49 protein-coding genes are annotated in these 57,671 nt (G+C 70.0%); 25 read left to right on the plus strand and 24 right to left on the minus strand.

Translation table 11 applies throughout. The annotated features are described in order from the left end of the window. Positions 1–113 precede the first annotated feature (113 nt). The 3 genes from C4V41_RS40825 to C4V41_RS40835 all read right to left on the minus strand — a co-directional run bounded on the left by C4V41_RS40825 (position 114) and on the right by C4V41_RS40835 (position 4,250). On the minus strand, positions 114–1,808 hold the full coding sequence (locus C4V41_RS40825; protein WP_103961377.1) for a DEAD/DEAH box helicase: 1,695 nt from the start codon (positions 1,806–1,808) through the stop codon (positions 114–116). A gap of 223 nt (positions 1,809–2,031) precedes the next feature. Continuing rightward, positions 2,032–2,370: a histone-like nucleoid-structuring protein Lsr2 gene (locus tag C4V41_RS40830; RefSeq protein ID WP_103961378.1), complete on the minus strand. Its 339-nt coding sequence runs from the start codon at positions 2,368–2,370 to the stop codon at positions 2,032–2,034. 698 nt (positions 2,371–3,068) lie between these two features. Further along, complete coding sequence (locus C4V41_RS40835; RefSeq protein WP_103961379.1) at positions 3,069–4,250, minus strand: cytochrome P450; 1,182 nt, start codon at positions 4,248–4,250, stop codon at positions 3,069–3,071. 350 nt (positions 4,251–4,600) lie between these two features. Between C4V41_RS40835 and C4V41_RS40840 the strand changes: the two genes are divergently transcribed. The 3 genes from C4V41_RS40840 (at position 4,601) to C4V41_RS40850 (ending at position 11,019) form a co-directional block, all read left to right on the plus strand. Beyond that, a complete protein-coding gene (locus tag C4V41_RS40840) occupies positions 4,601–6,502 on the plus strand; it encodes an amino acid transporter (protein WP_103961433.1) in 1,902 nt (633 codons plus the stop codon). 73 nt (positions 6,503–6,575) lie between these two features. Next, the gene (locus tag C4V41_RS40845) at positions 6,576–7,559 is read left to right on the plus strand and encodes a DUF1838 family protein (protein WP_103961380.1); all 984 of its coding nucleotides are present in this window, start codon (positions 6,576–6,578) and stop codon (positions 7,557–7,559) included. A 118-nt stretch (positions 7,560–7,677) separates the two neighbouring features. Further along, positions 7,678–11,019: a S8 family serine peptidase gene (locus C4V41_RS40850; RefSeq protein WP_235030693.1), complete on the plus strand. Its 3,342-nt coding sequence runs from the start codon at positions 7,678–7,680 to the stop codon at positions 11,017–11,019. Here the strand turns inward: C4V41_RS40850 and C4V41_RS40855 are convergent. Next, a complete protein-coding gene (locus C4V41_RS40855) occupies positions 11,013–12,203 on the minus strand; it encodes an MFS transporter (RefSeq protein ID WP_103961435.1) in 1,191 nt (396 codons plus the stop codon). The two genes, C4V41_RS40850 and C4V41_RS40855, sit on opposite strands and share 7 nt — an antisense overlap. A gap of 198 nt (positions 12,204–12,401) precedes the next feature. Between C4V41_RS40855 and C4V41_RS40860 the strand changes: the two genes are divergently transcribed. Next, positions 12,402–13,571: a glycerophosphodiester phosphodiesterase gene (locus C4V41_RS40860; protein WP_235030694.1), complete on the plus strand. Its 1,170-nt coding sequence runs from the start codon at positions 12,402–12,404 to the stop codon at positions 13,569–13,571. Positions 13,572–13,709: 138 nt separating this feature from the next. Further along, positions 13,710–14,684: a C40 family peptidase gene (locus C4V41_RS40865; RefSeq protein ID WP_235030695.1), complete on the plus strand. Its 975-nt coding sequence runs from the start codon at positions 13,710–13,712 to the stop codon at positions 14,682–14,684. Between the two features lie 7 nt (positions 14,685–14,691). On the opposite strand, the gene C4V41_RS40870 is transcribed toward C4V41_RS40865, so the two are convergent. From C4V41_RS40870 to C4V41_RS40890, 5 genes are all read right to left on the minus strand, one after another. Next, a complete protein-coding gene (locus C4V41_RS40870; RefSeq protein WP_103961382.1) occupies positions 14,692–15,813 on the minus strand; it encodes a hypothetical protein in 1,122 nt (373 codons plus the stop codon). Continuing rightward, entirely contained in the window at positions 15,810–16,310 is a 501-nt protein-coding gene (locus C4V41_RS40875; RefSeq protein ID WP_103961383.1) for a SigE family RNA polymerase sigma factor, read from the minus strand. The genes C4V41_RS40870 and C4V41_RS40875 overlap by 4 nt, the downstream gene beginning before the upstream one ends. A 65-nt stretch (positions 16,311–16,375) precedes the next feature. Continuing rightward, positions 16,376–16,990, minus strand: a complete 615-nt coding sequence (locus tag C4V41_RS40880; protein ID WP_103961384.1) for a DUF1349 domain-containing protein — start codon at positions 16,988–16,990, stop codon at positions 16,376–16,378. Between the two features lie 11 nt (positions 16,991–17,001). Continuing rightward, the gene (locus C4V41_RS40885; protein ID WP_103961385.1) at positions 17,002–18,156 is read right to left on the minus strand and encodes an acyl-CoA dehydrogenase family protein; all 1,155 of its coding nucleotides are present in this window, start codon (positions 18,154–18,156) and stop codon (positions 17,002–17,004) included. Positions 18,157–18,213: 57 nt separating this feature from the next. Further along, positions 18,214–19,533 (minus strand): family 43 glycosylhydrolase, encoded by a 1,320-nt coding sequence (locus C4V41_RS40890; protein WP_103961386.1) that lies wholly within the window; start codon positions 19,531–19,533, stop codon positions 18,214–18,216. A gap of 118 nt (positions 19,534–19,651) precedes the next feature. Here C4V41_RS40890 and C4V41_RS40895 point away from each other — a divergent pair, with 118 nt between their 5' ends. Then, positions 19,652–20,728 (plus strand): LLM class flavin-dependent oxidoreductase, encoded by a 1,077-nt coding sequence (locus tag C4V41_RS40895; protein ID WP_103961387.1) that lies wholly within the window; start codon positions 19,652–19,654, stop codon positions 20,726–20,728. A 42-nt stretch (positions 20,729–20,770) separates the two neighbouring features. On the opposite strand, the gene C4V41_RS40900 is transcribed toward C4V41_RS40895, so the two are convergent. Further along, positions 20,771–21,688: a GTP cyclohydrolase, FolE2/MptA family gene (locus C4V41_RS40900; protein ID WP_160150561.1), complete on the minus strand. Its 918-nt coding sequence runs from the start codon at positions 21,686–21,688 to the stop codon at positions 20,771–20,773. A 135-nt stretch (positions 21,689–21,823) separates the two neighbouring features. On the opposite strand from C4V41_RS40900, the gene C4V41_RS40905 reads away from it, so the two are divergent. Together C4V41_RS40905 and C4V41_RS40910 are read left to right on the plus strand one after the other, a co-directional pair. After that, a complete protein-coding gene (locus tag C4V41_RS40905) occupies positions 21,824–23,230 on the plus strand; it encodes a PI-PLC domain-containing protein (RefSeq protein ID WP_103961389.1) in 1,407 nt (468 codons plus the stop codon). Between the two features lie 44 nt (positions 23,231–23,274). Beyond that, the gene (locus C4V41_RS40910) at positions 23,275–23,850 is read left to right on the plus strand and encodes a TetR/AcrR family transcriptional regulator (protein WP_103961390.1); all 576 of its coding nucleotides are present in this window, start codon (positions 23,275–23,277) and stop codon (positions 23,848–23,850) included. Here the strand turns inward: C4V41_RS40910 and C4V41_RS40915 are convergent. From C4V41_RS40915 to C4V41_RS40930, 4 genes are all read right to left on the minus strand, one after another. Further along, positions 23,847–25,160 (minus strand): ABC transporter permease, encoded by a 1,314-nt coding sequence (locus tag C4V41_RS40915; RefSeq protein WP_103961391.1) that lies wholly within the window; start codon positions 25,158–25,160, stop codon positions 23,847–23,849. The two genes, C4V41_RS40910 and C4V41_RS40915, sit on opposite strands and share 4 nt — an antisense overlap. Beyond that, on the minus strand, positions 25,157–25,870 hold the full coding sequence (locus C4V41_RS40920; RefSeq protein WP_103961437.1) for an ABC transporter ATP-binding protein: 714 nt from the start codon (positions 25,868–25,870) through the stop codon (positions 25,157–25,159). Before C4V41_RS40920 ends, C4V41_RS40915 begins: the two co-directional genes overlap by 4 nt. Before the next feature lie 67 nt (positions 25,871–25,937). Beyond that, positions 25,938–29,291: a serine/threonine-protein kinase gene (locus C4V41_RS40925; protein WP_103961392.1), complete on the minus strand. Its 3,354-nt coding sequence runs from the start codon at positions 29,289–29,291 to the stop codon at positions 25,938–25,940. Between the two features lie 300 nt (positions 29,292–29,591). Beyond that, on the minus strand, positions 29,592–30,806 hold the full coding sequence (locus C4V41_RS40930) for an MFS transporter (RefSeq protein ID WP_103961393.1): 1,215 nt from the start codon (positions 30,804–30,806) through the stop codon (positions 29,592–29,594). Between the two features lie 70 nt (positions 30,807–30,876). Between C4V41_RS40930 and C4V41_RS40935 the strand changes: the two genes are divergently transcribed. The 3 genes from C4V41_RS40935 (at position 30,877) to C4V41_RS40945 (ending at position 34,172) form a co-directional block, all read left to right on the plus strand. Next, a complete protein-coding gene (locus C4V41_RS40935) occupies positions 30,877–32,016 on the plus strand; it encodes a citrate synthase/methylcitrate synthase (RefSeq protein WP_103961394.1) in 1,140 nt (379 codons plus the stop codon). A 59-nt stretch (positions 32,017–32,075) separates the two neighbouring features. After that, complete coding sequence (locus C4V41_RS40940; RefSeq protein WP_103961395.1) at positions 32,076–32,573, plus strand: hypothetical protein; 498 nt, start codon at positions 32,076–32,078, stop codon at positions 32,571–32,573. Between the two features lie 138 nt (positions 32,574–32,711). Beyond that, on the plus strand, positions 32,712–34,172 hold the full coding sequence (locus C4V41_RS40945) for a phosphoesterase (protein ID WP_200824555.1): 1,461 nt from the start codon (positions 32,712–32,714) through the stop codon (positions 34,170–34,172). A gap of 135 nt (positions 34,173–34,307) precedes the next feature. Here C4V41_RS40945 and C4V41_RS65545 read toward each other — a convergent pair whose 3' ends face one another. From C4V41_RS65545 to C4V41_RS40965, 5 genes are all read right to left on the minus strand, one after another. After that, on the minus strand, positions 34,308–35,150 hold the full coding sequence (locus C4V41_RS65545; protein WP_200824556.1) for a SulP family inorganic anion transporter: 843 nt from the start codon (positions 35,148–35,150) through the stop codon (positions 34,308–34,310). Then, complete coding sequence (locus tag C4V41_RS65550; RefSeq protein ID WP_200824557.1) at positions 35,111–35,794, minus strand: SulP family inorganic anion transporter; 684 nt, start codon at positions 35,792–35,794, stop codon at positions 35,111–35,113. Before C4V41_RS65550 ends, C4V41_RS65545 begins: the two co-directional genes overlap by 40 nt. Before the next feature lie 8 nt (positions 35,795–35,802). After that, positions 35,803–36,408, minus strand: coding sequence for a carbonic anhydrase (locus tag C4V41_RS40955; RefSeq protein WP_200824558.1), 606 nt, complete (start codon positions 36,406–36,408; stop codon positions 35,803–35,805). Between the two features lie 94 nt (positions 36,409–36,502). Further along, a complete protein-coding gene (locus C4V41_RS40960) occupies positions 36,503–36,865 on the minus strand; it encodes a hypothetical protein (RefSeq protein WP_103961397.1) in 363 nt (120 codons plus the stop codon). A gap of 63 nt (positions 36,866–36,928) precedes the next feature. Then, positions 36,929–37,456: a DUF402 domain-containing protein gene (locus C4V41_RS40965; protein ID WP_160150562.1), complete on the minus strand. Its 528-nt coding sequence runs from the start codon at positions 37,454–37,456 to the stop codon at positions 36,929–36,931. A gap of 142 nt (positions 37,457–37,598) precedes the next feature. Between C4V41_RS40965 and C4V41_RS40970 the strand changes: the two genes are divergently transcribed. After that, on the plus strand, positions 37,599–37,970 hold the full coding sequence (locus tag C4V41_RS40970) for an MmcQ/YjbR family DNA-binding protein (RefSeq protein ID WP_103961399.1): 372 nt from the start codon (positions 37,599–37,601) through the stop codon (positions 37,968–37,970). Between the two features lie 58 nt (positions 37,971–38,028). Continuing rightward, on the plus strand, positions 38,029–39,501 hold the full coding sequence (locus C4V41_RS40975) for a serine hydrolase domain-containing protein (RefSeq protein WP_103961400.1): 1,473 nt from the start codon (positions 38,029–38,031) through the stop codon (positions 39,499–39,501). Between the two features lie 363 nt (positions 39,502–39,864). Here the strand turns inward: C4V41_RS40975 and C4V41_RS40980 are convergent, their stop codons facing one another. Further along, positions 39,865–40,452, minus strand: a complete 588-nt coding sequence (locus C4V41_RS40980) for a TetR/AcrR family transcriptional regulator (protein WP_103961401.1) — start codon at positions 40,450–40,452, stop codon at positions 39,865–39,867. A gap of 131 nt (positions 40,453–40,583) precedes the next feature. Between C4V41_RS40980 and C4V41_RS40985 the strand changes: the two genes are divergently transcribed. Further along, on the plus strand, positions 40,584–41,579 hold the full coding sequence (locus C4V41_RS40985) for an NADP-dependent oxidoreductase (protein ID WP_103961402.1): 996 nt from the start codon (positions 40,584–40,586) through the stop codon (positions 41,577–41,579). Positions 41,580–41,970: 391 nt separating this feature from the next. Here the strand turns inward: C4V41_RS40985 and C4V41_RS62295 are convergent, their stop codons facing one another. Next, entirely contained in the window at positions 41,971–42,423 is a 453-nt protein-coding gene (locus C4V41_RS62295; RefSeq protein WP_160150563.1) for a hypothetical protein, read from the minus strand. A gap of 1,001 nt (positions 42,424–43,424) precedes the next feature. Continuing rightward, complete coding sequence (locus C4V41_RS40995; RefSeq protein ID WP_103961404.1) at positions 43,425–43,625, minus strand: hypothetical protein; 201 nt, start codon at positions 43,623–43,625, stop codon at positions 43,425–43,427. 301 nt (positions 43,626–43,926) lie between these two features. Here C4V41_RS40995 and C4V41_RS41000 point away from each other — a divergent pair, with 301 nt between their 5' ends. The 9 genes from C4V41_RS41000 to C4V41_RS41040 all read left to right on the plus strand — a co-directional run bounded on the left by C4V41_RS41000 (position 43,927) and on the right by C4V41_RS41040 (position 52,834). Beyond that, positions 43,927–44,634: an SDR family NAD(P)-dependent oxidoreductase gene (locus C4V41_RS41000; RefSeq protein WP_200824560.1), complete on the plus strand. Its 708-nt coding sequence runs from the start codon at positions 43,927–43,929 to the stop codon at positions 44,632–44,634. A 132-nt stretch (positions 44,635–44,766) separates the two neighbouring features. Next, positions 44,767–45,990, plus strand: a complete 1,224-nt coding sequence (locus tag C4V41_RS41005) for a cytochrome P450 (RefSeq protein ID WP_235030696.1) — start codon at positions 44,767–44,769, stop codon at positions 45,988–45,990. A gap of 99 nt (positions 45,991–46,089) precedes the next feature. Beyond that, positions 46,090–46,287, plus strand: a complete 198-nt coding sequence (locus tag C4V41_RS41010) for a ferredoxin (protein ID WP_103961405.1) — start codon at positions 46,090–46,092, stop codon at positions 46,285–46,287. After that, on the plus strand, positions 46,284–47,507 hold the full coding sequence (locus tag C4V41_RS41015; RefSeq protein ID WP_200824561.1) for an NAD(P)/FAD-dependent oxidoreductase: 1,224 nt from the start codon (positions 46,284–46,286) through the stop codon (positions 47,505–47,507). The genes C4V41_RS41010 and C4V41_RS41015 overlap by 4 nt, the downstream gene beginning before the upstream one ends. Positions 47,508–47,609: 102 nt before the next feature. After that, on the plus strand, positions 47,610–49,091 hold the full coding sequence (locus C4V41_RS41020; RefSeq protein WP_103961406.1) for an MFS transporter: 1,482 nt from the start codon (positions 47,610–47,612) through the stop codon (positions 49,089–49,091). Between the two features lie 48 nt (positions 49,092–49,139). Continuing rightward, positions 49,140–49,838: a DedA family protein gene (locus tag C4V41_RS41025; RefSeq protein WP_103961407.1), complete on the plus strand. Its 699-nt coding sequence runs from the start codon at positions 49,140–49,142 to the stop codon at positions 49,836–49,838. A gap of 7 nt (positions 49,839–49,845) precedes the next feature. Beyond that, complete coding sequence (locus tag C4V41_RS41030) at positions 49,846–50,820, plus strand: aldo/keto reductase (RefSeq protein WP_103961442.1); 975 nt, start codon at positions 49,846–49,848, stop codon at positions 50,818–50,820. A gap of 134 nt (positions 50,821–50,954) precedes the next feature. Further along, positions 50,955–52,157, plus strand: a complete 1,203-nt coding sequence (locus tag C4V41_RS41035) for a sensor histidine kinase (protein WP_103961408.1) — start codon at positions 50,955–50,957, stop codon at positions 52,155–52,157. After that, positions 52,154–52,834 carry a response regulator gene (locus tag C4V41_RS41040; RefSeq protein ID WP_103961409.1) on the plus strand — a complete coding sequence of 227 codons (681 nt, stop codon included), beginning with the start codon at positions 52,154–52,156 and terminating at the stop codon, positions 52,832–52,834. The genes C4V41_RS41035 and C4V41_RS41040 overlap by 4 nt, the downstream gene beginning before the upstream one ends. A gap of 139 nt (positions 52,835–52,973) precedes the next feature. On the opposite strand, the gene C4V41_RS41045 is transcribed toward C4V41_RS41040, so the two are convergent. After that, on the minus strand, positions 52,974–53,660 hold the full coding sequence (locus tag C4V41_RS41045; protein ID WP_103961443.1) for a TetR/AcrR family transcriptional regulator: 687 nt from the start codon (positions 53,658–53,660) through the stop codon (positions 52,974–52,976). A gap of 86 nt (positions 53,661–53,746) precedes the next feature. Here C4V41_RS41045 and C4V41_RS41050 point away from each other — a divergent pair, with 86 nt between their 5' ends. Beyond that, positions 53,747–54,226: a nitroreductase/quinone reductase family protein gene (locus C4V41_RS41050; RefSeq protein ID WP_200824562.1), complete on the plus strand. Its 480-nt coding sequence runs from the start codon at positions 53,747–53,749 to the stop codon at positions 54,224–54,226. 644 nt (positions 54,227–54,870) lie between these two features. After that, complete coding sequence (locus C4V41_RS41055) at positions 54,871–56,040, plus strand: cytochrome P450 (protein WP_103961411.1); 1,170 nt, start codon at positions 54,871–54,873, stop codon at positions 56,038–56,040. Positions 56,041–56,806: 766 nt separating this feature from the next. Here the strand turns inward: C4V41_RS41055 and C4V41_RS41065 are convergent. After that, positions 56,807–57,193 carry a hypothetical protein gene (locus C4V41_RS41065; protein ID WP_146103967.1) on the minus strand — a complete coding sequence of 129 codons (387 nt, stop codon included), beginning with the start codon at positions 57,191–57,193 and terminating at the stop codon, positions 56,807–56,809. Between the last annotated feature and the right edge of the window lie 478 nt (positions 57,194–57,671).

Raw genomic sequence — 57,671 nt, forward strand, 5'->3', positions numbered from 1 at the left:
CCCCGAAGTCGCACGCAATTTCGAACGTGACGCGTTGGGGCGATGAGAAAAGAAGGAACTCCTGTGAAAGAAGCAATTCTCATGGGCGGGCCGGGACAATGGGAAACGGTTTGTCAGCGGGGACGCCTGGTATGCGTCTCACGCTCGCGGCGGACGGTCGGCCGCCTGCCCTTGATGGTGGCCCGCCGGAGTGCGGCGATCACCTCGTCGGCCGCGGAGTCGGGCACCTCCACCAGCGAGAACCGCTCGGCGATCTCGATCGCGCCGATGTCGCGCCCGCTCAGCCGCGACTCGCCGGCGATCGCCCCGACGAGGTCCTGCGGCCGGATGCCCGCGCTGCGCCCGACGTTGAAGAAGAGCCGGGCCATACCGCCGGCCGGGCCGCGCCCGTAGCGCTGGCCGTCCGGGCGGCCGTCCCGCTGCCCGCCGCGCTTGTCCACGGTGCGCGGCGAGATCTCGGGGATCTCCTCCTCGTCCAGCGCTCCCCCGCTGGACTCGTGCGCCAGCTTGACGGCGGCGAGCGCCACCTCCATGAGGTCGAACTCGTCGGCGAGCGACTCGACCACGACGCGGAACGGCTCCAGGTCGTCCTGGAGCAGGCATTCCTCCAGCGCGGCCCGGGTCAGCTCCATCCGGCGCGCCCGCAGGTCGGCGACGGTCGGCAGCCTCTCCACCGAGATGCGCTGCTTGGTCACCCGCTCGATCGACTTGAGCATGCGGTGCTCGCGCGGCTCCACCAGCGTCAGGGCCACGCCCTCGCGACCGGCGCGGCCCACGCGCCCGATGCGGTGCACGTACGCCTCGGGCGCGGACGGGACGTTGTAGTTGACGACGTGGGTGAGCTGCTCGATGTCGAGACCTCGCGCCGCCACGTCGGTCGCGACCAGCAGATCGGCGGTCCCGGCCCGCAGCCGCGCCATCACCCGGTCGCGCTGCTCCTGCTCCATCCCGCCGTGCAGCGCCTCGGCGCGGTAGCCGCGCCCGTTCATGGCCTCGGTGAGCTGGTCGACCTCCTCGCGGGTGCGGCAGAAGATGATCGCGGCCGTCGGCGCCTCGATGTCGAGCAGCCGGCCCAGCGCGGCGGGCTTGTGCGACCTGGCCACCAGGTAGGCGGTCTGCTCCACCAGTGGCGTGGCCTCGCGCCCCTCGGCCGCCGCGTGCCCCATCTCGATGCGCACCGGGTCGCGCAGATGGCGGCGGGCGATGCCGTCGATGCGCGGCGGCAGTGTCGCGGAGAACAGCACGGTCTGGCGCTCCTCGGGGGTCGCCGCCAGGATCTCCTCGATGTCGTCGGCGAAGCCCATGTCGAGCATCTCGTCGGCCTCGTCGAGCACGACGGTGCGCAGATCGCGCAGGTCGAGCGTGCCCCGCCCGATGTGGTCGAGGGCCCGCCCCGGTGTCGCCACCACGATGTCGACCCCGCGCTTGAGCGCCTGCAACTGGCGGACGATGGGCGCGCCGCCGTAGATGGGCAGAACGCGGGTGCCGAGTGTGCGGCCGTAGCGGTGGAACGCCTCCGAGACCTGCACGGCCAGCTCACGCGTGGGCACGAGGATCAGCGCCACCGGCCCGCCGCCGTCACCGGGTGGTGGCATGCGCTGCAGCACGGGCAGGGCGAACGCCGCGGTCTTGCCCGTGCCCGTCGCCGCCTGCCCGAGCAGGTCACGGCCCTCGACCAAGGGCGGGATCGCCTCACCCTGGATCGGGGTGGGCTCTTCGTAGCCCAGCGCGGACAGCACGTCCAGGAGCTCGGATCGGAGCCCCAGATCGGCGAAAGTGGTATCGCCGTCGTTCTCATTCACGGTCATGGCCGACTCCTCACGAACTCCCACATCAAACGTCACAGCTCTACCCTTGCAGAGGATGTGGGAACGTCAGGCCGTGCCCTCCTCGGCCCGGGGCGCGAAGCGCCGTCCGGCGACCCTTTTCGAGCCCGCCGGGCAGGTAGTGGTGGGCGCGCACTCCATTGTGCTCTCGCCCGTCTGGCGGGACCGCGTGATTCGCCGCCAGTTCATGATGTGCCGGCGTCGCTCAGTGAGCGGCTTCGTACTGCTCCACGACGGTGGCGGCGATCCGGCCGCGCTCGCTGACGGGCAGGCCCTGGGCCTTGGCCCACCGCCTGATCTCGGTGGCCTTGTCGCGGGTCACGGTGTGACCCGAGCCGGCGCCGCGACGCCCGCGGACGACCCGGTCGGCCCGGACCGCGCGCGCCTTGGTGATGAAGGGAGCGAGAGCCTTCTCCAGCTTCTCCCTGTTCGAGCCCGAGAGGTCGATCTCGTAGCTCGTGCCGTCGAGAGCGAACCTCGTGGTCCCCTCGGCGTCACGGCCATCGATGTCATCGATAAAGGACTCAACAATACGCTTTGCCATAAGGGTGCTCCAATTACGTCACTGTTCCAGGTACTGTAGCCGTCTTCAGCAGACCGTGCACCTCTAAGAGCCTTGTGCCCGGACAAAGGAACTCCCGGCCCGCACTTGGACTATCACACCTTCAGCCCATGCGGCCCGGTTTTCGCGGTCGCCGAAGCCGCCTTCCATGGGCGATGAGCTCAGCCCATGGCCAGGCAGCGAACATCATAGAAGCTCGCCCGCGCGCAACGCATCCCCCTGGGACCGGCCGGAGATCGCCGCCACCCTTGGGCGCCAGTCATTTGCCATCGACAATGGCGATGAATCGGCGGTGTTGAAGGCTGATTCAGTGCTCAGGGCCTGGAGTTCCACGTTGATGACGTGGTGGTCCTCGGGCTCGCCGGCACACCAAGCGGCGAGCGTTCAGCGCCGAACGCCCGCCGTCTTGTGTGGGTTCCCGCGAAGGTGCCGGGAGTCAGGAGTTGCAGCCGCAACCACATCCACTGGCGCATGAGCAGGATGATCCGTGGCCGCATGAGCAGGATTTCGTGCTGTTTGCCGTCATGTCTAATAAGTTCCGCGGAGTGGCGCCGGCCGAACTCGCCGGGAAGCGACAAAGCCCCTTCCCCTACGGATGTGACATCAGACATGGCCGACACAGGCGCGGCACTGCCAATGCGCGGGCCTACTTCCGATAAGGCCGTTCTCCAATGCGATACTCACCAGGCCACTGGAAGGCCGTACACGCCATAGACGTCCAGGCCGTCGCGCATCGGCACCTCTTCCGGCGCCACGGCCAGGCGGAGATCCGGAAAGCGGGTGACCAGGGCGGGCAGTGCCGCGCGCATCTCGACGCGGGCCAGCTGCTGGCCGAGACACTGGTGGACGCCGTGGCCGAAGGCGACGTGCCCGGTGGCGTCCCTGGTCAGGTCGAGGACGTCGGGGTCCGGGAAGCGCTCCGGGTCGCGGTTGGCGGCCTGTACGGAGAGCGCGACGCTCTCACCCGCCCTGATCGATCGACCGCCCAGTTCGAGGTCCTCCAGCGCGGTCCGGCCGCCGGTGTGGGCGATGCTCAGGAACCGCATCAGCTCCTCCACGGCCTTGGGCGCGAGGCCCGGATCCGCGCGCAGCAGGGCGAGCTGGCCGGGGTGCTCCAGCAGCGCGAAGGTGCCCAGCGCGATCATGTTGGTGGTGGTGTCGAGCCCGGCGCCGAGCAGGAAGCCGCCGAGGTTGCCCAGCTCCTCGTCGGTCAGGTCGGTGCCGGTCAGGTCGCTGAGCAGGTCGTCGGTGGGGTGGGCGCGCTTGTCGGACACCAGCTTGCGGATGTAGGCGGCGAGCGCGTCGTAGGCGGCGAACTGCTCCGCCGGGGTCGCGTTCGCCTCGCCCATCGTGGCCGCCATGCTCTGGAACTCCGCGCGGTCGGCGTAGGGGACGCCGAGCAGCTCGCAGATCATCATCGCGGGCACCGGCCGGGCGAACGCCTCCACCAGGTCGGCGCCGGGGCCGGCCGCCTCCATCGCGTCGAGGTGCTCCACGGTGAGGGCCTCGGCCCGCTCGGCGAGCAGGTTCATCCGCCGGACGGTGAACTTGCCGGCCAGCAGTCTGCGGTAGCGGGTGTGCTCCGGGGCGTCGACCCCGCCCAGGTCGCCGGGCTGCGCGGGCGGCAGTTCGCCGGCGTCGGCCAGGACGTAGTGCTGCAGTTCGTTGCGGGAGCTGAAGCGGGGGTCGGCGAGGACGGCGCGGACCAGGCCGTGGCTGAGGGCCAGCCAGCCCACGTGGCCGTCGGGGAAGACCAGGCGCCACAGCGGCTGCTCGGCGCGGAGCCGGGCCAGCTCGGCGGGCGGGTCGAACGGACGGCCCGCCGGACGAACGCCGGGAAGGGCGGCCAAGGGCTCGGTCATGTCGGCTCCTTCGAATAGGAACGTCGTACACTGAACGCGAACAACGTACGCAAGGAGAACGATGTGCGCAACACTCGTCGCGCGAGAACCGACCTGACCGCCGGTGATGGACCCGGAAGGAGACCACCGCTGTTGCGCCCTGCCGAAGCGGAAGACGATGCCACCTTTCCCTTCCACATCGAGAACAGGGCCGTGGGCATTCGGGAGTCCTACGTGGCCGTTCGCCCAAATATTGACGTTTTCTTGACGCCATGATCGCGCTGATCAGCCTTTACCCCTCACTAGTGTCTTCGTCTTGACGCCCGCTTGACGGAAGGACCCAGGTGACCGAGGTGGACCAGCGTGCGGCGATGCCGACGACACCGCTGCGGCGGTGGCTGCTCAAGGGTCTGCAGGGCCCTGAGGGCGCGGCGAACCAGCCCGCGCCAGAGGAGGCCTCGGGTCACCAGCACAAGTGGTGGCAGGTCATGTGCCTGACGGGCGTGGACTACTTCTCCACCCTCGGCTACCAGCCGGGCATCGCCGCGCTGGCCGCCGGCGCGCTCAGCCCGGTGGCGACGCTGCTGCTGGTCGCGCTGACGCTGTTCGGCGCCCTGCCGACCTACCGGGCGGTGGCGGAGCAGAGCCCGCACGGGCTGGGGTCGCTGTCGATGCTGGAGAAGCTGCTGCCCGGCTGGCGGGGCAAGCTGCTGGTGTTGTTCCTGCTCGGGTTCGTGGCCACCGCCTTCATCGTCACGATCACCCTGTCGGCGGCGGACGCGACCGCGCACATCCTGCACAACCCCTTCGTCCCGCAGTCCTGGGAGCATCTCCAGGTCCCGGTCACGCTGGTGCTGATCGCGGCGCTCGGCGGGGTGTTCCTGGCCGGCTTCAGCGAGGCCATCTCCATCGCGGTCGTCCTGGTCGCCGTCTTCCTCCTGCTCAACGTGGTCGTGGTGGGCACCGCCGTGCAGCAGGTGCTCGCCCACCCCGAGCGGGTGACCGGCTGGCAGAACACGCTCAACTCCGACTACTCCAGCCCGATCGCGATGGTGGCCGTCGCCCTGTACGTGATGCCGAAGCTCGCCCTGGGCCTGTCCGGCTTCGAGACCGGCGTGGCCGTCATGCCGCTGATCAAGGGCGAGCCGGCCGAGCGGATCAAGGGCGCCCGCAAGCTGCTCACCACCGCCGCGCTGATCATGAGCGTCTTCCTGCTCACCTCCAGCGTCGCGACCACCGTGCTGATCCCGGCCGAGGAGTTCGCCGAGGGCGGCTCGGCCAACGGCCGCGCCCTGGCCTACCTGGCCCACCTCTATCTGGGCGACTGGTTCGGCACCGCGTACGACCTGTCCACCATCGCCATCCTGTGGTTCGCCGGCGCCTCCGCCCTGGCGGGGCTGCTCAACATCGTGCCGCGCTACCTGCCCCGCTACGGCATGGCCCCCGACTGGACCCGCGCCATCCGCCCCATGGTGCTGGTCTTCACCGGCATCGCCTTCCTCATCACCGTGGTCTTCGACGCCGAGGTCGAGACCCAGGGCGGCGCGTACGCCACCGGCGTCCTGGCCCTGATCCTGTCGGCCGCCATCGCGGTCACCCTGTCCGCCTGGACCAGGGGCCTCGTCAAGGCCGCCGTCTTCTTCGGGGTCGTCACGCTGATCTTCGCGTACGCCACCGTCGCCAACATCATCGAACGGCCCGACGGCCTCGTGATCTCCCTGCTGTTCGTGCTGGCCATCGTGGTCATCTCGCTCATCTCCCGCGCCACCCGCTCCACCGAGCTGCGGGTCACCCACATCAGCCTGGACGACTGCGCCCAGCGCTTCATCAACGAGGCCGGCGAGATCATCCTCATCGCCAACGAGCCCCACGGCCGCGACGCCAGGGAGTACATCGACAAGGCCCGCGAAGCCTGGGAGCTGCACCGCCTGCGCACGAGTGAGGGCCTGCTCTTCCTGGAGGTCACCATCCCCGACGCCTCCGAGTTCGCCGGTGAGCTGCGCGTGACGGGTGAGGAGCGCCACGGCTTCCGCGTCCTGCGCATGCAGAGCACCACCATCGCCAACGCCATCGCCGCCCTGCTGCTGCACCTGCGCGACCGGACCGGCAAGACGCCGCACGTGTACTTCCATTGGGCCGCCGAGGGCAACCCGATCGGCGCCCTGCTGCGTTACCTGGTCTTCGGCGGCGGCGACGTACCACCGCTGACCAGGGAGGTTCTCCGCCAGGCCGAGCCGAACCCCGATCGCAGGCCCATCGTGCATGTCGGCTGATGAGATCGAGTGGACAGCGCCGCCGGTGACATGATCACATGGGCTCCCCGTCCCTACCGTGCGGAGCACAACCATGTTCAAACGCAGCCTGACCAGGTCAGTTGCCCTTGTCACCCTCTTCCTGAGCGTCACCGCCCCGGCGGCGGCGGTGGCGGACGACGCGCCGGCCGACCCGACGCTTCCAGGACCGGTGTACAAGACGGTCACAGACAAGAACGGGCAGCTCTCCCTCCAGACGTTCGGACGCCCTGACGGCAAGGACATGGTGTTCCGGATCTCCGGCAGCGTGTACGCCAACGTCGAGGGCAACAGCCTCGACCCGGCGTTACGTCACGGCCAGAAGCTGTTCAACATCGAGGGCTACAACATCCGCCGCCTCTACCGGGTGCCGGAGACCACGCAGCTCTACCAGTTGTCCCGCGAGATCGTCTTCTACACCGACCCCGCCGACCCGACGCGCGTCGTGCGGGAGTGGAAGAACCCGATCGACCAGAAGACCTATCCGGTCATCCCCATCAACAACGACACGGTGAACTTCGGCCCGTTCAACGTCACCTCGTCGTACGTGGGCCCGCCGGTCCGCCAGCTCCACGACGAGAGCGTGTGGACCAGCGACATCCCGGTGCGCACAGACTTCGGCACGACGCTCGGCGAGCGGTTCGGGCTGGTGAACGGCGTGTACGCGGCCCAGGAGATGTTCGACTTCTTCGTGGACAACCGCGAGGTGGCGGCCCGTACCGGCACCGGGATGGTGCCCTCGGGGGCGATGAAGACGAAGATCGGCTGGGCGCGGACGAGCCCGTGGACGCCGTTCATGTGCCTGTCCGAGACCGACGTGCGCGGGCAGCTCACCTACCACGCCCGTAGCTGGTCGCTGGGCTCGTACGCCGAGATCGAGCCGTGGCTGCGCGCCGAGGTCGAGGCGAATCACCCGCTGTACAAGAGCACGCCCAGCGCCCCTGGGCCGAGCGAGAACTCCTGGACCTCCTTCTACAACAAGCAGCTGGGCAAGGGCGCCACCACGTGGGCCGCCTGGTGCGCCGCCAACGGGCGCTGACACGAGGGGACCGGCCGGCCTGACCGCTGGCCGGTTTTTGACATTCCGGCGGGGTTCTCGGCCCGCGGATCGCTGCTTACACTCCGGTTCGCGCAGCCCCCTCTGCCAGGAGGTCCTTGTGTCATCTCCCTCGTTCTCACCCCGCTTACGACGGCTGACGGCGGTGGCCGCCGGGCTCGTCGTCGTGATCGCCATGAGCCCGGTCGCGGCGCGGGCCACACCGGCGCCGCCGACACCGCCGCCCGCCAAGTGGCGGGCCACTCCCCTCACCGGTGCCGAGCTGGTCGACGGCGCGAAGTCGCCCACGGGCAGGCTCGCCAGGAGCGATCCGGCGCTGTTGCGCGTCACCTCGCCCGCGCCGATCAACGTCGTGGTCAAGCTGGACTACGACTCGCTCGCCGCCTACCAGGGCGGGCTGCCCGGCCTGCCCGCCACCAGCCCCGCCGTCACCGGCCGGGCCCTGGACACCAGGAGCCCGGAGGCCAGGCGGTACGGCCGGCACATCAAGCAGATCGAGGACGCCTTCGTGGCCGAGCTGGCCGGGAAGGTGCCGGGAGCCGTGGTGGGCCAGCGGATCAGCACCGTGTACGGCGGTATCGCGCTCCGGATCCCGGGCAACAAGGTGGCCGAGGTGCTGAGGCTGCCCGGCGCGGTCGCCGTACAGGAGGACAGGCCGCAGCGGTTGCTGACCGACTCCAGCCCGCGCTTCATCGGCGCACCCACCCTTTACGGCCGGCTCGGCGGCAGTGACACCGCCGGCAAGGGCGTGATCGTGGGCGTGCTGGACAGCGGCGCCTGGCCCGAGCACCCCTCCTTCGCGAACCGGCCGGGCCTGCCCGCGCCGGGGCCGACCAAGGACGGCACGCCCCGGGTGTGCGACTTCGGCGACAACCCGCTGACCCCGGCCAGTGATCCCTTCACCTGCACCAACAAGCTGGTCGGCGGGCAGCCGTTCCTGGAGACCTACAACGAGGTCTTCGGCGGCGAGGTCTATCCGGACAGCGCCCGCGACTCCAACGGGCACGGCACCCACACGGCCTCCACCTCGGCGGGCGGCCCGGTGGCCGACGCGAACCCGCTGGGCATCGGCCGCGGCCCGATCCACGGCATCGCGCCCGGCGCCGGGGTCTCGGTGTACAAGGTGTGCGGCGCGCAGGGCTGCTTCCCCTCCGACTCGGCGCAGGCCGTGGCGCGGGCGATCCTCGACGGTGTCCGCGTCGTCAACTTCTCCATCTCCGGTGGTTCCGACCCCTACAGTGACCCGGTCGAGCTGGCCTTCCTGGACGCGTACGCGGCGGGCGTGCTGGTCTCGGCGTCGGCGGGCAACTCCGGGCCCGGCGCCGGCACCACCGATCACCGAAGCCCGTGGGTGACCACGGTGGCCGCCTCCTCGCAGGCCAGGACGTTCCAGTCGACGATCACGCTGTCCAGCGTCACGGGGACGGCGACGATCAAGGGCGCCTCGATCACGGCGGGCCTCCCCTCGCCGCTGCCCGTCGTGCCGGCGTCGGCGCCGCCGTACAACAACGCGGCGTGCACCGTCCCGGCGCCGCCGGGGATCTTCACCGGGAAGATCGTCGCCTGCGAGCGCACCCCGAACCGGGTGCTGAAGAGCTTCAACGTCCGGCAGGGCGGCGCGGCCGGGATGATCCTCTACAACAGCTTCGCGTTCGACGTCTTCACCGACGCCCACTGGATTCCGTCGGTGCACCTCGACAAGCCCGAGACCGACACCCTGATGGCCTTCCTCGCCTCCAACCCGGGCGCCACGGCGTCGTTCACGCAGGGGACGAAGGCGGCCTGGCAGGGCGACGTGATCACGCACTTCTCCTCGCGCGGCCCCGGCGGGGACTTCCTCAAACCGGACGTCACCGCGCCCGGCCAGCACATCATGGCCGGCATGACGCCCACCCCCGAGTCGCCGCTGGAAGGACCGCCCGGCAACCTCTACCAGGTCATCTCGGGCACCTCGATGTCGGCGCCGCACGTGACGGGCTCGGCGGCGCTGCTGTTCGCCCTGCATCCCACCTGGACGCCCGGCCAGGTCAAGTCGGCGCTGGAGACCACGGCCAAGACCACGGTCACCAAGCAGGACAGGACCACGCCGGCCGACCCGTTCGACATGGGCGGCGGGCGCATCGACCTGACCAAGGCCGGTGACCCCGGGCTGACGCTGGACGAGAGCGCGGCCGACTTCGTCGCCTCGGCGGCCGACCCGCTCAACCGGATCGACCTCAACCTGCCCTCGGTGAACGCGCCGACCATGCCGGGCATCATCACCGCCAAGCGCACGGTCACCAACACCACCGGCTCACGGCTCACCTTCACGGCCACCGCCACGGCCGCGAGCGGCGCCGCGATCACGGTGCTGCCGCCGCTGTTCAGCGTCGCGGCCGGCCGCAGCGCCGATCTGAGCGTGGTGATCACCGCGCCGGAACTGCCCGACGGGCAGTACTTCGGGCAGGTCAACCTCAAGCAGGTCGGCGGCCCCCGCGCGCTGCACCTGCCGGTCGCGTTCTTCCGCCAGGAGGGCGCGGTGCCGGTCGACCAGACCTGTGAGCCGTCCGCCATCCCGCGCGACACCGGTGAGTCCACCTGTACGGTCACCGTGCGGAACACCACCGCGCAGGACGCGGACGTGACCGCGTTGTCCACGCTCGACGGCCGCCTGCGCCTGAACGGCGTCACCGGCGCGACCAGGGTCGGCACCCAGATCGCGACCGCCAGGGCGACGCTGGCCGCCACGCAGCCCGCCCGGCCGACGATCGCGCCCGGCGCCGGGCCCGCGGGCTATCTCCCGCTGGACGCGTTCGGGGTCACGCCGATCCCGATCGGGGACGAGCAGGCGGTGAACTTCACCCTGCCCGCCTTCGTGTTCGCCGGCCGGACCTACACCAGGATCGGGGTGACCTCCAACGGGTACAGCGTGGTCGGTGGCGCCGTCGCGGACGACATCTCGCCGGTCCCGCAGACGCTGCCCGACCCGGCCCGGCCGAACGGCGTGCTGGCGACGTACTGGACCGACCTCGACGGCACCGGCGCGCCGGGCGTCTTCGCCACGATCCTGACCGACGGGGTCAGCGACTGGCTGGTGGTCGAATGGCGGCTGAACGTCTTCGGCACCACCGATCTCAAGGTCTTCCAGCAGTGGATCGGGCTCAACGGCGCGGAGGACATCAGCTACGCCTACGACCCGGCCAACCGGCCCGGCTCACCGCCCGCCGGCCTCGGCCTGACCGTGGGGGCCGAGAACGAGCTGGGCACGGGCGGTGACCAGATCACCGGGCCGCCGGTGGAGGACCTGGTCGTCACGAGTGCGCCGGCGGTGCCGGGCGGCAGCATGACGTACACGATGAAGATCAAGGGGGTGACCGCCGGGGCCGGCAAGGTCACGACGGCCACCTCGACGCCTCAGGTGAAGGGGATAACGGTCGAAGTGGACACGATCACCGTTCAGTGACGGTCCTCGGCGGGGAGGCGGGAGATCAGCCAGGTGACCGCCAGGGCGGCGGCGCACATGCCGGACAGGGCCCACAGGCCGGCGTCGAAGGAGCCGGTCGCGTCCTTGAAGGCGCCCAGCCCGAACGAGAACGTCACCCCGCCGAGGTTGGCGCAGAAGTTGCTGAAGCCGGTGACGAGGCCGGTGTTCGCGGTGCCGACGTACTGCAGCGGCACCGCGAACAGCGGCCCGAAGTAGAGCTGGAGGAAGATCGAGTTAACGGCGATCACCGCGATCAGCGCCGGGAGGGAGTCGACCAGCGGGATCAGGAAGATCGTGACGGCCAGCACGCCGAGTGAGACGCCGACGACGGCCAGCGGGCGGCCGAGGCGGTCGGAGACCCAGCCGCCGAGGAAGTTCGACGGGGCGGTGAGCGCCGCGCCGATGGCGACGACGGCGCCCGCCACGGCGAGGGAGTAGCCCTTGTCCTCGACGATGAGGCTCGGCAGCCAGAACGCGATCCCGGTGACCACGGCCAGGCGGACGAACTGGATGAACCCGGCCAGCCACACGGCCCGGTGCGACAGGAGCTCGCGGGCGTCGGCCCAGGTGGGCGGCTTGGCGCCGGTCTTGGGCGGGGCCGGGTCGCCGAGCTTGGCGAAGGCGAGCAGGACGAGCATGCCGCTGGCGGCGAACAGGATCATCAGCCAGCGCCAGCCGAGCGGGCCGACCAGCGCCGGGCCGAGGGCGTTGAGCAGGATGTTGGAGGAGAAGCCGCCGGCCACGTACAGGCCCATGGCGGTGGCCCGGCGGTCGGGCCGGAACTGGCGGCTGATCAGCATGAGGCCCGGGGCGAAGACCAGCGCGCGGAAGATGCCGGAGATCGCCTGGTTGGCGACGAGCCAGCCGTAGGAGTCCAGCAGGGCGAAGCTGAGCGAGAGCAGGTTGGTGCCGACGAGCCCGGCCACGAACAGGCGCTTGGGGTCGAACCGGTCCGACAGGTAGCCGGACGGGATCTGCATGAGCGCGTACGTGAACGTGCCGGCGGCGGCCAGCAGCCCGGCCTGCGACGGGCTGATGCCGATGTCCTCGCGGATGAGCGGCAGGAACAGGGCGATGCCGCCGAAGGCCAGGGCCTGCATGCTCTGGCACACGACGATCAGCGTGGCGTTGAGGCCCCGTTTCCGCGTGGACGCCGCCGTCATGGTCATGAAATGTGCCTCTCGCGCAAAAGGTGAAGCATATTCAGCAGTGTCCGCCTTGCGATGAACCGGGGCGGCACATCGCTTTCGTCACCCGAAATTTCGCCATTATTGGCCTAAAAGGGTATTTCGGTCCTTACCATAATGGCCGCGGTGATCACCGGTGAGAGTCTCCGGTGCAACTGCCGCAAGGAGCCCCACGTGCGGAAGATCGCAGCCACCACCCTCGCCCTCCTCACCCCCTTCGCCGCAGCCGGCGCCGCGCCGGCCGCGGCGACAGCCGTGTCAGCCGTGTCCGTGCCCGACCGGTCCCAGGTCGTCATCGTCGGTCACCGCGGCTCGGCGGGGCACCGCCCCGAGCACACGCAGGGCTCCTACGAGCTGGCCGTGGCCATGGGCGCCGACTGGATCGAGCCCGACCTCGTACCGACCAAGGACCACGTGCTGGTCGTCCGGCACGAGAACGAGATCTCCGGCACCACCGACGTGTCGCTGCGGCCCGAGTTCGCCGCGCGTAGGACCACCAAGGTCGTCGACGGGCGCGATGTGACCGGCTGGTTCACCGAGGACTTCACCCTCGCCGAGCTGAAGACGCTGCGCGCGGTCGAGCGGCTGCCCGCCGTCCGCCAGCGCAACACCGTCTACAACGGCTACTACCAGGTGCTCACCTTCCAGGAGGTGCTCGACCTGGCCAAGGGGCTCTCGCGCCGGTACGGCAGGCAGGTCGGCGTCTTCCCCGAGACCAAGCACCCCACCTATTTCAGGTCGATCGGGCTGCCGCTGGAGGAGCCGCTGATCGAGACCGTCAAGCGCAACGGGCTCAACCGCCCGGGCGGCTCGGTGGTGGTGCAGTCGTTCGAGCCGTCCAGCCTGAAGCGGGTGGCCAAGGAGCTGCGCGTGCCTCTGTGGCAGGCGCTGGGCACGACCGGGCGGCCGTACGACCTGACGGCGGCCGGTGACCCGACGACCTACGCGGACATGATGAAGCCCGAGGGGCTGGCGAAGATCGCCGAGTACGCGCGGTGGATCGGGCCGGACAAGTCCTCGGTGATCCCGATCAATCCGGACGGCGGCTCGGGCACCCCGACGACGCTGGTGGCCGACGCGCACCGGGCCCGGCTGAAGATCGGCGTGTACACCTTCCGCAGCGAGAACCAGTATCTGCCGCTGCAACTGCGCCGCGGCCAGCTCCCGGCGGAGCACGGGGACGCGCTGGCCGAGTATCGTGCGCACCTGGACCTGGGCGTGGACGCCTTCGTCACCGACTATCCCGACACCGCCGCCCTGGCGAAGGCGGAGCTGGGCGGGCCGCGCGAGCACGTGCAGCCGAAGCAGTTCGACAACGGCCTGCCGGAAGAGGGCCGGGAGTAGCCCAGCGCCACCGGTAACTACTACGAATAGTAAGCCTCCTCGCCTGTCCAGAAATGCTGGGAAAAGGGCAAAGGACCCCCGATCTTCTGTACTATTTCGCCCGGGGTTCCGCACTTACGAGGAGGCATCGTAGTGGTCGTGTTGGCCAGGCTCGGGCGTACGACGGTCGCCGCTTCGCTGGCCTTGGCCGTGCTGGCCGCCAACCCTGGCGCCGCCCTCGCCGACCCGCGCCTGCCCAAGGTCAGGGCCAAGCTGGTGAAGCTGAACGAGCGGGCCGACGAGTTGGTCGAGAAGTACAACCAGGCCACAGAAGCGTACAAGTCGGCGAAGAAGAAGTACGACACCCTCAACGCCGAGCTCGGCCGCAAGGACGCCCAGGCGGACGCCCTGCGCAAGGAGCTCGTCGCGGTGGCGGTCGACGGCTACCAGTACGGCCCGGTGTCGGGCTGGCAGCGGTTCGCCTTCGAGGGCAGCCCGGAGGTGACGCTGGGCAGCATGGCCTCCCTCGAACAGATGACGCGGGTGCGGGCCGCCAAGATCGCCGCCTATGAGGCCGCCACCAAGGACCTGCGCGACCGGCGTACCGCGGCCAAGGGCGCCCTGGCGGAGGCCGACGGCGCGCGCGACAAGGTACGCGGCGAGAAGACGAAGGTGGAGAAGCTGGTCGGCGAGCAGACCAAGCTTCTCCGCCGGCTGAACGCCTTCAAGAGCGGCGACCCCAGCAGCCCGGGCATGGTCTACTCGGGCCCGGCCTCCGGCAACGCCCGCCGCGCGCTGCAGTTCGCCTTCGCCCAGATCGGCAAGCCGTACCGGTTCGGCGGCACGGGGCCGGGCTCCTACGACTGCTCCGGCCTGACCCAGGCCGCCTGGCGGACCGGCGGGGTGTCACTGCCCAGGACCACCTGGACCCAGTGGTCCTGGGGCGCGGCCCGCCAGGTGCCCCTGACCGACTTACAGCCGGGTGACCTGCTGTTCAGCAAGGGGCTGGGGCACATGGGCATGTACGCGGGCAACGGCAAGATGGTGCACGCGCCCCAGACCGGCGACGTCGTCAAAGTCGTCGACCTCGACGACTACTGGCGTACCCGCCTGCTCGGCGCGGTCCGCCCCTGACGGCGTCCTAGTCGCCGCTCTTCTGCGGCTTCCGCCAGATCTCCTTGCCGGCGGCGTCGTAGCCGACGATCTCGAACCCCTCCAGGTAGATGTCCCCGGTCCGGTCGTGGGTGCCGGCGAACAGGCGGAAGCCGAGGTCCCAGGGGTTCTGGACGGCGCGGGCCGAGACGGTTTCGCCGCCGGGGAAGACCAGCTCGACCCTGGCGGTCCTGGCGCCGGTGATGCCGAACCAGCGGCCGTTCCGCTCGCGCAGCTCGACCGGGTGCCTGTCGCCTCCCAGGTCCGTCATCAGGTCCTTCTCGCGGACGAGGTGCGTTTCCACCGGCTTGCCGTCCAGTTTCCAGATCAGCGTCTTGCCGGGCGTCTCGTACAGACCGGCGCTCAGGCCATCGCCCAGTTTCCGCTCCTTGGCGACGGGCTCGGCCGTCGACTCCGGCACGACGAGGCGCTCGTTCCGCACCGTGGCCCGCACCTCGCCCCGGGGGTCGGTGAACTCGAACGAGGCCACCTCGTCCGCGGACGGGACGGTCACCGTCCAGATGGCCTGGGGAGCGCCCGCCGGACGCTGAATCGTGCCGGGCGTCCTGACTCCCTTCGCCGTGACGGCCGCGACCGCGCTCACCCCGTCACCCGAGGCGCCGTAGTACAGCACCATGTCCGGCGGCGGCCAGGAGGCCGTGGAACCCTGCAGGGAGAAGTCCCCGGCCACCGGATCGTCCGCGCAGAAAGAGCTCCCGCCGCCCGCCCGGCTCCGTGTCCGCGTGCAGAAGTGCACGGCGCCGCTCGCCGCCCGGGTGAACCACAGCTCGATCGGCCTGTTCTCCGAGGGGTCGGCGGTGACCAGCCGCTCACCGATCGGCGGCCGCACCTCCAGGTTGCGCTCGTGAACGCGCCCGGGACCGGCCGTCGTGGCGGTGGTCACGCCGTCGCCGGTTCCGGCGGGCCGCGTCAGGGTGAGCGGCACGGCGATCGACGCCACGGCCACGCCCGCGATCATGGCGTGCAGGCGCGTCCTGCGGCGCCGCGATCGGGCGACGATCCGCCCGGGCAGCCCGGCGGGCGCGTGCGGGGCGTGCTCGGAGGCGTGTCCGAGCGTGCTGCGCAGGTACGTCTCCAGGTCGTCGGTCATCGCAGGCCCTCCTCGGCGGTGGCGGGTTGGGGAAGGGCCGAGCGCAGTTTGCCCAGTCCCAGAGAGGCATGGCTGCGTACGGTTCCGCGCGAGATGCCGAGCACCTCGGCGATCTCCTCGTCCGCCAGATCCTCGTAGTAGCGCAGGACGAGCACGGCCCGCTGCTTGCGCGGCAGCCCGTCGAGCGCCCGCCACAGCCCCTGCTCCACGTCGGAGGGCAGCAGGTCGTGGTGGTCGGTGTCCGGCAGGTCCCAGAGCAGGTGCTCCCGGCTGCGCCGCCGCCAGGCGTTCATGTGCAGCCTGGCCATGATCGTACGGGTGTACGCCTCGGGGTTCTGTTTCCGTCGTACGCGTGACCAGGCGCGATGTAACCGGATCAGCGCTTCCTGGGTGAGGTCCGCCGCGTCATGGGCGTTGCCGCTGAGCACGTAGCCGTACCGCAGCAGAGCCTCCGCCCGATCCGCGACGAAACTCTCGAACCTGGAGTCTTCCTCCAATGTCCAAACCTTTCCTCGTCCGTCTCTCTATAGACCGGGCGAGGCCCCCGAACTGTTGAACCCGCTCACGAACCGTCGCGCAGGTCGCCCAGGCGCTCACGCGTGAAGCGGAGGTCGTCGAAGGTGACCGCGCACCCGTCGCCGGTCGGCGACTGCGCCTCGAAGCCGATCGCGGCGGGTGCGGTCATGCCGTCGATGGTGAAGAAGCGGATCATCCGCCAGGTCTTCCCGTCGAGGGAGGCGTGGTAGGCGAAGGCGTGGTCGATCCGGGAGACCCGCAGCCACACCGTACGGCCCTCGACGACGAAGGCGTTGGCGTCGTCGGCGACGCCGCGGGCGACCACGGAGACGATCATCGGCTCGCCGTCGGGCGAGAACTCGAAGCAGAGCTTGCCCCAGTGCCGCTCGTCGAACCACAGGAGGAGCACGCCCGCGTCGTAGGTCGAGGCGAACTCCACGGTGACGCGGGCGCTGAACTGGAAGTCGCCCTCCGGAGGGACGCCGAGCAGGGTCGCGGCGTTGAGCATCGACTCCGCGTTGAGCCCGGCGCCCGGGTCGATGAAGATGTCGCTGTGCGGGGCCGCCGCGGCGGTCACGGTGGGCCCGGCGATCGCCCACGCCTGCTCGGAGGACGGCGCGAGCGTGAAGGGCAGGCCGGGTACGGTCCAGGGGGTGGTCATCTCGCCATTCTCTACCGGAAGGCGGGGACGGTGGGCGGGTGGCCCATGAGGACGGCGCCTGCGGCGTCGTACATGGCCGGGCTGAGGAAGGCGTGTTCCTGCGGCACCAGCGCGTCGCCGAGCAGGGCCTGCAGCGGGTGGTCGCGGTAGATCGCGGCGGTTCCGGACAGTGAGACGACCTTGCCGACCACCTCCGCCGACGTCCGGGCCAGGTGGGCGGCCGACAGGCGCAGGTGCGCGTTCTGCCGGTCGCTGACCAGCCCGCCGTCGACGAGCGACTGCCACGCCTCGTCGGCGGCCTCGTAGAAGTAGGCCCGGGCCGAGCGCAGCGCGGCCTCGGCCTCGGCGATGCCGGCGCGGTAGTAGGCGCGGTCCGCGAGCGGCGGGGCGCCGGTGATGCTCGCCCGGGCGCCGCCGGTCCGCTCGGCGAAGTCGAGGGCCGCGCGGGCGACGCCGGCCGAGACGACGGAGAGCGACTGGGCGGCGTACGTGATCGCGGGATAGCGGTAGAGCGGCTCGTCGATCACCGGCGTCCCGCCCCGGATGAAGGACCACTCCCGGCCGACCTCGACGTCGCGCGCGACGATGTCGAAGGAGCCGGTGCCCTGCATGCCGACGACGTCCCAGTCCTGGACGATCTCCAGGCGTTCCGGGCGCAGCAGCACCCCGCGCGGTTTGCCGGAGGTCGAGTCGTCGCCCGGGATGCCGACGCAGATGACGTCGGCGGCCATGCAGCCGCTGGCGAACTTCCACCGGCCGCTGACGCGGAAGCCGCGCTCGGTCGGGGTGGCCTGCTGGATGGGGAACAGGCCACCGGCGAAGACGACGTCGGGGCCGTCGGCGTACAGCTCGGCCTGGCTCTCCAGCGGCAGCGGGCCCAGGTAGATCAGTTGCGAGCCGAAGCTGGCCACCCAGCCCGCCGAGCCGTCCACCGCCGAGATGCGCTCGATCTTGCCGAGGAACTCCGCCGGCGGCATCGTCTCCCCGCCGAACCGCTCCGGTGTGGAGGAGCGGTAGAGGCCGAGTTGTTTGAGCCGTCCGACGAAGTCCTTCGGTATGTAGCGCAGCTCACGGAACTCCGCGCGGCGGCGGGCCAGCTCGGCGAGCACATCATCGAACACCTTGTCGAATGTCTTGTCGAACACGGCCGAATCGTTCTGCGCCATCGTCGCTCCTCGGCTCGGTGGAGACCCGAAGCCGATGGTTCCCGATTCGGCGCCGCGTTAGTCCGATCTGCCGCCTCCACGGCGCTTGACGTACAGGCGGCCGCCGCTCGGGCCGGTCCACTCCAGCCGGACGACACCGGCCACGGCGGCGTCGCCGGAGCGCGACGGGTCGGCCCAGTAGCCGAAGGCCGGGTTGCGGAAGAACGTGGCCCACAACCCCCCTTCGTGGTCCTTGAAGATGTTGTTGTGCCCGGCGCCGACGCCCATGGTCCACCGTTCGGAGTAGGGGCCTTCGAACGAGTCGGAGACGGCGACGATCGCGTCGTACTGATACTGCGTGCGACCGGCGCCGGCCGGGTCGTAGGCGTACCGCTGGCCGTTCTCGGACACGCGGTCCCAGGCGGCGTGCAGGAGGAAGTATTTGCCCTCGTGCTTGAACACGTACGAGCCTTCGAGATAGGGCTCGGGCGTGTAGGGCCTCTGCTGGAACTTCGGCAGGCCCGTCGCCGGGACGATGTCCTCCATGTCGTCGCGGAACTTCGCGTACAGGTGGTTGTGCAGCACCAGCCAGGCGTCGTCGCCCTCGGTGTACATGCTGCCGTCGATGTGGAAATAGGCGCCGGGCTTGATGAAGGCGGGCCCTCCGATGAAGGACTCGCCGAAGGGTTTGCCGGCATTGCCCTCGACGAGCCGGTACGGGCCCTCGACCCCGCCCTCGCTCACCAGCATGAACGTGCCGACCTTGGTGGAATGATCGCCCATGCACGCGACGATGTACCACTTACCACGGAAGTAGTGCACCTCCGGCGCCCAGACGTTGCCCCGCTTGCCGAACTGGCCCTCGTCGGTCCAGTACTCCTGCCACGGGGCGACGACGGTGCGCCCTGGCCGGTTCTCGCCGACGAATTCGGGCGACCACACCTTGCCCTTCTCGGCGCCGGGCCGGATGCCGGTGGTGTCGGCCAGCCGCCACGGCCCGCGCAGAGACCTGGCCACCCAGATGAACAGGCCGTCGTTCCACGGGCCGGCCCCCGGCAGCCCCGGCGACCGGGTGGTGCCCGTGGCGACGTAGAGCGGACGGCCGTCGACGACGAAGCAGTTGACGTAGGTGTCCCGCATCCAGACCCGGCCGAGCTGCCGGTCCCGGGGGCGGAGTTCGAGCGGTAGGACGAAGGAGTTGTCCTTGCGCGTCCAGAGGTCCTGCCGGGTGTCGGCGAGGCCGTAGGGCTCGGGGTCGGGCCAGTTCGGCGGGAACCGCCGCGCCTCCCCGGTCGCCGCCCGCGCGGCGGTCGCGGGCAGCGCCGCCGCTCCCACCAGGCCGGCGGCACCCGCCAGTAAAGACCGTCGATCCACGTGCGACCCGCTCTCATCAGTCATGCGGGAGAGTCTGCCCGCAGCGGCTTATTTTCGTCAATGACCCGGAAGAAATACTCGGGAGCCGCATAATCTATAGTTTCCCTACAGGAAGAATAGGTTTTCAGCAGGAAGGGTCCCGATGAGCCTCCAGTTCCTCTGGTACATCCCCAACCAGGCGCGACCCGGCCATCGCGGCGACGACACCGTGGTGGATCACAACAGCCTGGAGACCCTGACCGGCCACGCCCGAGCCCTTGAGGAGCACGGGTGGGGCGGGGCGCTGATCGGCACCGGCTGGGGGCGGCCCGACACCTTCACGGTCGCCACCGCGCTGGCCGCGCGGACGACGACGTTCCAGCCGCTGATCGCCGTCCGGCCCGGTTACTGGCATCCGGCCAAGTTCGCCTCGGCCGCCGCGACGCTGGACCATCTCACCGGCGGGCGGGTGCTGGTCAACATCGTGTCGGGCAAGGACGATCTGGCGGCGTACGGCGACAGCGAGGGCGACCAGGCCCACCGCTACGCGCGCACCAAGGAGTTCCTCCAGATCGTCCGCAGACTGTGGACCGACGAGAACGTCACCCACCACGGCGAGCACTTCGCCGTCACCGGCGCCACCGTGGTGCCGCGCCTCGCGGGCCGGCACCCCCGGCTCTACTTCGGCGGCGCCTCCGAGGCCGCCGAGCGGGTGGCCGCCACCGAGGCCGACGTGCAGCTCTTCTGGGGCGAGCCGCTCGACGGCGTCGCCGAGCGGATCGACCGGCTCCGACGGCTCGGCGAGCGACTCGGCCGCGAGCACCCGCCGCTGGAGTTCGGGCTGCGGATCACCACCGTGGTACGCGACACCACCGGCCAGGCGTGGGCCGACGCCGAGGCCAAGGTCGCCGAGATGGCGAAGGGCGCCGTCGCCCGCGACGTCAACTGGGGCGCCGCCGTCGGCCAGCGGCGGCTGCTCGACCTGGCCGCGCGCGGAGAGGTGCTCGACGACAACCTCTACACCGCCCCCGGCAAATTCGGCGGCGGCGGGGCCGGCACCACCTGGCTGGTCGGCTCGGCCGAGGACGTGGCCAGGTCGCTGCGCAGGTATCAGGCCCTCGGTATCACCCACTTCGTCCTCTCCGACACGCCCTACCTGCCGGAGATCAAGCGCCAGGGCGATCGGCTTCTCCCGCTGTTGCGCTCATCCGGCGAGGCGGCCGCGGCGAATAGAGGGTGATAATGAACACCGGGCGGCCGGGTCTCATCCCGGTCGCCTGGACTAAACGTCGCCGAGGAGCCGGTCGGCGGGGGCCTCGACGGTGGCCTGGATGTCGTGGCCGTGGATCGATTCGTAGCTGTCGGCGGTGACCTGGACGGTGACGCCGCCCACGTCGTGGCCGTCGGCGAGCAGGCGCCGGGCGAGCCCCGCCGCCGTGTCGCGCGTGACGTCCTCCACGAACTGGGGGCGCAAATGGGTCCGGCGCACGATCTCGTACTCGTCGGGCCGCTTGAGCAGCTCCTGGGTGAGCACGGTGTGGGCGGCCACGGTCTCGTACAGCAGCCGAAGACCGGGCAGGGCCGCCCGGGTGGCGGTGCGGACGGACAGGGTGACGCGGCCCTTCTGGCTGTGGGTGGCGATCGGTACGCGGCCCAGCAGGCGCAGCCCCTCGTCGGCGGTCAGGCCCAGCTCGTCCACGAGTTCGGTGAGCGCGTATCCCTGCATGCATGGGCAAGCGGTCATATTGGTGGCCGAAACGGACTGGCTGATCGAGGGCCGCGGCCCGGCCACGGCGGTCGCGGTGATCTCCACGGCGTCCGGCGAGGCCAGCGTGGTCACCGGGGTTGAGGTCCGCATGGGGGCGAGGGCGCGCAGGTGGACGCGGGCCCGCTCCTGCTCCTGAGTCCGGCGGATCCGCTCCGCGATCGCGAGCGCGATGTCCGCGAGCGGCCCTGGAGCGTCGTGCTGGAACGCCTGCTCGATGCGGGACATGTGGATGCCTCGCTGGTGCGCGGCGAGGGATACCTCCGCCTCCACCTCGCACATCAGCTGCGCCGTGCCGCCGAGAAGGTCCTCGTTCACCTGGAGCGGGATGTGCTGACGGTGGACGCGTACGGCGGGCAGGGCGATGCGCACGCTCGGCCGCTGCCCGGGAACGTCGTAGAAGGAGTCCGTATAGACCTGCGGAGATGCTGCCACGTTGCGCACGAGATTCCTTTCGGAGAGGTCGAGGGGTTTCGTGCCCGGACTGCAGTTCGAGTTCGAGCCTAATGAGCCGGATCCGGCGGTGAGCGCGGGGTTGCCGGGAGATCCGGCTGATGTGACCATCGGGGAATGCCTCGTTCAAGATCCGTTCTGCCGGTGCTCGCCGTCACCGTTTCCGCGCTGTTCGCCGGCGGAGACGCCCAGGCGGCGGCGGACTCTCCGTTACCCTCGGCGATCTTCCGCGCCACCCACAACAGCTACTCGGGCGGCGACAGGGGTCCGATCGCCGAACAGCTCGACCGCGGCGTCCGCTTCATCGAGTTCGACATCCACGACAACGACTACGGCACCTCCCGCGACTACTCCGTCGGCCACGACTCCCCCGGCAACCAGGTCGACCACGCGGGCAACCCGGCCTCGAACCGGTTACGCGAGTGGCTCGACGTGGTGGACACCTGGTCCGAGCAGCACCCCGCCGCCGCGCCGATCGTGGTCGCGCTCGACGTCAAGGACGACCTGACGGACAACCCCTCGTACGCCGCCGGCAACCTGGGCGCGCTCAACCAGGAGCTCACCTCCGTCTTCGGCGCGCGGCTGTACCAGGCCCAGGACTACCCGGCGAGCCCGCCTTCCGTGGATGCGCTGCGCGGCCGGGTGCTGCCGGTGATCTCCGGCAACGGCACGACACGCACCGAGTACAAACGGGATGTCGGTTACAACCCGGCCATCGCGATCAACGGCCGCGGCCAGGTCGTGGAGGTGCACGACTCGGGCGGGGGCGCGCTCTGGTACTGGAGCGGCACGTACGGCGCCGACGGCCGCGTGACCTGGCTCCGCCACGGCAAATACGACACCGGCGTCACCCCCGCCGTCACGCTGAACGACAACGGCGACCTGGTCGAGGTCCACCAGTCCCAGAACGCGACCACGCTCTGGTATCGGACCGGCCGCCTCGACGCCGCCGGCGAGATCACCTGGTCGGCCAGCCGCCAGTACGACAACGGCGTCCAGCCGACGGTCAGGTTCACCGACCCGGCGGGCACCACACTCCGCGAGATCCACCGCAGCCAGAGCAGCGACCAGAACTGGCACTGGAACGGCGTGCTGAACGCCGGCGCGGTCACGTGGAGCGGCAACGCCAAGACCTCCGACGCCCGCTACGACAAGACCACCTCGGTCAGCGGCACGTCCCGCGTGCGCGTGTGGACCGGCGCCGACGGCCCGACCCCGGCCCAGACGCTGCGGGTGGACACCGACCGGCGTACCGGCGACCGCATCCGCTTCCCGCAGACCGCCTTCGTCGAGTTCCAGAGCGGCAACAGCGCGGAGCTCCAGCAGGGCGCGCTGTTCTACGCGGCGACCGCCGGCGAGTCCGCGTTCATCACCGCGGCCCGGAGGGCCGGGCGGCTCGTGCGCGGCTGGGGCTTCAACTCGGCGGGCCAGGCCACTGATCCGCTGGCCAACTATCCGGCCACCGACCATCCGTACGCCTCCTGGTACGAGACCCTCCTCACCCGGTCCGGCGCCGTCCAGTGAGCGCTACGCTATGACGAGCGTCATAAGCACCTGAGGAGAGCCGGATGCCGAGCTCGCGCGAGCGGATCATCATGGGGGCGGCCGACCTGATCCGGCGGCGCGGGCTGGCGGGCAGCACGGTGCGGGATCTGGCGGCGCACTCCGGGGCGCCGTTCGGATCGACCTACCACTACTTCCCCGAGGGGAAGCAGCAACTGGCCGCCGAGGCGGTCCGGTTCGCCGGTGACCTGGTGTCGCGGGTCCTGGAACGGGAGCTGCGGGCCGGTCCGGCGGCCGGGCTGCGGGCGTTCCTGGGCCTGTGGCGGCAGACGGTCCTCGACAGCGACTTCAACGCGGGCTGCCCGGTGCTGGCCGTCGCGGTCGAGGAGCCGCCGGGTGAGGGCGGCTCCCCCGCGATCACCGCCGCGGCCGAGGTCTTCACCGCCTGGGAGGGCCTCCTGTCGGCCGCGCTGCGCGAAGACGGGGCCGGCGGCGAGGACGCGGCCCGGCTGGCGACGCTGATCGTCGCGGCGGTGGAGGGGACCGTCGCGATGTGCCGCGCCAAACGCGACATCCGCCCGCTGGACGACGTGGCCGCCCAACTGGAACTCCTGGTGAGCACCCGCGCGGGGCGCCTCTAGACGGCCAGTAGCGGCCCCAAACGCGCCTTCCGGGTCGCGGCCAGGCCCCCGGCCAGGCCGCTGACGACGCAGACCAGCACCAGGCCCGCGTACTGCGGCAGCGAGTAGGCGAACCACGGCTCACCCGTCATGGCCCGGCCCAGCGCGGCCAGCGAGACGGCGGCGATCCCCGTGCCGAGCAGCGCGCCGGCGCACGTGACGATCAGCGACTCCCAGCAGACCGCCCTGGCGAGCTGCCCCGGCGTCGTCCCCACCGAGCGCAGCAGCCGGATCTCCGCCGCCCGCTCCGCCATGGACAGGGCCGTCGCGTTCACCACCGCGATCACGGTGTACGCCACCGCCGCCCCCACCAGCAAGGGCGCCGCCCAAACCGCGGCCCCGGTGCGCGTCACGCCCGCCGCCGCGTCCGAGGTGGTGACCGCGAACAGGAAGGTGCACGCCAGCGCCACGGTCAGCATCACCGGAGACGCGGCCGACATCGCCCGGCGCGGCTGCGCGATCAGCGCGGACCGGGCGATCATGCCCGCCCCCGGGTCGAGCCAGGCCACCGGAGCACCGAGCAGCGCGCCGATCCCCCGCAGCACGACAGGGCCCAGCGCCGACCCGGCCACGCACAGCGCCATCGTGGCCCCCAGCCCGGCCGGGACCTGGGCCGTCGCCTTCATCTGCGGCAGCAGCCACAGCAGCGCGAATCCACCGGCCAGCGCCACCACGCCGGCGACCGCCCGGGGCCACGGCACGAGCCGGCCCTGCACGGCGCTGTCCCGCAGCACCTCCAGCGGCCCCATCCGGACCGCCTTGCGCGCCGCGGACCGCGCGGCCAGCAGCGTCACCGCCACTCCGGCGACCGACGCCACCACGAACGGCACCGGCGTGAGCTCCACCGGGACGCCGCCGGGCGCGAGCCCGGCCACGCGCGTGAACGCCGCCATCGTCAGGGCGTACGGCATGGCCAGCAGGCAGCCCGCCGCGGTCGCCAGCACGGCCACCACCAGCGCCTCGGCCCTGACCAGGCCGCGCACCTGCCGTGGCGTCATGCCGACCGACCGCAGCAGGCCCCAGGTCCTGCGCTGCCGCAGCACGTGCATGCTCAGCATGCCCGCGACCACGAAGATCGACACGAACCCCGACACCACGGCGGACATGATCAGCAGCCCCATGATCCCGTTCAGCTCGTCGTCCGAGGCCGCGCCGGCGACCAGCAGCCCGCTGCCGCCGATCAGCATCACGGCCAGGACCACCGCCACGAACGAGGCGGCCAGCCCGGTCCGGTTGGCGCGCACGTTGTTCCAGGCGAGCACGAAGGTCACAGCCGGCCGCCGATCTGGGCGGCCGACGGCCGGTCGAGCACCTCCGTGACGCGCCCGTCGGTCAGGAACAGCACGGCGTCGGCCCGGGCCGCCGCCTCGGGGTCGTGCGTGACCATCACCACCGTCTGGCCGAACGCGTCGACCGCCTCGCGCAGCAGCGCCAGCACCTCGTGCCCGGTGCTCCGGTCGAGCGCGCCCGTGGGCTCGTCGGCGAAAAGCACGTCCGGCCTGCCGAGCAGCGCGCGGGCGATGGCCACCCGCTGCTGCTGGCCGCCGGAGAGCTGCGCCGGGCGATGGCTCTCCCGTCCCGCGAGGCCGACGCGGCGCAGGAGCTCGCGTACGTGCGCCGGGTCCGGCCGCCGCCTGGCCAGCCTGCTCGGCAGGATCACGTTCTGCCACGCGGTCAGCGACGGCACCAGGTTGAACGCCTGGAAGATCACCCCGATCCGGTCGCGGCGGAGCACGGCCAGCTCCTTCTCCGGCAGCCGGGTGATGTCCCGCCCGGCGATGCGGACGGCGCCCGACTGCGGCCGGTCCAGCCCCGACGCGCACTGCAGCAGCGTGCTCTTCCCCGACCCCGAGGGGCCCATGACGGCCGTGAAACTGCCACGCGGGAACCCGACGCTGACCTGGCGGAGCGCCGCCACCTCGGTGGCACCCTTGCCATATGTCCTGGTCACTCCGTCCAAGAGGACCGCACTTTCTTCCATGATCACGAGTCTGCCGAAGCGCGCCCGCCACCAGCCATCCGGCAGAACCCTGATCGGCCCCCGAGCTTCAGCAGCTCTTCTCGTACGGCCGGTCAGGCAGATACCGGACCCATTCCGCCTCGGTGAGCGCCCGCCCGGCCCGCGCGCACACGGCCTTCAGCAGCGGCTCGACGGCCACGGGCAGGCGGCTCGCCCGGCCGGCGCGGCCCACGGTCAGCACCTCGCGGGAGCCGGGGGTGAACGCGATCGAGTACGCGCTGTCGGGCAGCTCGACCACGGGCCCCACCTGCCTGCCCTGCCGCACGTCCCAGACGACCATCGACCGGTCGTCCAAGGCGAGGGCGAACAGCCGGCCGTCATGGGAGAACGCGGCCGTCGAGCTCTCATATCCGGCCCTGGCCCAGGTGCCGACCTGCCGGCCCGTGGCCGTGTCCCAGATCCCGACCTTGCCGGAGAACCCGGCCGCCACCAGCTTGAGGTCGCCGCTGAACCAGATCTCCCGGGCGACGCCCGGCAGCGACAGCGGCGGCCCGAGCGGCTTGCCCGCCACCACGTCGATCAGGCGCAGGGTGTCGCCGTCCAGGCCCACGAGGCGGCCGTCGGCCGCGACGGCCCAGTCGAGCAGGCGCGGCGGCCGGGGCACCTGTTTGAGCAGCCGGCCTCCCGGCACCTCCCGGAGCACGAAGTCGTCGCCGGCGAGCCAGACGCCCTGGGGAACGGGCAGGACCTTCGGCGAGTCCGGCACCAGCCCGGTGATCTCCGGGAGCGGCACGCGGGCCAGCTCCTTCCCGGCGGCGAGGTCCCAGACGGTGACCTGCTCGCCGGCCTCGATGGCCAGGCGGCCGCCGTCCCGGCTGAAGGCGGTCTTGATCTCGAAGGCGCTGGGCTCGGCCAGCTCGACGGGCCGGCCGTTGACCATGACGGCCGCGGAGTCCTCGGCGTGCGTGGCGAGCACCCTCCCGTCGGGGCTGAACCCGATGTCGTCCATGGTCTCGGAGCGGACGTAGCCCGTTTCGAGGGTGACGACCGTGTCGTCGGCCAGGTAGCGCAGCCCTTCCGGTCCGAGCGCGGCGGCCGTCGCCGGCTCCTCGGCCGGGTGCCGCAGCAGGACCGGGTCGTCGGTCAGCCGGTAGACCGTGATCTGGTCGCCGTATCCGATCAGTGTCCGGCTGTCCCGGCCGAACACCGGGGTCGTTCCGGTGTCCCATTCCTGGAGGGTGTGCACCTTCTTGCGGGTACGCGTGTCGTACACGACGAGCTCGTCCTCCATGGCCAGGGCGGGCAGCGCCCCGTCGGGGCTGAAGGCCGGGATGCTCGCGCAACCGCCGCACGCGCCCTCGAACCCGGGCAGCGTCTCGCCCGACGGCAGCGCCCACACCTCCGCACCGACGGCGTAGCCGCCCTTCGGGTGCACGGCCACATCCGTCAGCGCGGCGAGGGACGTCGTCTTCCCGCTCTCCGGGTCGTAGATCATCTTGCCCTGCCCGAAGTCGGCGACGAGGTGCCGGCCACTGAAGGAGATGGTGAGGTCGAAATTCTCGTCGGCGGGCACCCGGTAGCCGGTCCGCCTGCCGGTGGCCATCTCCCAGAGCCCGACGCCGGTGTGGTCGGCGACGGCCAGCAGCCGGCCGTCCGGGCTGATCGCGGCCTGGCGCAGCCGTTTGCCGGTCAGGCCGAGGCCGGTGAACCCGCCTGTGCGCCGGCCGGTCCCGACGTCCCACACCTTCACCTCGTCGGGGCCGACGCTGATGAGCGAGCGGCCGTCGGCGCTGAGCGTGCGGGCGGTGGCGGGGCCGGTGTCGGGGTCGCGGAAGGATCGGGTCGCATGGTGTGCGGCCGAGGCGAGCAGCGCCGACCTCGCCTCGTCGGTGGGCGCCAGCCGTCCGGCCGCCGCGCTCAGCAGCATGCCGAGCACGGGGTCCTTCCCGCGCACCTCGCCGGCCACGCCGGCCAGCCTGGCGGACTCGGCGACGTCGCGCTGGCCGGCGAGCATGGCGCTCTGCCGTACCAGCATGAGACCGGCCACCAGGGCCAGGCTCAGCAGGACGGCGAGCGTGATGGACACCAGCCGGCTCCGGCGGGAACGGCGTCTGGTGAGCGCGGCGCCGGCGGCCAGGAAGTCGCGCTCGTCGGGGGTGAGCGTGATGTTGCGGCGCTCGGCCGCGGCCCAGCGCAGCGCGTCGTCCAGCGAACTGCCCTGGAACAGGTCGGCCTCGCGCCGTCCCTGCTCCTGCCAGCGCTCGGCCGCGGTCCAGATCCGGCGGTGCACGGCCAGCCCGTCGCGGTTGGCGGCGACCCAGGCGCGCAGCCAGGGCCAGGCGGGCAGGAGGGCCGGACGGGTCAGCCGTACCGGATCTCCGTCGGAGACCACGTACGCGAACGCCTTCAGCACCCGGTCGGCGCCCTCGGGAAACTCGGCCCTGCGCGCCTGCCGCAGCGTCAGTTGCCCGGCCTCGGTCACGGTGACCAGCCGCAGGAAGACCTCCGGGACCAGCTCTCTTTCCGCCGGTGAGAGCGCGGCGAAGGCGTCCTCCGCGAGGACTTCGAGCACGGGATCGCGTACGGCCTCCGTCAGGCGCGCGCCCTCGCCGGCGCCTCGTTCCAGCAGGTGGGCCGTCTGGAGGCCGAGGTCGCCGCTGATCAGCGCGAGCAGCAGGTCACGCGCGGGCGGCCGCCGGTCGGGATCCTTGGCCAGCGCGGCGCCCACCAGCGTGCGCAGCGGGGCGGGCAGCACGGCCAGGTCCGGGTCGTGCGACAGGACGCGGTGCATGACCGCGCCCAGCGCCTCCGCGGTGAACGGGTCCTTGCCGGTGGCGGCGAACAGCACGACCGCGCCCCAGGCGAACACGTCGGCCGCGGTGCCGGCCCGCTGCCCCGAGTAGACCTCCGGGGCCATGTAGCTCGGCGTGCCGGCCACGATGCCGGTGGAGGTGAGCGACATGTCGAGGGTGCGGGCCACGCCGAAGTCGATCACCCGCGGCCCGTCGGGCCCGAGCAGCACGTTGTCCGGTTTCAGGTCCCGGTGCACCACGCCTGCGTCGTGGATGGCGGTCAGCGCGGTCGCGATGGCGGTGGCCAGCCGGTGCAGGTCGTCACCGCCGAACACCCGGTCGGCCGCGCGCAGGCTCGGGCCTTCGACGTATTCGCTGACGATGTACGGCCGCTCCGCCTCCAGGTCCGCGCCGAGCACCCTGGCCGTGCAGAACGAGGCCACCCGCTGCGCCGACACGACCTCCTTGGTCAGCCGGTCGCGCACCTCCGGCCGGTTCGCCGGGTCGGGGTGCCACGCCTTGATCGCCACTCTGGTGCCCGAGGAGTCGTAGGCCTCGTACACCACTCCCTGGCCGCCCACCCCGAGGCGGCTCGCCAGCCAGTAATCCCCGAGCTGGCGCGGATCGGCGTCGGTCAACGCGGTCTTCATGCTGATGTTGACGCGCCGACCGGAGAAATTGTTGTGACCCGCGGGTGTCAGGTCAGGCCGGTGAAGACGCGTTCGAGGCTGTCCGGCGGCGAGAAGCAGCGCGTCAACCCGGCTCGTGTTCGAAAGGCGGGGCCAGTAAGGGGCGCACGGGACCGGAGAGGGGCCCAGCCGGGCGATGGCCAACGGGGATGCGGCCACAGGCGCTCGATCATCCGGGCCTCCAGGGTCGTGGAGACCTATCCCATAGTCCGATTCGAGCACGAAGCGGGGTGAGCGTGTGGTCCCAACGATGGCCGCCCGTCAGGCGCGCGCGAGGTTCCTGATGGCCGGGACGGCGAGCAGGAGCGCGGAGATGACGAGGACCATCACCGAGGCCGCCAGCAGCACGGGCGCCGTGCCCAGCATGATGGCGAGGGGTCCGGCGACGGCCTGGCCGACGGGCTTCATGACCAGGGAGCCGGCGGCGTCGTAGGCGTGCACCCGGCCGAGAACGTCCTGGGGGATCTGGGTCTGCACGCTCGTGTGGAACATGACCACCCAGAACGTGATCCCCATGCCGCCGACCGCGTAGCAGGCGGCCAGCGTGGCGGGCGGCAGGCCCAGCGCCACGCCGAGCGGCACCAGGGCGCAGCTCGTCAGGGCGATGGCCCCGGCGCGCAGCGGATGGGCCGGCCGGAGCCGCATCGCGACGAGGCCGCCGAGCAGGTTCCCCACGCCGAACGCGGACATGATCAGCCCGAGGGCGGAGGCGCCGTACGCGGCGGTGATGGTGCTGTACCCCAGGGTCAGGGTCGGGCCGAACGAGGCGACCTGCCAGAGGCACCAGATCACGATCACGCCCCACAACCAGGTCCTGGCCCGGAACTCCCGCCAGCCCTCCACCAGATCGGCGCGGAACGTCGAGCCCTCCGCCCGCGCGCCCCGCGCCGTGAGAGGGCGGAGGAGGAACAGGCAGAGGCCGCTGATCGCGAACGTCGCCGCGTCGATCGCGAAGACCACCCACGGCACCGAGACGGCCAGGAGCACCCCGGCCAGGGACGGGGCGAGCACGCTCATGCACGACTCGGAGACCCGTAGCGTGGCGTTGCCCCGCTGCACGTCGGGGGCGATCCGCGGGGTGATGCTGGCGACGCCCGGCTGGAACGTGGCGCCGCCCGCGCCGACCAGCGCCAGGAGCACGAGCACCTGCCACAGCTCGGGGGTGCCGAGGGCGAACAGCAGGGCGAGTAAGGACTGGAAGACCAGGCGCACCACGTCCGAGATGATCATCATCCGCCGGGCGCCGAACCGGTCCGACAGGACACCGCCGAAGATGATGAGCAGGGCGAAGGGCGCCAGGTGCGCGGCCAGCGCGTAGCCGACCCCGCTGAGGCCGTAGCCGCCCTGGATCATCGCGGCCGAGATGACGACCGGCAGCATGTGGTCGCCCAGGAGCGACGTGCTGCGGGCCGCGAAGAAGAGGCTGAAGTCGCGGTTCCAGAGCCGTTCCGCCGAGGCCGGAAGAGTTACGCGCAAGTCAACTCCATGTTCACGTTGATGAAAATCAATATTGACGACAGGACGTCAATAATTGGAAGGTGCATTCATGACTATCGATGTGCCCAAGGGACTCAAAGGTGTGGTCGTCACCGAGACATACCTGAGCGACGTCCGTGGACGCGAGGGCTTTTATCACTACCGCCAGTACTCCGCGATCGAGCTCGCGGAGAAACGTACCTTCGAAGACGTCTGGCACCTGATGCTGCTGGGGACGCTGCCGTCCGAGGAGGAGCGCGAGCGCTTCATCGAGCGGACGATCCCGCTGCGGCGCGTGCCCGGCGCGCTGCGGCCGCTGCTGCCCGCCCTGGCCACGTCGGGCAGGGACGGCGGCCCCCTCGACAACGTGCGCAGCGCGGTGTCGGCGGCCGGCGCCGTCCGCGGCATGCGGCCGCTCTACGACCTCGACCCCGGGCAGCGGCTCGACGACGCGCTGTTCGTCAGCGCGCTGACGCCGACGCTGCTCACCGCGCTGTACCGGCTGGCGCACGGCCTGGAGCCGGTCGAGCCGCGCGACGACCTGACGTACGCCTCCAACTACCTCTACATGCTCACCGGGCAGGTCCCCGACCCGGCCCACGCCAGGGCGATCGAGCGCTACCTGATCTCCACCGTCGACCACGGCTTCAACGCCTCCACGTTCACGGCGCGGGTGATCGCCTCCACCGGCGCGGACCTGGCCTCGTGCGTGGCAGGAGCCCTCGGCGCGCTGTCGGGCCCGCTCCACGGCGGCGCGCCCAGCCGCGCGCTCGAAACACTGGACGAGATCGGCACCCCCGACCGCATCGACACCTGGGTACGCGACCGGGTGCTGGCCGGCGACCGCATCATGGGGTTCGGCCACCCCGTCTACCGCACCGAGGACCCGCGCTCGCGCATGCTGTCGGGCATCGCCAAGGGCTTCGGCGGCGGGCTGGTGGACTTCGCCCACGAGGTGGAGCGGCGGGTGGTCGACATCCTGGCCGAGCTCAAGCCGGGCCGTGAGCTGCACACCAACGTGGAGTTCTACGCGGGCGTGGTGATGGAGATCTGCGGGATCCCGCGGTCGATGTTCACCCCGACCTTCGCCGCCGCCCGTACGGTCGGATGGAGCGCGAACATCCTCGAACAGGCCGCGGACAGCAAGATCATCCGGCCGTCGGCGCGGTACGCCGGGGAGGCCCCGCCGCAGCCGGTGCCCGCGGTTTAGATCACGGCGGCATCCCGTACGGGCTATGGTGGCGAACTCACGATCTTGGAGGAACCACCATGAAGTACACCATGGCCCGGTCGGCGCTCGTCCTCGTGGTGACCGGAGGCGTGCTGGCGGGCGTCGCTCCCGCGGCGAACGCCGCCCAGCGGCTGGGGCCCTTCGGGTACGGCCGCATCAAGCTCGGGATGAGCGAGGCGAAGGCCAGGGCGACCGGGTTGATCGTCCGCAAGACCATCAACGCCCCGACCACGTGCGCGGCCTATGACCTGAAGACGAAACGGTACGACGGGAACCGGGCCGGGCTGTTCATCTCGAAGCGGCAGGGCGTGGTCACGATCTCCGGGCCACCCGCCGCCAGGACGCCGCAGGGCATCGGCCGGGGCTCCACGCCCGCGCAGTTGAAGGCCGCCTATCCCAGGCTGAAGCAGAGCGCGATGTACGGGACCTTCGCCACCGTGCCGGGCAACCCCAAGGCGTCCTACATCTTCCACGTGTCGAAGAACATGGTCCTCGGCGTGACCCTGATCCTGACCAAGCAGGACTGCCTCAAGTAGCGGCACTGTTCCTCCCCCGGCCACCGACGCGCCAGAGACTCGTCACGCGGCATCGATGAACTCAGGCGGTTCGATGACGACCGACGAGAGGAACATGCCGTCATGTCTGCTTCTGGTGATTCGGTTACCCGACGGCGCTTGCTGGCGGTCACCGGCGGGCTGGTCGGGGCGGTGGCCGTCGGCGGTCTGACCGGCCCCGCCTGGGCTGACCGGCCTCCCGGCGGTGGGCGGCGGCGCTGGCTGCCCGGTGACCACCACGTGCACAGCGAGTTCAGCGTCGGGTACGACGACTCCACCAGCCCGCCCAAGCCGATCCTCGGCGGCGACGCGATCTACCCACTGTCGGTCAACGCGTCCAACGCCGAGCGGTTCGGGCTCGCCTGGATCGTCTCGACCGACCACGGCGGCCCGCTGCACTCCAAGCTCGACGCCGAACAGCGCTACCCGAGCCTGCTGGAGGCGCGCCGGTCCGTGCCGAAGGTGCTGCAGTTCTACGGCATGGAGCTGGACACGCCCGCCGCCGACCACTCCAGCCTGATCATCCCCAAGGTGGCCACGGAGCGGGACATCCTGTTCCAGCTCGAAAGCCGCTTCTCCAAGCGTGACCCGTTCCCGGCGGACCCGTCGTTCGACACCGAGCGGAAGATGCTGGAGGCTTTGCGGGTGATGCGGCAGCTCCCGCACAAGCCGCTGCTGTTCGCCAACCACCCCGCCAGGTCCGCGACCGGCCTGGGCGTGTACGGCCAGGACACGCCGGCCGAGTTCCGCGACTGGCACGACACCGCGCCCGACATCGCCCACGGCTTCGAAGGCGCCCCCGGGCACCAGGCCGACACGCTCAACAAGGACGGCTCGATCGATCCGGACGGCCGGCGCGGCGGCTATGGCAACCATCCCACGATGGGCGGCTTCGACCAGATGACCGCCCGTCTCGGCGGTCTCTGGGACTCCCTGCTCGGCGAGGGCCGCCGCTGGTGGATCACCTCCACGTCCGACTCCCACGTGCACTACACCGACGGCGGCGCCGACTTCTGGCCGGGCGAGTACTCCAAGACGTACGTGCACGCGGGCTGGGACTACGCCGACGTCCTCGACGGCCTGCGCAACGGCCGGATCTTCGTCACCATCGGCGACCTCGTCGACCGGCTCGACCTCACGGTCAGCCGCGCCGACCTGGGCGGCGCCATGCCTGCCGACGGCACGGCGAGCGTCGGCGAGACCCTGCGGTTGCGCGGCCGTGACCGCGACGCCGAGGTGGAGGTCCGCTTCCGGGTCCCCGCCACGCCCAACGCCAAGGGCGAGCGGCCGCAGGTGAACCGCGTCGACATCATCACCGGGCGGATCACCGGGCCGGCGCGGGACCGTACCTCGGACACCAACCCCACCACCAAGGTCGAGGCCCGGTACGGCGCCGGTCAGTGGCGGCGCGACGGCGACGAGATCGTCGTCCGGCACACGCTGCGCGACATCGACGGGCCCATGTACGTCCGTGTGCGCGGGACCAGCACGGCCGAACTGGAGCCGGAGCCGGACCCGCGCGGCTCCGACCCGTGGGCGGACCTGTGGTTCTACTCCAACCCGGTGTTCATCGAACGCTGACACACGGCACGTCCTTTCGGGCTCGTGCCGGTGTTCATCGAATGCTGACAAACGGCGCGTCCTTTCGGGCTCATGCCGGCGTTCCATGACGCGCGCGTCCTTGGGGTGGCCGCTGCGGCGGCCACCCCACGTCCTCTACCGAATGGCCAGCCCGCCGGTCTCCGCTGGACGGCCGCCTTCGCCCGTCCGTTCGCGTCGGGCCGCCCAGGCGTCCAGAGTGTCGCGGGTCGCCTCGTCCAGGTGGTGCAGCTCGCTCAGGTCGAGCCGTACGCCGGCGGCGTCGGGCACCGACTGGAGCGATCGGTGCATCTGAGGCAGGCGCAGGAACGTGGCGTTGCCGCGGAGCCGTACATGGACATGTCCCCGTTCGTCGTGCTCCCAGCTGACCGTCACGTGCGACAATCGCCAGGCCGCCAGCACGATGGCCAGGCCCAGCCCGGTCAGCACGCCGGTCAGCAGGTCGACGCCGGCGATCGTGGCGGCGGTGATCAGGGCGATCGCCCCGTCCGCCCGGTCCTGGCGCACGGTGCGTACGAGCCTGGCCGGGTCGATCAGCTTCCAGCCGGCGTGGACGAGCAGCGCCGCCAGCGCGGTGAGCGGAATCGCCGCCAGCAGCCCCGGCAACGCGACCGCGAACAGCAGCAGCCACACCCCGTGCAGCACCCGGGACGCCTTGGTGCGCGCCCCCGCCTGAACGTTGGCCGCGCTGCGCACGATGACCGCGGTCATCGGCATGCCGCCGAGCGCGCCGCTCACCACGTTGCCCGCCCCTTGCGCGGCGAGTTCGGCGTTGTAGCGGGTGGGCCGCCCGTCGTGCAGGCGGTCGACGGCGGCGGCGCTGAACAGGCTCTCCGCCGAGGCCACGATCGCGATCGTCAGGATCGTGCCCAGCACCGCCGGGTCGGTGAGCATCGCGAGTTCCGCGCCGCCCGGCGGGTTCAGCGCGCCGGACAGCGAGCCGACCTCCACCCGGGCCACGGACAGGTCGAACGCCAGACCAGGCCCGCAGCGGCGGCCACCGCGACCAGCGGCGCGGGCACCGCGCGCAGCCGCTCGGGCACCCTGCCCCACGTCACCAGGATGCCCAGGGTCAGCAGGCCGATCCCCAGCGTCCACAACGACGACGCGCTGCCGCCGACGCCGGCCAGGAGCGCGGGCAGGCCGAGCAGCTTGGCGACCGTGCCGGCCGGCGCGGCGCTCGCCGCCAGCGGGTAGAGCTGGCCGAGCACCAGGACGATGCCGATGCCGGTCAGCATGCCTCTGACCACCGACGGGGAGATCGCCTGGAACCAACTGCCCAGGCGGAGCAGGCCGAGCAGGATCTGTACGAGCCCGGCGCCGGCGGCGATCACGCCGAGCGCGGGCAGGCCGTGACGGGCGACCGCCTCGGCCACCAGCACGGTGAGCCCGGCGGCCGGCCCGCTGACCTGCAGACTGCTGCCGGGCAGGAATCCGGCGACCAGACCACCGACGATCCCGGTCACGATGCCGAGCTCCGCGGGCACCCCTGACGCGACCGCCACTCCTACGCACAACGGCAGCGCCACCAGGAACACCACAACCGAGGCGCGAACATCGGCGAGGCTCGTCTTCGCGATCGAGAAGCGCGAGTTGTCAGTCATACGCCTCCTCACAGCTCGCCGAACGAGAACTCGACGCCCTCGCCCCGCTGGGCCGCCTGCACGCGGCCGGTGTCGATCTCGTAGTACCAGCAGTGCAGGCGCAGCTCCGCCCGGTCCAGGCGCTCCCGCACGACGGGCAGCGCGGTGAGGGCCGCGAACTGGGCCACCAGGTGCCGCCGTTCCGCGCCGCGCTGCGGGTGACCACCGTCCTCGCCGGCGATCCGGTACGGCACCCGCCGTGGCGCTTCGGCCAGCCAGCGACCGGCGTTGGGCAGCCGTACCGGGTCATGGCCGTCGGTCATGGCGGCGACGGCCCCGCAGTGGGAGTGGCCGCACAGGATGATGTCCCGTACGGCGAGCACGTTGACGGCGTACTCGATGGTGGCGAGCTCGCCCGACGGCGTGCCGGGGCGCGACGGGATGACGTTGCCCGCGGTACGCAGCTCGAACAGCTGTCCCGGGCGGGTATGGGTGATCTGCGTGGGAATCACGCGGGAGTCGGAGCAGGTGACGAACATCGCCAAGGGCCGCTGGCCGTCGGCGAGCCGGGCCCGGCCCGGGTCGGGGGTCGTGCTGTGGGCGCGCGCGTGCGCCACGAGGTCGTGGAACTCCACGGGTTCTCGCTTCCAGGAGAAGGTTCTCTGTGCGCCTGTATGCCGCGATCGTCCGCGAGCCGAGTGTCAAGATCGTTCGCGAACGGCCCCGGCATCAGTGCCGGAACACCTGGAGTGAGGACGGTGACCGGCCCGCGGCGAGCGCGCCGGCGGCACCATCGTCGAAGGGTGGAGGGGCACAGGGCCCGACGGCCTCCGAGGTCACGACGGTCCTGGCGGACAGCGTGCCCGGCGGAACCCCGGTCCAGCGGCCGGCGGCGACCCAGGCCGGGCTTTCGTCCGGCAGCAGACCCGGGTGGGAGAGCTGCTCAGAACAGCCCTCGGCGACGCGCGTCACGTCCGTCTGCTGGAGGTTCGTCGACCCGTGGCCGACCTCGGTGGCCGTCAGCGACCACAGGGTGAGTACGAGGAGGAGCGCACCGAGCAGGCGCCGCCGCCATGCGGACGTTCCGGGCAACGCGCCTCCTCCCCTCGATCTTCCGTCTTTTCGCAGGCTAGCCAGGCTCCTGTAAACATGGAGTTAGGAGATGTTGAATTCGTCTGTCAGGGTCGGTTCCCGCCATGACTCGTGGCGCAGTGGTGTCCAGTCGTGCGCGAACGGTCCTTCCCGTCTCTCGATCATCGCGACGACCTCCGTACGGGCCGCGTCGATGTGGCGGTGGTCCCGATCGCTGATCAGGCCCAGCCGTCTGGCCTGCCGATATTCGTCCTCGTCCTTCCACCGGTACTGCGACAGGTCGGGCTCGGCGACCAGGTCCAGCATGAGGTCGAGGGTGTCGATGCCCAGGTGGGTGCGCTGTTTCGGCAGGTCGAAATCGACGTACCAGGAGAGCGGCCGGTTATCGGCGTCGAAGAACTGGCGCACGGTGAAATAGGAGTCGATGCCGTACCAGCTGCGCACCACGGTGTTCCGCCACGCGTACCATCCCAGCTCCCACTCCCCCGAGGCGAGCTCTCGAATGGCACGATCCCGGCCACCGCCATCGTTCGCCACCGCGCTGATCCACGTGGTGGAGATGAGGCCGCGAAGCCCCGGCCAGCCCGCCACGACAAGATATTCGTCGGTATCCTGAATGACACGGTACGGGACCGCCGACCAGACCTTCCCTTGCCATACATGGCGGCGCACGGCGGTTTCCCCGGCTTCGAAGCGTTTGTGCATGCTTCGATCGTGCACGACTGGGAGTTCTATGACGCACGGCGCAGGGCGTGACCGGGTGATCGCGGAATGCCTGGCCAAGCCGGGATCGGTGGAGGACTACCCGTTCGGCGACGAGGTGGCCGTCTTCAAGGTGGCCGGGCGAATGTTCGCACTGGTGCCGCTGGGCCCTCCGCCGGAGAGCATCAGCCTCAAGTGCGACCCCGACCTGGCCGTCGACCTGCGCGCCCGCCACACCGCGATCACGGCCGGCTACCACCTCAACAAGCGTCACTGGAACACCGTGGCCCTCGATGGCTCGGTGCCCGACGAGGAACTGCTGGAGCTGATCGAGCACTCGTACGAGCTGGTGGTGGCACAACTGACCAGGGCACAACGAGCCACACTTTCCGGTTCCCCGTAACAAAGGGGACGGAATTCCGCAATGGTGCCGCTCAGGGCGGCATCGTTAGCGTCGGCGAGTGCTCAGAAACACCGTCGCCGCACTTTTTCTCGCCCTCATCCCCTCGCCGGGCCACACCCCACCGCAGGGCGTCGTCTCCCCCGCCGCGGTGGACGCGTTCGTCACGCGCTACCAAGAGGCGACGGGCCTGCCGGGGGCGGCGGTCGCGATCACCAAGGGAACGCGGGTCGTCCACGCGGCCGGCTACGGCCACACCCCCTCGGGCGCACCGATGACCGCCGACACGCCGATGGCGGTCGCGTCGGTCAGCAAGTCGTTCACCTCACTGGCCGTCATGCAGTTGGTCGAGCAGGGCCAAGTCGAGCTCGACCGTCCAGTACGGGGCTATCTGCCCGAGTTCACCATGGCCGACCCCCGGGCCGCGAAGATCACCGTACGGCAGTTGCTCGACCAGACCTCCGGCATGGCCGACTCGGCCTTCCACGAGAAGAGTCTGCCCCAGCCTGACACGCTGCGGGGCGCGGTGGCCCGGCTGAAGACCGCCGAGCTGGCCGCCGCCCCGGGAACCGTGCACAGCTACCACAACACCAACTACCAGGTCGCCGCCCGGCTGGTCGAAGTCGTCAGCGGCCGGCCGTTCGCCGGCTACCTCAGGGCCAAGGTGTTCGAGCCGCTCGGCATGCGGTACAGCACCACCATCGACACCGACCGCGACCTGCCCGACAGCGCCCGCGGCCACCTGAACATCCTCGGCCTGGCCATCCCGCTGCCCGAGCCCACGGGATTCGGCAACGGCTCGGGCGGGGTGCTGAGCAGCGCCGGCGACATGGCCCGCTGGCTGATCGCGCAGAACAACGGCATCCTTTCGGCCGCGAGCATGCGGGAGATGCGCACGCCGTCCCGGCTGGACGACTCGTACGCGCTCGGCTGGTACGTCGGCAGGACCCCTCGCGGCACACCCGTGGTCGAGCACGGCGGCGACCTGTTCACCTCCACCGCCTACCAACTGCTGATCCCGCAGTCCGGGTACGGCCTGGCGGTCATGGCCAACACCGGCATGACCTACTCGGACGCCAAGACCCTGATGGACGGCCTGGTCACCCTGGTAGAGGGCGGCCACCCCGAAACCCCCTCCGGCCCGCCGTACCTGGCCACCGACGCACTCTTCACGGCGCTGACCCTGGCAACGATCGCCCTGGCCATACTCGGAACGGCCCGCTCCCGCCGCTGGGCCACCCGCCACCACTGGTGGCGACTGCCGCCACTGCTGATGCCCGCCGCGTTGTGCCTGAGCGTGACCCCGATCTTCGGCCTGCTCGCCCGGGGCAGCGACATCATGTGGATCCAGGTGGTCTACCTCTATCCAACGTTCATGCTCTGGCTGGCAACGACCGCAGCGGCAGGCATCGTAGTCACCGCCGCACGAGCCACGTCCCTGCTCACCAGAACGAGCCACAGCCATAGCGACACCGGCACCAGCGACAGCGGCAGCAGCGGCAGCAGCGGCGAAAATCACGTCAGCGCATCATGAAAGCATCGGCCGAGCGATACCAACCCGGCACGTCGAGCAGAAACCGTGCGCGCCTCCCGGAGGCGCGACGCCGGCGTCCTACCCAGTCGCGGCCGCAGAGTAGTCCGAACCGCCGGCCAGGCAAGAGACCGGCAACGACCGACGAGAGCCTCTCTGCCCCTCTCCCTAACGCAACCGCCCCGTCCGCACTGACGCCCCCGTCCGCATCCCCGACCAGCCTCATCCCTCAGTCCCCAGCCCCCCAGCCCTCAGCCCTCAGCCCTCAGCCCTCAGTGAGCCAACTGGTTGGCTGCGCCCAAAAGATCACCACTCCGGAAGTCTCGCGGCCATGTTCGCTGGCGGCCCGCATGCGCAACGATTCACCTACAACCCCAAAGGCAGCGTCCCTCTCAGATCGGTGCTCGCTGGAGTTGCCAGGATCGCGCTGACAACGACACCGAAAAGCCGATCGAGGCGCGGCGCGAGCGAAGGTTGATCGCCGAGCCACGCCAGCGACCCTGCCAGCGCGAACAGGTCCGTGCCGTCGATGTCGGTTCGCGCCATGCCCTCATCCTGAGCACGAACAAGGAGCCGCGTGCCGGCCGCCCGCATCGCGACGCACGAAGTATGAAGTGCCGACTGCGGATCCTCGATGGCGGCCACCATCAACGCCACCACACCGCGATAGTTGTGCGCGCATGCGACGAAGTCGCGCAGCCACGACACCAGCGCATCATCAGGCGAGCTCGACGTCTCGAGCTCCCCCGCCGCCGCCGTCAGCTCGTCGAAGCTCGTACGAAGCAATGCCTCGAACAGCGCCTCACGCGTCGGAAAGTGACGGAGCAGTGTCGCGAGCCCCACCTCAGCTCGGCGTGCGATGTCGCGCATCGATGCCTCGACACCTTGCTCGGTGATGACAGCGCCCGCGACTGCGAGCACGTGGTCGCGATTCTTCCTGGCGTCGGCCCTCATCCGTCCCTCTCGATTTGACTATCCGGATCAGCGATCCATATTATCCGGATCAGTGATCCACATATCCGGACCACTGATCCGATAAGCGTATCCCCTGGCAGGGGCGGGAGAAAATGATGCCGACACACACGATGAGGGCGATCCGGCTGCATGAGCACGGCGGCCCCGAGGTCCTGCGTTACGACGAGGTACCCATTCCCGAGCCGAAGCCGGACGAGGTGCTCGTTCGCGCGCACGCGATCGGCGTCAACCCTCCGGACTGGTACCTGCGCGACGGGCTGATCGATCTGCCTCCGGAGGCGGAGCTGAAGATCAGCCTGCCCGTGATTCCCGGGACGGACGTGTCGGGCGCCGTCGAGGCCGTCGGCGCGGATGTGGACGACCTCTCCATCGGCGACGAAGTCTTCGGCCTCCTTCGCTTTCCCAGCTTCAATGGCAGCGCATATGCCGAGTACGTGGCCGCCCGCGCGTCGGACCTCACCCGCAAGCCGGCGAACGTTGATCATGTGCACGCCGCCGGGGCGCCCATGGCCGGGCTGACCGCTTGGCAGTACCTGATCGAGCTCGGACACGACCATCCATCGCCCTTCCAAGCGGAGCGTCACCACCCGGTGTCACTCGATGCCGGCACGACGGTCCTCATCAACGGCGCCGCGGGCGGCGTGGGGCACTTCGCGGTACAGCTGGCGAAATGGAGAGGCGCACGTGTCATCGCGGTGGCGTCGGGCGCGCACGAGTCGTTCCTGCGCGAACTCGGCGCCGACCAGTTCATCGACTACACCAAGAGCCGCCCCGAGGAACTCGTACACGACGTCGACCTCGTTCTCGACACCGTCGGCGGCCGCGAAAGCAGCCGCTTCCTCCGTACGCTCAAGCGCGGCGGCGCCCTGTTCCCAGTGTTCCCCGGCGTCTACGACCCCGAAGAGACCGCGAAACTGGACGTCACGGTCTCGATCACCCAGGTCCGCTCGAACGGCGCACAACTCGCCGAACTGGGACGCTTGCTCGACACGGGCACGGTTCGCGTCGCACTGGACAGCACGTTCCCCCTCGCGGAAGCCCGAGCGGCACACGAACGCGCCGCCCGAGGACACATCCAAGGCAAGATCGTGCTCACAGCCGCTTAGCACTCCAGCCACAGATCGTGATCCCGATGGCGAGGGGCCGAGGAGACAGGAGGTGGCCAGGGTCGATCACCTGGACGAGATCGGCCACGCCACCGGGTGTCCGTTGTCAGATGACATCGAACCTGGCCATTAGCCCTGGCGTGACTTTGTAGTGGCCAGTTCACCTGTCACAAACCGCGAGGTGGTTGTGTCATTCAGAACGGCCATTTTCCTGCAGTGCCCGCACAGGTAGACCGGAGGCACGGGCCAAGCCCGGCCCGGTGGCGGCGGGCCCCGGTTCGAACGATCCATCTGCCTCGGGGCGCTTTTCCGTTACTGGGCCTTCTACTGGGCCTTGAAGCGACTTAGAGGCCACCCGGATTGGTGCGGATGGATGTTGCCTGCGGGCTGGTCAGGACTTGCCCACTCGGGCCGCCGGGGTTCTCGAACGTGACGCTGCGTAATTGAATACGTCATCGCCTTGTGTAGTTCTACGGATCCCGCCGATCGCTCTTTCGGCCACAATCATCTCGGTCAGCTTGTTGTCGTAGTTCTCCAGGCAGAACCTGTAGTCTCCGCTCCCGAAGGCGGCCGCGATGTATCGGTCGTAGTAGATGTGGTGGGGCGTGCCGAAGTCCTCGTATGCCTGGTCGCCGGTTGCCTGGATGTTCCACACCGCGGCCTGTCCCCCCTGCTCGCAGTCGGCAACGAGGTGGAAGGGCATCCCGCCTTGGTGGAACAGGCATTTGCCGTTGTCGGCTTTGATGCGATACCCGCCCTCCAGCGCGGCGGAGGCCGAAGGCGCGGCGACGGTGACGGCGCAGGCGGCGCCGAGCATCGTGGCGAACAGGCGTGACAGTTTCATCAGTTCCTCCCGCGAGATGGGCGTAGAGACGACACCTACGAACACTATTAGTGATTTTCAAATCACTGTAAGTAGCTGCGGAGGAAGAGAGGCATCGCGGACGTCCTGTCGTGTCCGGCCTCCACCTCAAGATCATTACTGAGGAATCGAGACACACCCACATCTGGGTGAAGCGCCGGGCGTAGGCGCCGCCGAGTGAGTGCGGGACGAGCACGTACGGAGCGGGCGCACCTGTGGCCCGCAGCAGCGCGCGCAGTTCGGTGGCGACCTCGGCGGCCTTGCGCGGCAACGCGGCCGGGTCGCTCCAGCCGGTGCCCGCGCGGTCGTAGAGGACGGAGGTAGTGAATCCCGCGACACGCTCGTGCAGGTTCAGGTAGTCGAGCCCGACGGCGCTGGCGCCGGACATGAACACCACGGCGGGACCACCGCTGCCGGACGTGTGGAGAAAGAGGCGACGACCCTGAACCTCGTAGTGGCGCCCCACCGGGGGGAGGAGTGACGTAGTCATGTCTCGATGATGCGACCCTGACCATGCGTCAAGGTCAAGTCCTAGCGTTCGCCCAGGTCAGGATAAGAAAGCGGCTCTGTCGCCAGCCCGCGCATCACGTCCGCGCAACGACCTCGCCGCTTCGGATAAGAGCCCACAATTCCTCAGGGGCCATCCGCGATCAAAACTTCAGGCACAGGCACTACGCCGTTTCGCGGCTCGGCGCGAGGACTCCCGCGCCCCGCCAAAGTCCACGAGCCAGGCCCTGTGGTGGGCCGCTCTCGTGATGATCGCCACACAACCACCTGGGCCGTCCGCCGCCGTCTCAAGTAACGCCCGGGGCCCTTGACCCTCGCGTTACGCACTCTTCCTTGATCGCCGTGCATGTGGCGAGGGGGATGGTTCCGCGTGCCTTCGCTGGTCTGCGGAGCGGATGGGCAGATGCGGGAGCAGCATCGGCGGTGTCTGTTGCACTCTGTTTGAAGGTGATCCGCTGATGCTCCCGGATGGCACGTTACCGTCGCCGGCCGCGCTGTTGGCGATCGCTGGTGGTGGCCTGCCAGAGGGCGGGCAGGTGAGCGACCGCGGCGGCCAGCTCGCCAGGGTCGGGGACGGCGGGCTGAGCTTGGCTGATCGTGGCCAGCATCGCGTTGGCCTCGGCCAGGTCGGCAGGCTGCTGCGCGCGGGCGGTCCGGTCGCTGGCGGAGTGCCGCACGACGAAGGGCGGGCACGGGGCGCCCTCGGCTGATGCGGGCGTTGATTCCCCGGGGCAGGACACAGACGTTCGCTGGCCTACAGCAGTTTCAGTAGCGGCTCCTGCAATTGCAGTAGCGCGAATTGCCAGCAGTGACACGACGACCGGGCGGCCCGCGCCACGACAGTCTGAGCTGGTGCGCGAGATCGGATGAACGGTTTTCCGACATGGCTGCTTCGCCGTACCGCCCTCGGCCGTCGGCGGAGGCTGACGCATCCGCTTGACGCGGGTTCGAGCCCTACAGACCAAGGAGTGGATCAAAATGATGGACCACGACGTCGCAATCGTCACCGGTGGGGGCGGGGACATCGGCAGGGGTGTCTGCCGGGCGTTGTCAAAGGCCGGGACGACGGTCGTGACGCTCGATCTCGACATCTCACATGCCGACGGCGCCGACCGGGCCATCCAGTGCGACGTGCGGGATCCCGCGGCGTGCGCGGGCGCCGTCGAGGAAGTCGTTCGCGACTTCGGTCGCGTAGACACGCTCGTCAACCTGGCGCAGGCGTTCGTCCAGAAGCCGCTACCTGAACTCACCGACGAGGACATGCGCCTGGTGTTCGACTCCGGGCCTATGGCGACGTTGCGCATGATGCAGCTGTGCTATCGGCACCTCAAGAGACGTGGCGGCGGATCGATCATCAACTTCGCCTCGGCGGCCGGGACCCAGGGAGGCATCCCCGGGCTGGGCGCCTACGCGGCCGCCAAGGAGGCCATCCGGGGCCTGTCCAAGCACGCCGCTGTCGAATGGGGGCCGGACAACATCCGCACCAACGTGATCTGCCCGGCCGCCACCAGCGACCCGAACCGCTTTGGCTTCGGCAAGCAGGTCGCGGACCGCAACCCCCTACGCCGCATCGGCGACCCCGAAGCCGACATCGGCGGCGTGGTCGTCTTCCTCGCCGGCCCCAGTTCCTCCTACATCAACGGACGCACCCTGCACGTCGACGGCGGCGCCGGGACCTTCCGCTGACCACAGCCGGGGCGCCCGGCAGAGGCGACGCCGCTTCTGGCGCCTTGCCGAGACCGGCCCCCTTCGACCAGCACACCTGCATCGACACCACCGCCGTGTCCGGCGGAGACCCCAAACGAGAGAGGAACGGCTTTGAACAGTGCGGCGAACGACGCCCCCCGGATGCCCTTCGAACGGACGAGCACCCTCGATCCGGAGCCCTTGTACGACGAGCTGCGGCGCCAGGGCCCGGTGACGCGGGTGACAACCTCAGTCGGTGATCCCGCCTGGCTGGTGACCGGTTTCGCGGAGGCCCGGCAGATCTATGGCGACAGCCACCGCTTCCGGCGCTCGCACTTCGCGCCCGAGCAGGCGGCCCGGATCGCCGACGCCGCGCTGCTGTCCGGTCCCACGAACAACTACGACAGCGAGGCACGCGAGCACGAGCGGATGCGCCGGATGCTGGTGCCGGCGTTCTCGGTGCCCCGCATGCGGCGGCTGACCGACCGGATCGGGGAGCTGACCGAAAGCTGCCTGGACGACATGGCGGCGGCCCGTAAGGCCCGGCCGGACGAACCGGTGAATCTGAACGACCTGCTGGCCTTCCCGCTCCCGGCGTTGGTGATCTGCGAGCTGCTCGGGGTGCCCCAGGAGGACCGCGCCTTCTTCCGCGGGTTGTCCGAGCGGATCAGCACCATCGACGGGGGTGACGACGCGCGGGCGGCGATGGGCGAGTTCATGGCTTATATGGGCCGGTTGATCGCGATCAAGCGCGAGCAGCCGGGAACGGACGTCATTTCCGACATCCTGGCCATGCAGGCCGAGGACCCCACGTTCACCGACCAGGACATGATGAAAATCTCTGCGGTCCTGCTGTTCGCCGGGCACGAGACGACCGCGGCCCGGATCGGCTTCGGCACGCTGTGGCTGCTGTCCGACCCGAGCCGCCGGGACCGGCTGGCCGGCGACCCGGACGGTGCGGTGCGGTCGACCGTCGAGGAGATCCTGCGGATCGCTGCGCCCGGCGGCGTCGGCATGCTGCGCTACGCCCACGAGGATGTGGAGATCGGCGGCGTCACCATCGCCCGCGGCGATGCGGTGCTCATCTCCAACGACGCGGCCAACCGGGACGGCGCCGTGTTCGCCAACCCGGACGAGTTCGATCCGGACCGCAAGCCCAACACCCACCTCACCTTCGGCCACGGCCCGCGGGTCTGCATCGGCTCGAACCTGGCCCGCACCGAGTTGCGGATCGTCTTCCCGGCGCTGCTGCGCCGTTTCCCCGGCCTGCGCCTGGCCATCGATGTGAACGAGATCGAAGTCCTGTCCGACCGGCGGCTCACCGGCGGAGTGGGCCGCATTCCCGTCGTCTGGTGAACATCGTCTGGTGAGCGTTGCCGCCTGACCGTGCGCCCGGCCCCGTACATGACCGTTCCCCATGACCCCCACATCCCGACAGAGCTGAGGAGCAGAAGCATGCGTGTGGAACTGGACGTGCCCAAGTGCGTTGGCTCCGGGCAGTGCGTCATGGCCGCGCCTGATGTGTTCGATCAGCGGGACGAGGACGGCATCGCCGTCCTGCTGGACGACCACCCCGCCGAGCAACTCTTGTCCGGAGTGCGGGAAGCCGTGGCGATCTGCCCGGCCGCGGCCATCCGCCTGGTGGAGCGGTGAGGAACGTCGTGGTCGTCGGTTTCTCGGCCGCCGGGCTCGCCGCGGCCGAGACGCTCCGCCGAGAGGGCTATGACGGCACCCTGACCGCCATCGGCGACGAGCCTTGGCCGCCCTATGACCGGCCGCCTTTGTCGAAGCAGATTCTGGCCAGGGAGTGGGATGTCGGCAGGCTTGCCCTCCGGCCCCCGTCGGACGTGGCCGCGCTCGATCTGGATCTGCGGCTCGGGACGGCTGCGGCCGGCCTTGATGCGTCGAACCGTACGGTGCGGCTGGCGGACGGCTCGTCGGTGCCCTACGACGGGTTGATCGTGGCGACGGGCGTCCGTCCGCGCCGGCTGCCCGGCCAGGGAGCGCACCTGCTGCGCACTCTCGACGACGCGCTCGCCCTGCGGGAGCGCATCCGGCCGGGGCGGCGCTTGGTGGTGGTCGGCGCCGGGTTCCTGGGCGCGGAGGCCGCCGCGGTGGCCTGGAAACTGGGCGCGCACGTCACCCTGCTGGAGCCAGCGTCGGTGCCGCTGGCGCACGCGGTGGGCGCCGAAGTCGGGCGGGTGCTGTCGCAGGCCCACCGGGATCGCGGTGTGGAGCTGCGCTGCGGGGTGACCGTCACCGAGGTGGCCGAGGACGGGGTGCGGCTCACCGGCGGCGAGATCGTCGAAGGTGACGAGATTCTCGTCGCGATCGGTTCGCTGCCGAACACCGACTGGCTGGCAGGCAGCGGCCTGACGGTCGTCGACGGCGTGGTCTGCGACGAGTACTGCCAGGCCGGGCCGGACGTGTACGCGGCCGGGGACGTCGCTCGCTGGTACAACCCGCTGTTCGGGGTGTCGATGCGGATCGAGCATCGCACCAACGCCGCCGAACAGGGCATGGCCGCCGCCCGCAACCTGCTCGCCGGGCCGCGGGCACGCAAGCCGTTCGCGCCGGTGCCCTACTTCTGGTCCGACCAATACGACATGAGGATCCAGGCTTACGGCTACCTGCGCGGCCACGACGAAGTGGCCATCGTGGAGGGCGACGTGACCGGACACCGGTTCGTGGCCGCCTACCGCACCGGCGACCGGCTCACCGGCGCCCTCGCGGTCGGCATGCCGCCCAAAGCCATCCGCCGATGGCGCCAGGCCATCGCCGTCCGGGCAACCTGGCGCGAGGCCGTACCGGAAAAGGCACCCGCGGCGGTGCATCCGCACGAGGAGGGCCTCCCCAGCGGACCGCAGGGCTGAGGAGCGGCGCCCGATCGCCCGCTTCACGTGCACGCCCGTCCCTCAGCCCTTGCCGAACACGATCGTCCCAGCCAGGCTGCCCCTCACACGGAGATCACGTTCATGCCCCGGACACACCCTCACACCACCGAAGCAGAGCAGCCCAGCCCGGCACGGGCGGGCACCGTCGTGGCGGTCCTGACGTTCGCCGGGATCGTGACCGCGTTCGTGCAGACCCTGGTATTCCCGATCGTTCCCCGTCTGCCCCAGTTGCTGGACGCCTCGGCGTCGGACACCGCCTGGGTCGTCACCGCCACACTGCTGTGCGGCGTCGTTTCCACGCCGGTGATGGGACGGCTCGGCGACCTGTACGGCAAGCGCCGCATGCTCCTGCTCGGCGTCGCCCTGCTGGTGGCCGGCTCGATGATCTGCGCACTGAGCGACTCCCTCGCTCCGTTGCTCGCCGGCCGTGCGCTACAGGGCCTGGGGAACTGCGTGATCCCGCTGAGCATGAGCATCCTGCGTGACACGCTGCCCGCCGATCGGCTTCCCGCGGCGACAGCCGTGACGTTCGGCTCCACGGGCGTCGGCGGCGCCCTTGGCCTGCCCGCCGCCGCGATCATCGCCGACACCTTCGACTGGCACGTGCTGTTCTGGACCTCCGCGATTCTCGGCGCCGCCGCGGCCGTCCTCATTCTGCGGCTCGTGCCCGAGTCGGGGATGCGCACCGGCGGGCGCTTCGACCTGACCGGCGCCGCGGGCCTGGCGGTCGGCCTGGTGTGCCTGCTCCTCGTGGTCTCCAAAGGTAGCGACTGGGGGTGGGACAGCGCCGCCACCCTCGCCTTCTTCGCCGCAGCCGTGGTCGTCCTGCCGCTGTGGGCCTGGTTCGAACTACGCTCCGCCGAACCCATGGTGGACCTGCGCACCACCGTCCGCCCTCAGGTGCTGTTCACTCATCTGGCCGCCCTGTCCCTCGGGGTCGCACTGTTCGCGACGAACCTGGTCCTGCCACAGTTGCTCCAACTGCCGGAGGCCACCGGGTACGGGCTGGGCAAGTCGCTGGTCATTACCGGTCTGGTCATGGCCCCGCAGGGCTTGGTGATGATGGCGGCCTCCCCGTTCTCCGCCCGGCTCACCAAGACCAAGGGCCCGAAGGTGACGCTCATGGTCGGCTCCGTGATCGTGGCGGCCGGCTATCTGCTCAGCATGGTGATGATGGCCGAGGTCTGGCAGATCGCCGTGGCATCTTGCGTCGTCGCCATCGGGGTCGGCTTCGCGTTCGGTGCGCTGCCCACCCTCATCATGGGCGCTGTACCCGTGTCCGGGACTGCCGCCGCCAACGGTCTCAACACCCTCATGCGCGCCATCGGCACCTCCGTCTCCAGCGCCGTGGCCGGCGTGATCCTCGCCGAAATGACCATCGACTTCAACGGTGTGCACCTGCCATCAGAGAACGGACTGCGCGCCGTCCTCGCGATCGCTGCCAGCGCCGCTGTCGTCGCCTTCGCCTCCGCATCCTTCATCCCCCGCCAGAGGCAGGCCGCCACACGCGCGGATCCTCCGGCGCTGGCGGAGACGACAGGGAAGTCCACCGCAGCTGAGTAGGCGACACGAAGCAGCCCAAGTGACCCATTGACATCCCGGAGGAAATGCATGGAGCTCTCCATTGCCCAGCCCATCAGCGAACCGACAGGAGGCCTGGCCGGCTGGGCCATCGACCTGATCGACTCACTCGGCGAGCCAGGGCTCGCGCTCCTCTGCGCTCTGGACAGCATGCTTTCGATCGTCCCCGCCGACATAGTGATGCCGCTGGTCGGCTTCTCCGCCGCCCAGGGAGCCATCAGCCTCGGCGCCGCAATAGCGTGGGCCACAGCGGGATCGGTCGCGGGATCGCTCGTCCTGTACGCCCTCGGGGCGCGACTCGGCCGTGATCGTGCCCGAGCGCTGCTGACGAAGATCCCGGGCATCAAGACAGAGACCGTCGACCGCACCGAAGCCTGGTTCGCCCGGCATGGCGCCAAGGCGGTGGTGTTCGGCCGGCTGCTGCCGGGCTTCCGTAGCCTCATCTCGGTACCGGCCGGGGTCGAGCGGATGCCGCTGCCGACGTTCGTGTTGCTCACCGCGATCGGCAGCCTGATGTGGAATTCCATCCTGCTGGTCACCGGATATCTGCTCGGCGAGAACTGGCACCGAATGGCCGACGTCACGGGCATGTTCCAGTACGTCTTCTTCGGGGCGCTCGCCGTAGCCGCCGTCTTCTTCGTCGCCAAGCGCCGCGGCCGACGCCGCAAGCAGCAAGCCAAGACCGTGGTCCCCGACGGCGTGGTCCCCGACGGCGACGCAACGGAGTGAGGTGACCATGAAGGGCACACGCAGATTGGGGTCGACGGATTACGCGATCAGCCCCATTGGCATGGGTTGTCTGCAATTCGCCCAGGGCCAGGGCATGGCGGGACGGATCTACTCGCCGCTCGATGCGGCCACCACCACTGAGATCGTCGGCAAGGCGCTCGCCGGCCGGGTAAATTGGTTCGACACCGCCGAGACCTACGGCGGAGGCGCCTCCGAGCGGGCCTTGAGCACGGCACTGCAGGAGAACGGGGTCGCCCCTGACGAGGTCATGATCGCCACGAAGTGGGCACCCTGGCTGCGGCGGGCCGCGACCATCGAACACACGATCGGCGACCGCATCGAGGCCCTGCAGGGTTACCCGGTGTGCCTCCACCAAATCCACGGCCCTCGCGGCAGCCTGTCGTCGCTTCCGGCGCAACTGCGGGCGATGGCCCGACTGGCCCGACAACACCGCATCGGCGCCATCGGCGTCAGCGACTTCTCGGCGCGACAGCTGCGGGAAGCCGCCCAAATCCTCCGCGACGAAGGCATCGCACTCGCCGCCAACCAGACCCGGATCAGCCTGCTGGACCGCGACATCGAGCACAACGGCGTCCTGCAGGCCGCCCGCGACCTCGGCATCACCCTGATCGCCTACTCACCGCTGTGCCGCGGCGTGCTCACCGGGCGGCTCCACGAGGACCCCGCGCGCGTAGAGGCGCTGTCGCGGACACGGCGTCGGCTGAACCCGCACCTGCGCGGCCAGGGCCTGATCCGGACGGCGCCCCTGATCGACGAGCTGCGCGCGATCGCGCAGACCTACGGTGTGAGTGTCGCGCAGGTCGCGCTGAACTGGTTGATCAGCTTCTACGGTGACACGGTCGTCGCGATCCCCGGGGCTTCCCAGCCATGCCAGGCCGAGGAAGCCGCCGCCGCGATGGATTTCACGCTGACCGACAAGGAACTCCAGCGACTGGCAGAAGTGAGCGAGCGCGTCCGGTGAAGCCCTACCGAGCGTCCGACCAGGTGCCCCACCCGTCCCTGGGCTGCCCAAGGCAGAGACCTCGGGCAGCTCATACGGCCGTCTACGCTGGGTCTTGTCCATCCTGGACCCAGCACCTGACCTGGAGAATCGCGATGACCGCCAGCCTGGAGCGCTACACGGAGCGCCACCCCCACGCCGTAGATGCGGTGACGGTCCTGGCGCTGTTCGCCTGCGCGGTCCTGGGAGCCAAGCTCAGCACCTCCGGGGCCAGCCGACCGGAGCAGGAGTGGCCGGCCGAACTCCTCGCCGCCATCTCCTGTCTCGCCGTGTTCCGAGCGCGCAGCCACCCGCGCACCGCCGTCGCCGTCACTGCGGTCAGCACCGTGGCCACCGGCGCCCTGGGCTACCTCCTCAGCCCTCTGCTGCTGGCACCCGTCATGACGGCGCTCTACTGGCTGGCCACCCTCACCGACCCCAAACCCACGCGGGTCTACGGCGCGGCGACCATGGCCGTGGTGGTGACCACCACAGTGCTGGACGATCCCACCGGCGACACCTTGCTCCTGCGCACAGTCGCCCCCTTCATCTGGCTGCTGCTGCCCCTCGCCGCCGGCAGCAAGGCCAGCCTCAGACGCGCCTACCTGGAGTCGATGCAGGCCCGCGCCGCACACGCCGAGCGCACCCGCGAGGAAGAAGCACGCCTGCGCGTCGCCGAGGAACGCATGCGCATCGCCCGGGAACTCCACGACGTCGTCGCCCACCACATGGCCGTGGCCAACGCCCAGGCCGGCACCGCCGCCCACCTCGCGCCCACCCACCCCGAGCAGGCACAGAAGATCCTCGCCGACCTCACCGGCACCACATCCTCCGCGCTGCTCGAACTCCGCGCCACCGTCGGGCTGCTACGCCAGGCCGACGACCCCGACTCCCTGGAACCGTCCCCGGGGCTGGACCGCCTGCCCGAGTTGATCTCCGCGTGCGAATCCGCCGGCCTCGACGTCACCGTCACCACCGAAGGAGAACCTCAGCCCCTGTCCCCAGGCGTGGACCTGACGGCGTACCGGATCATCCAGGAAGCCCTTACCAACGTCACCAGGCACGCGGCCGGCCACGCGGCCCACGTCCGGCTCGCCTACTCCGGCTCCCGCCTGCTGATCAGGGTCACCAACGACGGAACCGCCACCACCGCCCCCGCAGACCTAGCCGATGGCTTCGGCCTCATGGGCATGCGCGAACGCGCCCACTCCATCGGCGGTGACCTGAGCGCCGGCCCTCTCCCCGAAGGCGGCTTCGAAGTCACCACCGCGCTGCCGTTCCACCCCCACGCCCTGAAAGAACACGAGGCGACCCCGTGAGCATCCGTGTCCTGCTCGCCGACGACCAAGCCCTGCTGCGAGGCACGTTCCGGCTTCTGATCGACTCCTGCGCGGACATGGAGGTGGTCGGCGAAGCCGCCAACGGCAAGCAGGCCGTGGAGCTCACCCGCGCGCACCATCCGGACGTGGTCCTCATGGACATCCGCATGCCAGGATCGGACGGCCTGGCCGCCACCGCCACCATCTGCGACGACCCTAAGCTGGCCGCCACCCGCGTGCTCATCCTCACCATGTACGAAACCGACGAGTACGTCGCCAAGGCACTGCGCGTCGGCGCCAGCGGCTTCCTCGGCAAGCACGTCACCACGGACACCCTGCTCGCCGGCATCCGTACCGTCGCCTCCGGCGAAGCCCTCCTGTCACCCGGAGCCACCCGCGCCCTCATCACCCGCTTCCTCGCCACACCCGCCCCGGGCGCCCTGATGACATCCCCGCAACGGCTCAGCGACCTCACCCCTCGCGAACGGGAAATCACCATCCTTGCCGCGCAGGGCAAGTCCAACGCCGAGATCGCCGAAGACCTGGTCCTGAGCGTCCTGACCGTACGCACCCACATCCAACGCGCCCTGACCAAACTCGACGCCCGCGACCGCGCCCAACTCGTCGTCATCGCCTACCAGACCGGCCTCGTACACCCCGCGCCTCCCGCCCTGTGACGTCGCCGGTGTCGGCACCCGAGGCCGGACCTGAATGTGCGGTGCGCAACGACGTCTTTCCCGTGTTACCGCGAAGGAACGAGCCCCGATGGTCGAACCAGCCGCGGCGTGAGCGGCTGGTGGCACCGGGGTCGGTGCCTCACTTCGCCGGCGTCTCGCGGACATCGGCGCCGCCCAGCCGGAGCATGGCCTGGTAGAGCTGGTCGCGGGTGAGTGGTGGCTCGGGTAGCGGGTGGCAGCGATCGGCACGGAACCCGTCGAGCATGAGGTGCAGATACCGGCGCCAGGCACCCGGCGCGATGCCGTGGGTGGCGTGGATGATCCGGCTGTGGGCCCAGACGACGAAAACCAGATCCTGCGCGGTCACGTCGGCTCGTAGAGCGCCATGCCGCTGGGCACGTTCGACGATGCGGTCCGCGAGCACAGCTATGTGGGTCTGCTCCTCGTCGAAATAGGACGAGGTGGGCAGGCGTATGGACGCCAGATCGTTGAAGCCCCGGTCGTCGGCCTGGAGCTCACACATCGTCTCCAGGAAGCACCAGAAGCCCTCCCACGCATCGTCCATCTCCGCAGCCTGCTCGGCCGCGTCTCGCCACAGCCGCATCTTCTCCGCGAAGATCGCCCTGACCAGCTCGGCGCGGGTGGCGAAATGCCGGTAGAGGGTGCCGATGGCCAGCCCCGCCCGGCGCGCCACCTCCTCCAGCGGCGCTTCCAAGCCGTGTTCGGCGAAGACGTCCCGTGCGGCGGCCAGCAACGCGTCACGGTTGCGCTGTGCGTCGCGCCGCCGCGGCCGACTCGCGTCACTGGTGCTCGCCACGGTTGTCATGGCCACATGCTATCAACCGGAGGGGTTCCTCATGTTTGTGCTACAGTGCGATTGAACGTGAGGCAACCCTCATTTTTGGAGGCGTAGTGAGCCAGTCAGAGAGCGCGAACGCCGCACTCCCCGATGTCAGGGTCTTCCATTGGATGAACCGGGCCATCCGCCCGTTGCTCGCCTCGCCCCTGCACCGGCTGGTGAGCAAGCGGCTGATGCTGCTGAGCTACACCGGCCACAAGAGCGGCCGCCGGTTCACCATTCCGATCGCCTACTTCGCGTGGGACCCCGGCACCGTCCTGGCCATGTCCAGTGTATTGACCTGGATCCCGAGCATGCGGAGCGGCCCCACCGTCCAACTGCGGATCCGCGGCCGCGAACGCGACGCGGTCCCCGCGGTGGTGGAGGACCGCGGCGAACTCGCCGACCTGCTCGCCAAGTTCGCCCGCCGCAACGGGTCCCGCGCAGCCAGGGCACTACGGCTGGGCCTGCCCGGCGACCGCCAGCCGACCCGTGAAGACCTGGAGGCGGCCAGCGCGAAGACCCGCTTCGTCGTCTTCCATCTGACTCCATGAGTGCGCTGAACGCATCCACGAGGAGTTCGTTCACATTAATGAGTGTTCTGTCACGGGCCCACCAGACAGCCCGGCCGTCTCGTGGTCGAGGAACTGCCGGAGAAGATCCCGACCGACCAGATCACCGCCGGGGCCCAGCCCGAAAGAGGCCACCGCTCTCGAAACCCACAGGGGCCACAAACGGCTGTGGGCGACTACGACGTCGCCCACAACAACGTCCCCGACACCTTCGCGTGCCTGTCTGCCGCAGCCGACAAGGTAATGCTGCCCCCGCAAAGCGGGCATGGACCGCTGCCTAACACAAGGCCGTCTCCGACGCCGCGAGTGTCGCACGGCTCGCCTGCACCAGTGGCCTGGCGAGCTGACAACCGCGCTAGCCGACGACCGCCGCACAACCGCATAGCTCATGGCGGACTACGGCCTGCCCGTACGTCCTGTTGCACAACACCACGGACCACGAGGACTACCTGAACTGCTCACCCCGATGCTCGAACACAGCGCCATCGTCCAGGCCACCGTCGCCATGTTGAGCGGCGAGTGCCATGAGGACACCACAGACGAGCTGACCGGCGAGACCGCCTTTCAGCTCTGCAGAGCACGCCGAGTTGGCAGCGTTCGGTATTGCCGCTATAGGAGGAGACGACATGCTCGACGCACTGCCGGTGGAGCGCGACGCCAAGTGCCCCTTCGATCCGCCGGCGGAGCTGGCGCGGATCCAGGAGACCAGCCCACTGACCCAGATGAGATACCCCAACGGTCATGAGGGCTGGCTGGCGACGAGCCGCGCGCACGTGCGCGCGGTGCTGTCCGACCCACGGTTCAGCGCCCGCAACGAACTGATCAACCGGCCCGTCCCAGGTCCGGTGGGCGAGTTGCCGGCTGCTCGGCCCGGCGAGTTCATCTTCATGGACGCGCCGGAGCACACTCGGTACCGCCGCCTGTTGATCGGCCAGTTCACCGTTCGTCGCATGCGCGCACTCGCCGACCGGGTCGAGCAGATCACCACCGAGCATCTTGACGAGATGAGACGCCAGGGCCCGGGCGTCGATCTGGTGCAAGCCTTCGCACGACCGATTCCCTCGCTGATGATCTGCGAGTTGCTGGGTGTGCCGTACGAGGACCGTGAGACGTTCCAGCGGGACGCCGACATGGTCGTCGGCCAGGAGCCCGATCTGGAGAAGTTCCACGCCGCGCTCATCGGGTTGCGGAGCTTCCTGGGCGACCTCGTGCTCGCCAAGCGCGCCGACCCGACCGACGACCTGCTGAGCGATCTGACCACCAGCGACCTCACCGACGAAGAGCTCACCAACATCGGGGTCTCGCTCCTGAGCGCTGGACAGGTCACCACCATGACCATGCTCACGATGGGCACGCTCGTGCTCCTCCAACAACCGGAACGGTTCGCCGCGATGCGGGACGATACCGAGCGGGCGGTCGAGGAATTGTTGCGCTACCTGACGATCATCCCGTTCCTGAACCGCGTCGCACACGAGGACGTGGAGCTGGACGGGCAGCGGATCAGAGCCGGCGAGACGGTCACGCTCTCACTCCAGGCGGCCAACCGCGACCCCGACCAGTTCACCGAGCCCGATGTCCTCGACCTGGGCCGAGAAGGCAGGGGACACATCGCGTTCGGCCACGGCGTCCACCAGTGCCTCGGCCAGCAATTGGCCCGCGTCGAGATGCAGGCCGCCTTCCGCGCTCTGGCAACCAGGTTCCCGACGCTGCGGCTTGCCGTGCCCTTCGAGGAACTGCCGCTCCGCCCGGGCACGCTGAACTTCGATGTCCTGTCACTCCCGGTGACCTGGGACTAGAGCGTCGATCAGCTAGCTCTGATGGTGTGTGCGGTACCTCTTTCTGATCGTGTCTTCGGCCGGGGTCAGAGAGAGGATCCATGATTCATGCGTCCGGCTCGTGGCAGCCGCCGGTGGAACTGTCCCCGGCCAGCACGTCGGTCTCCAGCGCTCCAGGTCCTCAGGCGTGGCCGGGGCACGCGCCACCCGAAGATCCTTCACCACCGCCAGCGCCAACTCCGGCCACCTCGCCTTCACCCTCACGGCAAGACGAACGACCTGAACGATAGACCTTCAGAATCCCTGAAATCTCATCAATCTCCGATGAAGCCGGAGCACCAGCAGATAGGCCCAGGTCCTGCGGCTAGAGGGAGCAGGGAAGCCAGAAGCAACTCAAGGGTTACTAGTTAAATCAAGCGATCAAGGGCCGACCGGCCGCATGTCAGCCCGCACGTCCGTACTCCGCCGACAGCGCACCGTGTCAACCTCTGGGGCGATTGGGGCGTCTGTTGTCCAGGAGGTCGATGGGTGGAGGTACCGGACGGCCTGGACGACCTGCATCTGGAGTTCCTCTTGATCGAGGCTCTGTGCGCTGAAGCCGAAAGACTGTCGGGGGTCAGCGAGGAAACGCGGGATTCGGTGTTCACCGATCGCGACCGGGTGGTCACTGGTATGCATGAGTGGTGCGGTGTCGTGTTCTGGAGGGGGGCGCGCTCGCACACGAGGCGGTCCGGTCGGCAAGGCGCTGCGGCCCGCCGGCCCGGCCGCCGACGGTGACAAAGGCGCTCTACAGCCTGCCGTTGCGCAACAGGGCCTCGATGCCGAGTTCGAGGTCGCTCTTGCCCATCAACTTGTCGATCGTGCCCGCGACCAGATCATCGGCCAACGCCAAGATGACCGCGTTGCTCGCTGCGAACGCCTCCACCGCCGCCACGTACTGATCGACCTTCGCCGCCTCGGCCGCGTTCAAGTCCTGGGCCTGCCAGCGCTCGCCCGTCTCGACCCACAGCCACATGTCGTCGCGCTGCACCCCGAACACCTGCTTGATCCGCTCCACGGTGTGATCGTCCAGCAGATGCGGAGCGCGCCGCGCCGGCTCCAGGGTCCGCAACTGATCGCGATTGGCGCCCAACTGCTCCAGCACGACCGCGGTCATCATGTCCACATCGCTCACCGGCCGCCACTCGGCTCGCCCCGGCCGTCCCTGCCGCCACCATCACCACGCGCCATGCCCCAGATGGTCCCAGACCCCCGCCAGCCGCCCACCGTACCTTCACCACATCGAGACCAGGGATTGCCTCCCACACCATGATCATTATCTTATCTGCCCCACCCCTCTGTGCGATGGAACGGAATCCGGCGTTAACCATGTCCGGAAGACCGCAGCGGCAGAGGACTACTGACCTGGGAGAACCCCGTTAACGCCGGATCCCGTTCCAAATCTCTCTGACCCCCGCTTCGCACGCGTACCATTTCTCGCCACACGTGCTGCGGCTCAACCCCTCTGCTGCGACTCGCCCATGTGCGGGCACCCCGCACGCGGGCCACGAATTCGCACACGTGCCACGGCTCAACCCGCCTGCCCAACTCGCACAAGTGCGACCAATCCGCACATGTGCCACGACTCACCACATGTGCTACGACACACCACA

The sequence above is a fragment of the Nonomuraea solani genome, from assembly GCF_900108335.1.
In the GTDB taxonomy this organism is placed as follows: Bacteria; Actinomycetota; Actinomycetes; order Streptosporangiales; family Streptosporangiaceae; genus Nonomuraea; species Nonomuraea solani.

What these genes read in the sequence shown, in the direction of transcription:
- C4V41_RS40825 (WP_103961377.1), bottom strand. Translation starts at nt 1,808, where the DNA reads ATGACCGTGAATGAGAACGACGGCGATACCACTTTCGCCGATCTGGGG.
- C4V41_RS40830 (WP_103961378.1), bottom strand. Translation starts at nt 2,370, where the DNA reads ATGGCAAAGCGTATTGTTGAGTCCTTTATCGATGACATCGATGGCCGT.
- C4V41_RS40835 (WP_103961379.1), bottom strand. Translation starts at nt 4,250, where the DNA reads ATGACCGAGCCCTTGGCCGCCCTTCCCGGCGTTCGTCCGGCGGGCCGT.
- C4V41_RS40840 (WP_103961433.1), top strand. Translation starts at nt 4,601, where the DNA reads ATGCCGACGACACCGCTGCGGCGGTGGCTGCTCAAGGGTCTGCAGGGC.
- C4V41_RS40845 (WP_103961380.1), top strand. Translation starts at nt 6,576, where the DNA reads ATGTTCAAACGCAGCCTGACCAGGTCAGTTGCCCTTGTCACCCTCTTC.
- C4V41_RS40855 (WP_103961435.1), bottom strand. Translation starts at nt 12,203, where the DNA reads ATGACGGCGGCGTCCACGCGGAAACGGGGCCTCAACGCCACGCTGATC.
- C4V41_RS40870 (WP_103961382.1), bottom strand. Translation starts at nt 15,813, where the DNA reads ATGACCGACGACCTGGAGACGTACCTGCGCAGCACGCTCGGACACGCC.
- C4V41_RS40880 (WP_103961384.1), bottom strand. Translation starts at nt 16,990, where the DNA reads ATGACCACCCCCTGGACCGTACCCGGCCTGCCCTTCACGCTCGCGCCG.
- C4V41_RS40885 (WP_103961385.1), bottom strand. Translation starts at nt 18,156, where the DNA reads ATGGCGCAGAACGATTCGGCCGTGTTCGACAAGACATTCGACAAGGTG.
- C4V41_RS40890 (WP_103961386.1), bottom strand. Translation starts at nt 19,533, where the DNA reads ATGACTGATGAGAGCGGGTCGCACGTGGATCGACGGTCTTTACTGGCG.
- C4V41_RS40895 (WP_103961387.1), top strand. Translation starts at nt 19,652, where the DNA reads ATGAGCCTCCAGTTCCTCTGGTACATCCCCAACCAGGCGCGACCCGGC.
- C4V41_RS40905 (WP_103961389.1), top strand. Translation starts at nt 21,824, where the DNA reads ATGCCTCGTTCAAGATCCGTTCTGCCGGTGCTCGCCGTCACCGTTTCC.
- C4V41_RS40910 (WP_103961390.1), top strand. Translation starts at nt 23,275, where the DNA reads ATGCCGAGCTCGCGCGAGCGGATCATCATGGGGGCGGCCGACCTGATC.
- C4V41_RS40920 (WP_103961437.1), bottom strand. Translation starts at nt 25,870, where the DNA reads ATGGAAGAAAGTGCGGTCCTCTTGGACGGAGTGACCAGGACATATGGC.
- C4V41_RS40925 (WP_103961392.1), bottom strand. Translation starts at nt 29,291, where the DNA reads ATGAAGACCGCGTTGACCGACGCCGATCCGCGCCAGCTCGGGGATTAC.
- C4V41_RS40935 (WP_103961394.1), top strand. Translation starts at nt 30,877, where the DNA reads ATGACTATCGATGTGCCCAAGGGACTCAAAGGTGTGGTCGTCACCGAG.
- C4V41_RS40940 (WP_103961395.1), top strand. Translation starts at nt 32,076, where the DNA reads ATGAAGTACACCATGGCCCGGTCGGCGCTCGTCCTCGTGGTGACCGGA.
- C4V41_RS65550 (WP_200824557.1), bottom strand. Translation starts at nt 35,794, where the DNA reads ATGACTGACAACTCGCGCTTCTCGATCGCGAAGACGAGCCTCGCCGAT.
- C4V41_RS40970 (WP_103961399.1), top strand. Translation starts at nt 37,599, where the DNA reads ATGACGCACGGCGCAGGGCGTGACCGGGTGATCGCGGAATGCCTGGCC.
- C4V41_RS40980 (WP_103961401.1), bottom strand. Translation starts at nt 40,452, where the DNA reads ATGAGGGCCGACGCCAGGAAGAATCGCGACCACGTGCTCGCAGTCGCG.
- C4V41_RS40985 (WP_103961402.1), top strand. Translation starts at nt 40,584, where the DNA reads ATGAGGGCGATCCGGCTGCATGAGCACGGCGGCCCCGAGGTCCTGCGT.
- C4V41_RS62295 (WP_160150563.1), bottom strand. Translation starts at nt 42,423, where the DNA reads ATGAAACTGTCACGCCTGTTCGCCACGATGCTCGGCGCCGCCTGCGCC.
- C4V41_RS41000 (WP_200824560.1), top strand. Translation starts at nt 43,927, where the DNA reads ATGATGGACCACGACGTCGCAATCGTCACCGGTGGGGGCGGGGACATC.
- C4V41_RS41010 (WP_103961405.1), top strand. Translation starts at nt 46,090, where the DNA reads ATGCGTGTGGAACTGGACGTGCCCAAGTGCGTTGGCTCCGGGCAGTGC.
- C4V41_RS41020 (WP_103961406.1), top strand. Translation starts at nt 47,610, where the DNA reads ATGCCCCGGACACACCCTCACACCACCGAAGCAGAGCAGCCCAGCCCG.
- C4V41_RS41025 (WP_103961407.1), top strand. Translation starts at nt 49,140, where the DNA reads ATGGAGCTCTCCATTGCCCAGCCCATCAGCGAACCGACAGGAGGCCTG.
- C4V41_RS41030 (WP_103961442.1), top strand. Translation starts at nt 49,846, where the DNA reads ATGAAGGGCACACGCAGATTGGGGTCGACGGATTACGCGATCAGCCCC.
- C4V41_RS41035 (WP_103961408.1), top strand. Translation starts at nt 50,955, where the DNA reads ATGACCGCCAGCCTGGAGCGCTACACGGAGCGCCACCCCCACGCCGTA.
- C4V41_RS41045 (WP_103961443.1), bottom strand. Translation starts at nt 53,660, where the DNA reads ATGACAACCGTGGCGAGCACCAGTGACGCGAGTCGGCCGCGGCGGCGC.
- C4V41_RS41055 (WP_103961411.1), top strand. Translation starts at nt 54,871, where the DNA reads ATGCTCGACGCACTGCCGGTGGAGCGCGACGCCAAGTGCCCCTTCGAT.